Raw genomic sequence first — 40,841 nt, forward strand, 5'->3', positions numbered from 1 at the left:
CGGCGAGCATCATCCTCGCGATGTACTTCGCCGTCGCCGAGCGCCGCGGCATCCCGATGGCGAAGCTCGGCGGCACGATCCAGAACGACATGCTGAAGGAGTTCATCGCGCAGAAGGAGTGGATCTCGCCGCCGGTGTCCTCGGTCCGGGTCATCGTCGACATGATCGAGTTCTGCACGCAGCACGCGCCGCGCTTCCACCCGGTATCGATCAGCGGCTACCACATCCGCGAGGCGGGCTCGACGGCGGTGCAGGAGGTCGCGTTCACGCTCGCCGACGGGCTCGGCTACGTGCAGGCGGCGGTCGCGCGCGGCCTCGACGTCGACGCGTTCGCGCCCCGACTCTCCTTCTTCTTCAACGTCCACAACGATTTCCTGGAAGAGATCGCGAAGCTCCGCGCCGCACGCCGTCTCTGGGCCCGCCTCATGCGCGACCGCTTCGGCGCGCGGAACCCGCGCTCACTGATGCTGCGGACGCACGCGCAGACGGCCGGCTGCTCGCTCACCGCGCAGCAGCCGCTCAACAACGTCGTACGGGTCGCCATCCAGGCGCTCGCCGGCGTGCTTGGCGGCGTGCAGTCGCTGCACACCAACTCCATGGACGAGACGCTCGCGCTCCCGAGCGAGCAGGCCGTCATGGTGGCGCTCCGCACCCAGCAGATCATCGCCGAGGAGAGCGGCGTCACGAACACGGTCGACCCCCTCGGCGGCAGCTGGGCGATCGAGGCTCTCACGAACCGCATCGAGGCCGAGGCGCTCGACTACATCGAGCAGATCGACCGCATGGGCGGCATCGTGCGGGCGATCGAGCTCGGCTTCCCGCAGAAGGAGATCGCCGAGGCGGCGTATCGCTTTCAGCAGCAGCTCGATCGCGGCGAGAAGGTGATGGTCGGCGTGAACCGCTACCACGTCGACGAGAAGCCGGCGATCGACATCCTGCGCATCCATCACGAGGTCGAGGACACGCAGGTGGCGCGCGTGAAGGCCTTCAAGGCGGCGCGCGATCAGCAGCGTGCGACCGCACGGCTCGCCGACGTCCGCGCCGCGTGCCGCGACGGCCGGAACCTCATGCCGCTCCTCGTCGAGGCGGTGAAGGACGGGGTCACGCTCGGCGAGGTCTGCGACGTCTATCGCGACGAGTTCGGCGTCTACCGCGACCCGGCCTGGTTGTAGGTCGATGGCCGACGCTCCCCGTCTCCGCATCCTCGTCGCGAAGCCCGGCCTCGACGGCCACGACCGCGGCGCCAAGATCATCGCGCGCGCGCTCCGCGACGCCGGCATCGAGGTCATCTACACGGGCCTGCACCAGACGCCCGAGATGATCGCCGAGGCCGCAATCCAGGAGGACGTCGACGCGATCGGGCTCTCGATCCTGTCAGGCGCCCACAACACGCTCTTCCCGGCGGTCATCAAGCTCATCCGCGAGAAGGGCGGCGACGACATCGCGATCTTCGGCGGCGGCATCATCCCTGAGGAGGACATCCCGAAGCTCAAGGAAGCCGGGGTGCGCGCGATCTTCACGCCGGGGGCGACGACCGATCAGATCGTCGCCTGGGTCCGCGAGAACGTGCGGCCGCGGGCGTAGCTCGCTCGCCGTCGGCGCGAATCGCGCAGGCGACTGGAATCCTCGCCGGTGTGTGCGTCCGAGCCGGCCTCGTCGACGAAACGCTTGATGAGGGCGCTCGTGTCGAAGTAGTTCATCGACGGTCGGCGACGATCGTCCGCGACAGCGGAACGCCGCCGACGCGGACGCGGGAGACGCGACCAGCGAGCCCGCATTGCGGCGCGGTGACCTCACCCCGAGCCGCCAGCGCCGCGACCCGTGATTCCAAACTCCGCGGCGTTCCGGCCCGAAGGCTCTGCAGGACGGCGACCGGCTTGCCGCGTTCGGTCACGATGACTTCCCGATCGGCTTTGACGAGCTTCAGGTAGGTCGTCAGGCGATTCTTCAGCTCCCGCACACCGACCTCGACGGCGATGCGATCCTTCATGTAGCCACAGTAGCTACATGGAGGATCCTTGGCCAAGGCAAATGCTTCGATCGGCGCGGCGGATAGTGCCCGGTGCGAACGGTCAGGCGGCGCGGCGCGCCAACACCGTCCGCACCGCCTGCACCAGCTGCTGGCGCGTGAACGGCTTGCCGACGGAGTAGTCGGCGTCGAGCGTCGTGCTGAAGTGGGTGCCGTGATATCCGACCCGCGCGCTCACGAGCACGACCGGCAGGTCGCGGCAGATCGGGTCCGAGCGGAGGCCGTGCAGGAACTCGGTGCCGGTCATGCCGGGCATCATGATGTCGAGGACGATGCCGTCCGGGGTCGTGTGGCCGAGGATCTTGCACGCCTCCATGGCGCTCGTCGCGACGATCGTCCTGTAGCCGGCGCTTTCGAGGTAGCGCGCGCTGATGCGGGCGATGTCGGCGCAGTCGTCGATGATCAGGATGGTGGGGGTCATCATCGGGTTCCTCCGTCGGCCCGGCGAGGAGCAAGCCCGGGGCCGCGGGGTGCCGCGACCGCGCGGGCGGCGCGGACGGCGCGCGAAGGGTCCGGGACGGCGACGGTTTCGGCGCTTCGTGCTGAGGCGGTTGGGAAGGCGAGCGGCCGCACGGGCGGCGCGTGCGCGGCTGCGCGATCGTCGTCGCGTCCCGCGCGCCTGCAAGCACGCCACGACAAGTGCCGCGACAAGTGATCACGGCGTGAGGACGATCTTCAGCGCCTCGCGCCGCGCATACGCCGCGTAAGCTCCCGGCGCGTCCGCGAGGGGCGCGTGCCGGCTGACGAGCGGCGTCGGATCGAGCAGCCCGGCCGACATCATGGCGAGCACCGGATCGACGTGGGCGATCACGTTCGCCTGTCCGGTCTTCAGCGTGAGCGCCTTGATCCAGACGATGCCCATGTGGACCTGGCAGCGCTCGGAGTAGACCCCCGTCACCGAGACGGTGCCGCCGCTGCGCGCGAGCCGGCAGGCGAGGTCGAGCGCGTCGGGATGGCCGACGGCGTCGATGCAGGCGTCGGCGCCGCGGCCGCTCGTCGCCTTGCGGACGGCGGCCTTCGGGTCCTGTTCGCCGCGGTGCACGGCCTCGGCGCCGAAGCGCTCGGCCATGGCGAGGCGCTCCGGCACGTCGTCGACGGCGATCACGTGGCCCGCGCCGAGCGCGCGCGCCGCCTGCACCGCGCAGAGCCCGACGGGCCCGAGCCCGAGCACGACCACGACGTCGCCGGGGGCGACCTCGGCGCTCCGGATCGCGTGGAAGCCCGTGCCCATGACGTCACCGGCGAAGAGCGCGGCGTCGGATGAGAGTTCCGGCGGCACGCGGCGGAGCGTCAGGTCGGCGTGCGGCACGAGCACCTGCTCGGCCTGCGCGCCGGGCAGGCCGCCGAGCGTCTTGCCGTGTCCGAACACGCGGCCCTCGACGCACTTGTGGAAGTCGCGGCGCCGGCAGAAGAAGCAGCGGCCGCAGGCGGTGACGAAGCAGCCGAGCACGCGGTCACCGACCGCGACGTCGGTCACGTCGGGTCCCGCGGCCGTGATGGTGCCGACGAACTCGTGCCCGAGGATGAAGCCGGCCTCGAGCGGGATGCGGCCGTGGTAGAGGTGCAGATCGGAGCCGCAGATGCCGCTCGCTTCGACGCGGACGATGGCGTCGTCGGCGGCGCCGAGCGTCGGATCGGGGCATTCCTCGACGCGCACCTGGCCGGGCGCCTGGAACGTGACTGCCTGCACGGGAGCCTCCTCTACGCGGCGCGATCGGACGCCGTCGTGTGGTTCCGTAGCCCGCATTTCTCACCAGGTCCACGTCGCAGCAGGGACCTGGTGAGGAATGCGGGCCAGCGCACGGCGTCCGGGTTTGTCAGGTCGGACGGCGCCGGCTATGCGACCCGCATGTCCGTCCGCTTGTTCGCGCTCACGTGCGGCTGGCTCACCGGGCCGCGCGCGCTCTTCGTCGAGGGGGGGCAGGGCAGCGTGCGCGTGCCGGTGCCCGTCTTCGTGGTCGAGCATCCGCGCGGGCTCGTGCTCTTCGACAGCGGCCTGCACCGCGAGCTCCAGGACGATCCGGTCACGCGGCTCGGCGTGGCGGCGTCGCTGTTCACGCCGCACTTCGGCGCCGGCGACGACGTGGCGGCGCGGCTCGCGGCGGCCGGCCTCGACGTCGGCGCCGTGCGCTGGCTCGTGAACTCGCACCTCCACTTCGACCACGCCGGCGGCAACGTGGCCGTCCCCAACGCGAGCGTCGTCGTGCAGCGCCGCGAATGGCGGGCGGCGCACGACGAGGCGGGGATCGCCGCCAACAACTACACGCCGGGCGACTACGACACCGGGCAGCCGCGTCTCGAGGTCGACGGCGAGCACGACCTCTTCGGCGACGGGCGCGTCGTGTGCCTGCCGACGTACGGCCACACGCCAGGCCATCAGTCGCTGCTCGTGCGGCTCGACGGCGGCGATGTCGTGCTCGCGGCCGACGCCTGCTACTTTCGCGAGACTCTCGAGGAGCTGAAGCTGCCGCTCGTCGTGCACGACCCCGAAGCGATGCTGGCGTCCTTGCAGCGGCTGCGCGCGCTCGCGGCGGTGGGCACGCGGATCGTCTACGGGCACGATCCCGAGACGTGGGCGACGATGCCGCAGGCGCCGCACGCCCTCGACTGAGCGGGGCGCGTCCGATGGCGGCGCCGCTCGTCTCCGTGCTCCTGCCCGCGCGCGACGCGGCGGCGACGCTCGCGGCGAGCCTCGCGAGCGTGCGGCGCCAGCGCTTTGCCGACTGGGAGTGCGTCGTCGTGGACGACGGCTCGCTGGACGAGACCGCCGCGGTCGCGCAGCGGTTCGCGGCCGCCGACCCGCGCTTCGTCGTGGTCCCGGCGGCACGCGCGGGTCTGGTGGCGGCCTTGAACGCCGGCCTGGCGCGTTGTCGCGGGGCGTTCGTTGCCCGCATGGACGCCGACGACCTGATGCACCGCGACCGCCTCGCGGCGCAGGTCGAGGCGCTCGCGTCGTCGCCCGCGCTGGCGGCGGTCGCGGCGCACGTCCGCATCTTTCCGCGTGGCCACCTCGCCGCGGGATGGCGCGCCTACGAGCGCTGGGTGAACGGAATCGCGTCGGCGGCCGACGTGCGCGCCGAAGCGTTCGTCGAGTGTCCGGTCGTCCACCCGACGCTCACCTTCCGCCGCGCGGCGCTCGCGACGCTCGGCTACCGCGATGCCGGCTGGCCCGAGGACTACGACCTCGTTCTGCGCGCGCTGGCGCGAAACCTCGAGATCGGCGTCGTGCCGCGCCGCCTGCACGCGTGGCGCGATCGTCCGGGGCGGCTCTCGCGCACCGGGGAGGCGTACGCGCTGCCGCGCTTCACCGCGCTCAAGGCGGCGTTCCTCGCGGAGCGCTTTCTCGCGGCCTCGGACCGCTACGTGCTGTGGGGCTACGGGGGCACCGGGCGCGCCCTCCACCGGGCGCTCGCCCTCCACGGAAAGCGCGCGACGCACGTCGTCGAGGTGCATCCGGGACGCGTCGGCAACACCATCCACGGCGCGCCGGTGATCGGTCCCGACGCGCTCCGCGCGCTCCCGCCGGCGCCGATCGTGGTGTCGGTCGCGCGCAGCGGCCCGCGGGGTCTGATCCGCGCCGCGCTCGCGGACATGGGATTCCGCGAGCTCCGCGATTTCGTCTGCGCCGCGTGACTACCGGACGACGGGATCCAGCGCGGGCGCGACCTGTGGCTCGGCGTCGCCGAGCTGCTCGAGATAGGCGCGCGCGGTCGCGTTGGTCGGATCCACCGTGAGGGCGCGGCGGAGCCAACGCTGCGCCTCGTCGGGATCGCCGCCGAGCCAGCGCGGCAGCTTCACGAGCAGGGCGCCTTTGGCGGCGAGGGCCTCGGGATCGTCGGGCGCGAGCGCCAGCGTCGCCTCGATCTCGCGCCGCAGGCGGCTCACCATGCGCCAGGTCCCGAGCCCGACGCCGGCGAGGCCGGTCGCCTTGCCGAGGTTGCAGACGATCGCGTAGTGCGCGTGCGCCGAGCGGTCGTCGAGGTCGACGGCGCTTTCCGCGATCGCGAGCCCGCGCGCCAGGACCGGCAGGCGCGCTTCCGGCGGCAGCTCGTCCGCGATCGCGCAGAGCGCGATCGCGTCGTTCGCGTGCCGTTCAGCGGCGGCGCGCTCATCGAGATCCTGCGCGGCGGTGCTCGCTGTTACGACGACGGTGAGCAACGCCGCCACCGTCGTTGCGCGCACACGTCCGACGCCTTCCTCGCGGGTGCGGGGGCACGCTCGAGCTCGCCTCGGTGGCGCTGGATGGCAGCGCGTGTCCATCGTCGTGGCGCTGACTCGACGATACCGTCGTCGACGCGCTCCGACTACGCGAAAAGCGTATCGCATTGCACGGTACACCGCGTCGTCGGGTGTCGGTTTTCTGGCGGATCCGGCGGGCGTGGTCGCCGCCTGGCCGCCTTCGAGACCGGCGGGCCGTGGTTGCACGCCCGCCCGCCTTCTCTTAGCTTCCGCGCCCGTGGAGCGCCGGGACGTTGTCATCGTCGGAGGGGGACCGGCCGGATCCGCGACGGCGCTCTTCCTCCTGCGTCATGATCCCGCCCTCGCCGGACGGATCCTCCTCCTCGAGAAGGCGCGCCACCCGCGTCCGAAGGTCTGCGCCGGCGGCCTCATCCCGCACGCGCTCCAGTGTCTCGACGAGCTCGGCGTCGGCCTCAGCGTTCCGCACGTCATGGTCGACCGCGCCCGCGTGGAGGCGCCGGCCGATCGCGTCGAGGTCGAAGGGGCGCGTTTCTGCGCGGTGGTCCGCCGGGACGAGCTCGACGCCTCGCTGCTCGCCGCCGTGCGCGCGCGCGGGGTCGAGGTGCGCGAGGAGGAGAAGGTCGTGGCGCTCGGGCGCGTCGCGGCCGGCGTCGAGGTGGCGACGACGCGCGCCACGTACGTCGCCCCGATCGTCGTCGGCGCGGACGGCTCCGGAAGCCTGGTGCGGCGCCGCCTCGTCGACGCGTCGGGGCGGCGCGAGGAGGTCGCGCGCGCGGTCATGGCCGACGTGCCGGTTGGCCCGGGCGCGAGCCGGTGGGACGGCCACGCGCGCGCCCGCTACGACTTCGACTTCCGCGCCGTGCCCCGCGGGCTCGCCGGGTACGCGTGGGCGTTCCCCTGCCTCATCGACGGCGCGCCGCACGTGAACGCGGGCGTCTACGCGTGGCGGCGGACGCGGATCGATGTGCGGGCGCTCCTGCGCGAGCTGCAAGCCGAGCTCGGAGGCGCGCCGATCCGGCACCAGGCGGCGCCGATCCGTTGCTACGGCAAGGCGCCGTTCGTGGCGCCGCACGTGCTCCTGGTGGGTGATGCGGCGGGCGTCGAGCCGCTCATGGGGGAGGGCATCTCGTTCGCGCTCGAGTACGGCCGGTGGGCGGCGGCGGAGGTCGCGGCAGCGCTCGGCGCCCGGGACTACGCCTTCGCGGCGTCCGAGGCGCGCTTCCGGCGCGACTGGGTCGGGCGAAAGCTCCACCGGCTCGGGCAGGCGGCGACCATGTTCTACGGACCCGGCGCGCGTCTCTGGCTCGGGATCGCGGCCCGCTGGCGGGGAGCCCAGGAGGTCGGGCTCCGCTGGTACAACGGCGTCGAAGGATGGGATCGCCGCACCGGATGGGACGCCTTCACTACGGCGGTGCGGTGGTCGATCGCGCACGCCCTCCGCGCCTAACCCCGCGGACCGCCGGTTGCCTGCCGTCGGCACGTGGTGCATTAGGGTACGTCGCGATTCGCCAATCCCCACGCTTCGGAGGAGGCCCCTATGCACAAGCCCGTGATCGTCGCCGCCACTCGTACGGCCATCGGAACGTTCGGCGGAACCCTCGCCCAGACCCCCGCGCCCGAGCTCGCCGCGATCGTCATCCGCGAGGCGCTGCGCCGCGCCGGAAACGTCCCGGGCGACCAGGTCGACGAGGTCATCCTCGGGAACGTGCTCGCCGCCGGCCTCGGCTTGAACCCGGCCCGCGTCGCGTACCTGAAGGCGGGCATTCCGAAGGAGGTTCCGGGGTACACCATCAACAAGGCGTGCGGCTCGGGGCTGAAGGCGGTCGCGCTCGCGGCCCAGTCGGTCGCCTCGGGCGACGCCGAGATCGTCGTCGCGGGCGGCATGGAGAACATGAGCGCCGCCCCCTACCTCCTCACCAAGGCGCGCACCGGCTACCGCATGGGCCACGACCAGATCATCGACTCGATGATCAACGACGGCCTCACCTGTCCGATCACCTTCACCCACATGGGCATCACCGCCGAGAACGTCGCGACCAAGTACGAGATCCCGCGCGCCGAGCAGGACGAGTTCGCGATCGAGAGCCAGGCGAAGACCGCGGCGGCGATCAAGGGGGGCAAGTTCAAGGAGGAGATCGTCGCGGTCGAGATCCCGGCGAAGAAGGGCGATCCCATCAAGTTCGAGACCGACGAGCACCCGCGCGAGAGCGCGCCGGACAAGGTCGCGGCGCTGAAGCCCGCGTTCAAGAAGGACGGCTCCGTCACGGCGGCGAGCGCCTCGGGCATCAACGACGGCGCGGCGGCGGTCGTGGTCATGTCGGAGGAGCGCGCGAAGAAGCTCGGCCTTCCCGTCCTCGCGCGCATCCGCGCCGCCGCAGCGGCGGGCGTCGACCCGGCCATCATGGGCATGGGTCCCTGGCCGGCCTCCGAGAAGGCGCTCAAGAAGGCCGGGCTCCGCAAGGAGGAGATCGACCTCTGGGAGCTGAACGAGGCCTTCGCCGCGCAGTCGCTCGGCGTGCTCCGCGAGCTCCGCATTCCGAAGAACCGCGTCAACGTGAACGGCGGCGCGATCGCCCTCGGTCACCCGATCGGCGCGAGCGGCGCCCGCATCCTCGTCACCCTGATCCACGCCATGAAGGACCGCGACGCGAAGCTCGGCCTCGCGTCGCTCTGCATCGGCGGCGGGCAGGGCATCGCGATGATCATCGAGCGCTGAGGCGCTACCGGTCGGTTCGTGGCGGTCGCGGCGTTCTTCGACATCGACGGCACGTTGATCGCGAAGAACACCGGACCGCTGTACATGAAGTTCCTCCGCCAGCGCGGGGAGATACGGCGGCGCGATGCGGCACGGACCGTCTACCTCTTCCTCCGCTACAAGCTCGGGCTCCTCGACATCGAGCGCGCGGCGGCGAGCTCGAGCGGGTGGATCCGCGGACGCAGCGAAGAGGCGGTCGCCCGGCACTGCCGCGTGTGGTACCGCGACATGGTGCGCCAGTACCTGCAGCCGACGCTGGTGCGACGCGTGCGCGAGCATCGCGAGGCGGGACACGTCGTGGCGTTGCTCTCGAGCTCGACGCCGTACCTCGCGACGCCGCTGGCCGAGGATCTCGGCATCGAACACATGCTGGTGTCGCGTCTGGTGATCGAGGACGGCCGCTTCACGGGTGAGGTCCATCGGCCCATCTGCTACGGCGCCGGCAAGATCCACTGGGCGCGGCGGTTCGCCGAGGAGCACGGGATCGATCTCGCCGCGAGCTGGTTCTATACGGATTCGGTGACGGATCTCCCGATGCTCGAGATCGTCGGGCATCCCGAGATCGTGAATCCCGATCCGCGCCTCCGCCGTCAGGCGCGCAGGCGCGGTTGGCCCGTCATGCACGTGAGCGTGCGCGACGCGCCGGAGGAGGCGAGCGCGGGACCATGACGAGGCGGAGACGGAAGCGGGGCGGGGCGACGTGGTGGACGATCGTGCTGGCGATCGCGGCGGCCGGGATGCTTGCGTGGTGGTTCTCCGCGCGCCGCGCCGAGACTCCGGGCCTGCCCGCGAGCCAACCGGGGGCGCGCGCGCTGTCGGAGGCGCCCGGCGGCCCGCGCGCGGGGCAACCCGACGAGCACGGGCACGACGAGATCACGGGCGACGAGAAGGCGGAGCTCGAGCGTCTGATCCGCGAGCGGGGCGCCGCGAGCCCCTGGCACTGACGCGGTCCCGAGCGTGACGGACGATCTCGGTCGCGAGGTGGCGCTGCCGGAAGCGCCACGACGGATCGTGTCGCTCGTCCCGAGCCTCACGGAGACGCTCTTCGCGCTTGGCGCGGGGCCGGCGCTCGTCGGCGTCACGCGCTGGTGCGAGGAGCCGGCGCGCGAGGTCGCGGCGTTGCCGAAGGTCGGGGGGACCAAGAACCCCGACGTCGAGGCGATCGCGGCGCTCGCGCCGGACGTCGTCGTCCTGAACGCCGAGGAGAACCGCCGCGAGGACTTCACCGCCCTCACCGACCTCGGGATCGCGTGCTTCGTCACCGAGCCGAAGACGATCCACGACGGCATCCGTCTGATCGCGCGGTTGGGCGCGCTCGTCGGGCGCATCGACGCCGGCGCGGCGATCGCCGCCGAGCAGGAGCGCCGGGTGCGCGCGCTCGTCGCCGCGGTCGCGGGTCGGCCGCCGGCACGCTACTTCTGCCCGATCTGGCGAAAACCCTGGATGTCGTTCAACGCCGACACCTACGCGCACGACATGCTGCGGGCCGCCGGCGGCGCGAACGTGTGCGCGGCGGCGCGCGAGCGGTACCCGACCGTGACGCTGGCGGAGATCGCCGCGGCGGCGCCCGAGGTCGTGTTGTTGCCCGACGAGCCCTACCGCTTCACCGAGAAGGACCGTCCGGCGCTGGCGCCACTCGCCGGCACGCCGGCGTTCCGGCTCGGCCGCGTACACTTCGTCGACGGGAAGGCGCTCGCGTGGTACGGGCCGCGCATCGCCGACGGTCTCACACGTTTCGCGGCGATCTTTTCCGATGCACGCTGACGTTTCGTGGTGACTTTCGCGCGGACGGGGTCTATACACTCCCTCCCCCGGGGGTGGTGACGATGGCTTCGATCGAGGAGAATCTCCGCAAGATTCCGCCGCAGAACCTCGAAGCCGAGGAATCGGTGCTGGGCGGCATCCTCCTCGACAACCACGCCTGCAATCTCGTCCTGCCGATCCTGCGCTCGGAGCATTTCTACCGGGAAGCGCACCGCAAGATCTTCACCGCGATGGTCGGCCTGAACGAGAACGGCGCGCCGGTCGACATCGTGACGCTCACCGAGGCGCTCCGTCAGCGTGGCCAGCTCCAGGACGTCGGCGGCGCCACCTTCATCGCCGAGCTCGCGAACCGCGTGCCGACGGCGGCCAACGCCGAGCACTACGCCAAGATCGTCCGTGAGAAGGCGATCCTGCGCGGCCTCATCTCCACGGCCACCGAGATCGCGACCGAGGCCTACGGCAACCAGACCGACGTCGAGAAGTTCGTCGACATCGCCGAATCGAAGATCTTCGCGATCGCCGAGCAGAAGGTGACGACGGAGTTCTACCCGATCGGCGACCTCCTGCCGCCCGCCATCAAGGAGATCGAGAAGCTCTTCGACCGCAAGGAGATGGTGACCGGCGTGCCGACCGGCTTCCACGATCTCGACCGGATGAGCTCCGGCATGCACCCCGGCGACCTCATCATCGTCGCCGGGCGTCCCGGCATGGGCAAGACCGCACTGGCCCTCAACATCGGCACCAGCGCCGCGCAGCAGGCCGGCATCGGCGTCGCCATCTTCTCGCTCGAGATGTCGAAGGAGCAGCTCGTGCTCCGCATGCTCTGCTCCGAGGCGCTGGTGAACTACCAGGACGTGCGCTCGGGGCGGCTCCACGAGAAGGATTTCGCGAAGCTCGCGAGTGCCGCCGGCGCGCTCCACCAGTCGGTGATCTACATCGACGACGCGGCGGGCCTGTCGGTGCTGGAGCTCCGCGCCAAGGCCCGGCGCCTGAAGCGCGAGATCCACGCCCGCGGCGGACGCCTCGGGCTCATCGTCATCGACTATATGCAGCTCATGCGCGGGTCCGGCCGCACCGATTCGCGCGAGCAGGAGATCTCGGAGATCTCGCGCTCGCTGAAGGCCCTCGCCAAACAGCTCGAGCTCCCGGTCATCGCGCTCTCGCAGTTGAACCGGCGCGTCGAGGAGAAGGGCGCGGACCGCCGGCCGGTCATGGCCAACCTCCGCGAGTCCGGCGCGATCGAGCAGGACGCCGACATGATCCTCTTCGTCTACCGCGAGGCCGCGTACAACAAGGAGCTCGGGCCCGAGGAGGAGCGCGAGGCCGAGATCATCATCGGCAAACAGCGCAACGGTCCGACCGGCACGGTGAACGTGACCTTTCGCAAGGAGTTCATGCGCTTCGCCGATCGCGCCCTCTCGAGCGACGAGGCCTACGAGCACAGCTCGCCGTTCAGCGAGCGCGACTACGACATGCCGGAGATTTAGCAGGATGCTGCACGGAGATCCGGCGGCGCTCTACCGCTCGAGCAGCGCCAGGAGCTCGGCGGTTGCGCGTTCGACGTCCGGCGCGCGCGCGAGCGCGCCGATCACCGCGACTGCGTCGGCGCCCGCGGCGAGCACGGCGGGCGCGGTCGCGGCGGTGATGCCGCCGATCGCGACCAGGGGGATGGTCGTGAGCGTGCGCGCGTTCTTCAAGCGCTCGCAGCCGAGCACGGGATCCGCGGTGCGCTTGCTGGTCGTCGCGTAGATCGGCCCGAAGGCGAGGTAGTCGGCGGCTGCGCGGCGCGCGTCGGCGAGCTGGGTCTCGCTGTGGGTCGAGAACCCGACCAGGCGACCCGGCTCGAGCACGGCGCGGGCCGCGGCGACCGGGAGGTCTTCCTGACCGAGATGCACTCCATCGGCGCCGCACGCGCGCGCGACGTCGGCGCGGTCGTTCACGATGAAGGTCGCGCCAGCGGCGGCGGTGAGCTCGCGCACTCGCTCCGCGGCCGCCAGGAGATCGCCGGTGGCGGCGGTCTTGAGGCGGAGCTGGAGCAGGCGCGCGCCGCCGGCCACCATGGCGCGCGCGAGCGCGACCGGATCCCGCCCGGTGTCGAGCGGATCGACGATCGCGTAGAGCCTCGAGGGCAGCGTCACGAGCCGCCGCGCGGGACGGGGATGCCGAGCGCGGTCAGCTTCTTCCGGAGCGTGTTCCGGTTGATGCCGAGGAGGTCCGCCGCGCGCAGCTGGTTGCCGCCGGTCTGCTCGAGCACGAGCTCGATGAGGGGTCGTTCGACCGCCGCGACCACGGCGGCGTGCAGGTCCTTGCCGGGACGACTCGGGTCGTTCACCAGGGCGGCGACGGCGCTGCGCAGAGTCTCGGCGAGGGAGCCGGCGAGCGCGGGCGGGGGCGCCGCCTCGGGGAGCTGCAGGTCGGCCTCGGTCAGCGTCTGTCCCGGCGCCAGCACGGCGGCGCGCACGAGCGTGTTCTCGAGCTCCCGGACGTTCCCCTGCCAGGGATGGCGGACGAGCAGCGCCTCGGCCTCCGGCGTGATGCCGCTGATATCGGTGCCCATCTCCGCGTTGGTCTTCGCGAGGAAGTGGCGGATGAGCTGCGGGATGTCGCCGCGGCGCTCGCGGAGCGGCGGCACCGCGATCGGGACGACCTTCAGGCGGAAATAGAGGTCCTCGCGAAAGCGTCCCTCGCGGACGGCGCGCTCGAGCCCTTGGTTGGTCGCGGCGATGATGCGAGCGTCGGCCTTGATGACGGCCGCGCCGCCGACCCGGCTGAACTCCTTCTCCTGGAGCACGCGCAGGAGCTTCACCTGCAGCTCGATCGGCATGTCGCCGATCTCGTCGAGGAAGAGGGTGCCGCCGGCGGCGGTCTCGAAGCGGCCGATCCGGCGCTCGTTGGCCCCCGTGAAGGCGCCGCGCTCGTGGCCGAAGATCTCGCTCTCGAGGAGGTCGCGCGGGATCGCCGAGCAGTTGAGCGCCACGAACGGTCCGCTCCAGCGCGGCGAGTGCGCGTGGATGGCGCGCGCGATCAGCTCCTTGCCGGTGCCGCTCTCGCCTTCGATGAGGACCGTCGCGTCGCTGTTCGCGAGCCGGCCGATCGTCTTGAAGATCTCCTGCATCGCGGGGCTCGTGCCGATCAGGGTGACGCCGGGCTCGTAGCGGCCGGCGACCTCGGTGCGGATGCGGCCGACGGTGTCCTTGAGCTTGTGCATCTCGGAGGCGCGCATGACGAGCGTCCGCGCCTCGTCGAGATCGAAGGGCTTGGTGAGGTAGTTGAAGGCGCCGCGCTTCATCGCCTCGATCGCGTTCGCCATCGTATTCTGCGCGGTGATGACGATCACGATCACGGGTGTCCCGACCTCGCGGACGCGTTGCAGCACGTCGAGCCCGCTCATGTGCGGCATGCGGACGTCGAGGATGGCGACGTCGAACGCGCCGCCGATCAGCCGCGCGAGCGCCTCGTCGCCCGTGCTCGCCACCTCCACCTCGTGGCCCGCCTGCGTGAGCGCGGTCGAGAGGACGAGGCGAATCGACTCTTCGTCGTCCGCGATCAGGACCCGCGCCATCAGCTCGACTCCCCGGGCATCGCGACCGGGAGGCTCACGCGAAAGCGCGTCCAGCGCCCGGGCTCGCTCTCGACGCGCAAGAGGCCGCCGTGCTGCGCCACCAGGCGGTCACTCACGGCGAGTCCGAGGCCGGTGCCTTTGTTCTTGGTGGTGAAGAACGGCGTGAAGATGCGTTCATGGTCTTCGGGCTCGATGCCCGGCCCGCTGTCCTCGACCTCGACCGAGAGGTACTGACGGCTCCGGCCCTGACCAGCGGTGCGGACGTGGAAGTCCGTCTCCATGCGGGTGGTGATCGTGAGCGTCCCCCGGCGTTCCATCGCTTCGAGCGCGTTCTTGACGAGGTTCAGGAACACCTGGCGGATCCGCGCCTCGTCGGCCCAGACGTCCGGCAAGCTCGGGTCGAAGTTCAAGCGGACGGTGAGCTTGTTGGCGGCGGCGGCGCGCTCGAGGGTCAGCACTTCCTGCAACAGGCGGTGGATGTTGACCGCGCCGAGCCGGAGCCGAGGCGGCCGGGTGAGCTCGAGGAGCTGCTCGAGCAGGTTCGAGACCCGATCGACCTCGCGCGTGATGAGCGAGGTGAAGCGCAGTCCCTCGGGATCCGCCTTCAGCGTGTCCGCGAGGAGCTGGGCCGCACCCTTGATGCCGCCGAGCGGGTTCTTGATCTCGTGGGCCAGACCCGCGGCGACCGCCGCGAGCTCGCCGACCCGGCTGCCGCGCTCGCCGGTGTCCGTGAGCGCGCGCGTCGCGACGACGTCGTGGAGGACCAGCATGCTCCCGACGGTCATGCCTTCGCTGTCGATCACCGGAGACGCCGTGAGGCGCACCGTCGCGCGCCGTCCGAACGGCGCGGCGAGCTCGCCGCTGTCGGCGACGCGCCGGCCCTCACCGTGGAGGAACGCCGTGATCCGTTCCGCGAGCCAGTGGTGGCCGGCGAACATCTGGATCGCCGGCTTGCCGCCCGCGTGCTTTGCCGAGACCGCGGTCAGGTCTTCGGCGCCGGGGCTCATGAAGACGACGCGCCCGGCGGTGTCGAGAAGGATCAGGCCGTCGCCGAGACTCGCGAGGACGTCTTCGGCGTACTTGTTCAGGAACTGTTCGGCGGGGGCCGCGGCGGTTTGGGGGTCGAGGTCGACCACGCGGTGGCGCGCTGGATCGCTCATGACTCGAAGGGCGCACGCTATCACGGCCCGTTGCGTCCCGCACCGGGATGGGGGGCGGTTTGACACCCGTTCCGACGGCTCCTAGCTTCGCGCTCCGTGTCGGCGTTTCGGATCGGGCAGGGCTACGACATCCATCCCCTCGCGAGCGGCCGTCGCCTCGTACTCGGCGGGGTCGAGATCCCGCACGATCGCGGCCTTGCGGGGCATTCGGACGCGGATGCGGTCCTCCATGCGGTGACGGACGCGCTGCTCGGCGCGCTCGGCGCGGGGGACATCGGGCGGCACTTCTCCGATCGCGATCCGCGCCACCGGGATCGGCCGAGCCGCGAGTTCGTCGCCGAGACGATGGCGATGGTGCGCGCCCGGGGGTGGCGCGTCGCGAACGTCGACGTGACGGTGCACGCGGAGGCGCCGAAGCTCGCGCCATACCTCGACGCCATGCGGACGATCCTCGCCGAGCTTCTCGGCGTCGCGTCCGACGCCGCCAACGTGAAGGCGACGCGCGGCGAGGGGCTCGGCGCGATCGGCCGCGCCGAGGGGATCGCGGCGCAGGCGGCGGTCCTGCTCGAGAGAGCGTGACGCCGGGCATAGAGCCAATCCCACACGGTGCCGCGGCCGGCGGCACCGTGTGGGACAGGCTCTCAGTCGTCGCCCGAGTCGCCGCCGCCGGCGTCGTCGTCGAAGGATCCCGACGCCATCTCCTCCGCCATCTCGTCGACGTCGCCGCCACCGCCGACCTCGTCGCCCATCTCGCGGTTCATCTTCTTCATCCAGCGCGCGACGCTCGCGGGGTCGTTCTCGTCGAGTCCGCTCAGGCTCGACGGGTCGGTGAGCGACTCGAGCCGTGACTCCTCCGAGCGACCCATCGCGAAGCGCGACATCACGCGCTCGAGCGTGCGGGCGCCGCAGCGGTCGCACACCTCGTCGACGGTCTCGCTGGCGCGCAACGTGAGGATCGTGACGCGCTTCTTGCAGCTCGTGCAGCGGTACTCGTAGAGCGGCATCGGGCCGCACCTTGCGACGATCGACGCCGACGCGCAAGCGCGACGCATTGCGGCCGCGACCCCTCTACGACGGCGACGCAGGCGGGCCGCTGCCGGGGGAATACGAATCCGCGGCGCGCCGGCGTCGCATGCATCGCACGCCGAGCCGGCAGAGGTGCCTCATTGTGGAGCGGAGCTTCGCGACCCAGGGCATGTTTTCTCTTGGAGGGCGAGTGTCCGTACGCTAAGGAACACCTGCCGCCAGTCGGTCGAGATCCGTCGTGACGCAAGTTCGGAGTCGTTCCTGGTGGGACGTCTTGTAGTCACATTCGCAGTCGGAGCTGCCCTCGCGTTCCTCACGGGCACGAACGTGGCCGGAGAGGCGCGGCCGAGCTTCGAGTTTCGGCCCGGCGTCATCGTGGATCCGAACCGGCGCCTCGTGTATGCGATGCGCCCCGAGAAGGGCGTCCAAGCAATCGACGTGGTCACGGGCAAGGTCGTCTGGACGTCCGAGGCGGGAGACAAGCCGCTCGGCGTCCTGCGCGGCCGCCTGGTCGTGCAAGCGGACACGCCCGATCGATCCGCCGCGCTGCGGATCGTGATCCTCGAGGCGGGCGACGGCACGATGCGTTCGCAGGCGGAGGCCATGCTGCCGGCCGAGGTCCGTCCCGCCATCGACGAGACGCCGACGTCCAGTTTCGCGACGAGAGGGTGGCAGCGCGCCGGAAAGGTATTTGTGTCGTGGGCGTTCTCGCGCCGGGTGCCGAGCGGCGTGGACACGGGCATGAGCGCGACCCAGCTTCACGGCGTCGTGGCGGTCGACGTGGCGACCGGCCGGGTCGAAACGCGCGAGCGCGAAGCTCACGACGAGACGGTGCCGTTCTCGGCCCCCGTCCGCCACGCGATGGCGGCCGGGAAGATCCCCCGAGCGCCATGGCGGACGGGAACGCTCCTCACGGCCACTGTCCGCGCGCACGACGGCGGCAACCGCACCGTGCTCGAGCGATGGCGCGCCGATACCGGCGAGGTGCTGCCGGACGTGGTGTTGTTTCGCGACGAGGACCGCTGGTCCGTTCGCTACCCTTCGGCGGACGGCGTGCACCTGCTGGTCAGCCGCCCGACCGGCAACGCCGACGGCTCGTACACGTGGCGATTTTTTTCCCTGGAAACCGGAAGTCACATCGCCGACGTGACGGGCAGCGGACCCGGAGCACGGTTCTTCATTGCCGACGCGACTCTCGTTCATGACGTGCGGCGGTCGGGTCGACTGGTCGGCGCTCGCTTCATCGGCGAGCAGCCGCTCAGCCTGCGGGGCGTCCGACTCGCTGACGGCTCCGAGGTCTGGTCCCAACGCCTCCGGGACACGACGCTCCCCACTGATCAACAGTACCCACCCACGACCGGGCAACCGACCGGCGTGGATTCACCGCGGTGACGCATTGGACAGCCACCGGGCCACGCCGCTGGCGCGGCCGGCATGGCTCCAGCACTGGAGGATCATTCGATGAGCGAGAAGCGATCCTGGAAGCCGGACCATACGTCCTTCGGCCGGGCTCTGGTCGTCATGGTCGTTCCGTTGATGCTGGCGCTGGCACCGTCAGGCGCCGCAGCGGACGTTCCAGCACCCCCGGACGACGATCGAGTCGAACGCATCGACGCTGGCCCTCCCCGACCGCGCGCTGCTTTACCGGCGCCGCCGCTCGCGGCGCTTCCCGTGACCGGCGCCGGCTGGACGGCGCAAGGTCCGGGACCGACGACGGGCGGCCAGGTGGAGGGCAGCACGATCCAGAACGGTGAGGTCGTGGGCGCCGTCCACGCGGTCGTGACCCATCCGACCGACGCCGACACGATCTGGATCGGCGCGGTAAACGGCGGCTTGTGGCGAACGACCAACGCGACCGCGGCGAGCCCGGCGTGGACTCCGCTCATCGACGATTTCCCGTCGCTTTCGATCGGTGCCTTGGAGCTCGACCCGACCGACGCGGCCAATCGGACGCTGGTCGCCGGGATCGGTCGCTACAGCTCGTTCGGTAGTACGGGCGGCGCGCTGAGAGGCATCCTGCGAACGACGGATGGCGGCGCCACGTGGACGGAGCTCGGGGCCGTCGATCTCGCGGGGCGCAACGTGAGCGGCGTCGGTCCGCGCGGTGCCACGATCCTCGTCGCGGCGAGCAGTCGCGGATCCATCGGTGCCGGCATGTACCGCAGCACCGACACCGGCGCGTCCTTCCAAAACATCTCGGGGCTGAACGGCCTCGATTTCGGTGAGGTCTTCGATCTCGTCGGCGACCCGTCCGATCCCAACCGCTTCTACGCGGGGCTTCCCACCGGCGTGTTCCGCACCGACGACGCCGGGGTGAACTGGATCGACGTGACCGACGCCGCGATCGGGGCGCTGGTGAGTGCCGCGACCAACAACATCGAGTTCGCCGTGAGCCCGGTCGCGCCAAATCCAGTCTACGCCGGCATCGTGAACAACGGACAGCTCCGCGGATTCTTCCGATCCGGGGACCAAGGTGCCACCTGGACGGCCATGGACCTGCCGCAGGTCGTGGCGGGCGCGTTCGCGATCACGAACGCGACCAACGCGACGCCGATCGTCATCACCTCGAACAACCACGGGCTCACCAACAACGAGCAGCCGCAGGTCCGTATCAGCGGAGTCACCGGCAACACGGCGGCGAACGGCGACTTCTTCGTGACCGTCATCGACAACAACAACTTCTCGCTGAACGGCAGCGCCAGCAACGGGGCTTACGGGGGCGGCGGCACGTGGGGGAAGATCACCGGTCTCGAGCCGCGCTTCGAGCCAGGCTCGCAAGGTGCGACGCACTTCTCGATCGTCGCCGACCCCGGCGCCGTGAATCTCGTCTACGTGGGCGGCGATCGGCAAGACTTTCCGAACCCGCTCGGGGCAGCGACCTTCAGCGGGCGCCTGTTCCGCGGGGATTTCGCGATCGCACCCGGGGGGCCGGGCACCATTCCGTCGCCGCAGTGGACGTCGCTGACCCACGTCGGTACGGGCGCGAACTCGGCGCCGCACGCCGATTCCCGTGAGATGCGCTTCGATGCGAACGGGGACATCATCGAAGGTGACGATGGCGGCATCTATCGCCGGACCGATCCGGGACTCACCACCGGTGATTGGGCGTCGGTGATCGGCGACCTGCAAGTCACCGAGTTCCACGACATCGCCTACGACACCAACTCGAACATCATCATCGGCGGCGCTCAGGATACCGGCACGCCCGAGCAGACCGCGACGGGGAGCACCACCTGGCGCAGCGTCTCGACCGCAGACGGCGGCGACGTCGCCGTCGACGACACGAGCGTCGCCGGTCAGTCGATGCGCTATTCGAGCACGCAGAATCTCGGCGGTTTCCGGCGGCGCACCTGCGACAACGCCAACAACTGCGGCGGCGCCACGGCCGTCGGCCTCAACGTGACGAGCGGATCGGCGCTGCAGCGCCAGTTCGTGACGCCGATCGAGCTGAACGTCGCCGATCAGACCCGTCTCGTCATCGGCGGCGCCAACGGCGTGTACGAATCCGCCGACCAGGGCGACAACATCGCCCAGGTCGGCACCACGGGCCCGACGGTGTGCATCGGCGGTGGCAGCGCCGGCAACGCGTGCGGCGTGGACGCCAACTGTCCCAATGGCGTGTGCGGCTATCTCGTGAACCGCAACGCGATGGCCTACGGACATCAGAGCAACGCCGACCTGATCTACGTCGGCTCCAATGCGCGCGTCCTCGTCCGGACGACCGCCGCCGGCACCATGGATCCGACGCCGACCGCGTTTCCCGGCGGCACGGTGCTCGACCTCGTCGTCGCGCCCTCGGATGCCGATCGCCTCTACGCGATCGACGTCGCTGGCGTCTACGAGACCACCGACGGCGGGACGACCTGGACGGACGTCACGGGCAATCTCAGCGACGACGGGGCGACGAACTTCCGGAGTCTCGTGTACATCGAGGGCGCCGGCAACGATCTTCTCGTAGTCGGTACCAGCCAGGGGGTCTTCGTCTCGATCGAGTCGGATTTCGATTCCTGGCTCGAGCTCGGCGGCATCCCGAATGCGCTGGTATGGGATCTCGACTACGACGCCACCGACCGGCTCCTCGTGGCCGGTACGCTCGGCCGGGGCGCCTGGACGCAGCTGATCACGATCGCCGATCTCGCGATCGAGAAGGCCGCCTCGCCCGACCCCGTATCGCCGGGACAGACGCTCACCTACGAGATCACGGTGACGAACAACGGCCCGGAGGCCGCGGCCGGCGTCATCGTCACCGACCTCCTGCCGCCCGAGGTGAGCTACGTCAGCGACACCGACGCCTGCGTGGAGGGACCTCCCGGCACGCTGACGTGCAGCGTCGGCAACATCGCGAGCACGCAGAGCGTCACGTTCGAGATCGAGGTGGAGGTCGATCCGGATCTCGTCCAGCCCGCCTGCGAGCCGTTCTCGATCAGCAACACGGCGTCGGTCGTCGCACCGGTCCTGGATCCCGATCCCGACAACAACGCCGTCACGATCGAGACGGCAGTCGCGTTCCCGCTCGATCACTTCCTCTGTTACGAGGTCGAGCTCCAACCGTTCGGAAGCTGGACGGGGGTCACCCTCGACGACGCGTTCGGTCAGGGGATCGTCGACGTGAGCAATCTGAAGCGGCTCTGTACCCCCACCGACAAGAACGGTGAAGACCCGACGGCACCCCTCCAACCCTGCCACCTCACTGCGTACGAGATCGATCAGAGTCCGCCTCCGCCGATCCGGAGCGGCGTGCAGGTCGACAATCAATTCGGCGTGGTGACGGTGGACGTCGGCCGTCCCGAGCGCCTGCTGGTGCCGACCGCGAAGGAACCGAACGCGGCGCCGCCGCCGCTCGTCGCCCCGACCATCGATCACTTCAAGTGCCATCGCGTGCGCGGCGCCCGCACGCGCGTCAAGGGGCTGACCCTGACCGACCAGATCGACGAGCGCGGCGGCAGCGTCATCCGGCCGCTCCGCCTCTGCAGCCCGGCCGACAAGAACGGCGGGGGGATCATCGATCCGAGCGTCCATCTGATGTGCTACCAGGTGCGCACGCGACCGCGGCGCCCGACGTTCAGTGGCCCGTTCGGGATCGACAATCAGTTCGACGGCTTCGCCATCAACCTCACCGGCGTTCGCGAGCTTTGTGTGCCCTCGACGGTGACGATTCCGTAGCGTCGGCGCTTCGTCCGACGCGCGGGAGAATCGCTGACGAACGACAGTCGCGGGCCACCGCCTTGACGTCCGCGTCGGGCGACGCATAGCATGCGCGCCGCTGATGCGAGGCGTCGATTGATGGATGACCGCGCGACGCTCGAGGAATTGCGCGTCGACCTGACGCGCCGGCGCCTCCTGCAGACGGGCTTCGGCGGCGCCCTGCTCCTGGCCTTCGGCTCCGTGCTCCCCTCGGGGTGCACGCGCTATTCTCCGGTCGAGAGCGCGCTGCGCTTCCTGACGCGCAAGGAGTACGCGGTCGTGACGCAGGCGGCGGTCCGCATTCTCGGGCTCCCGGACGAGGAGCGCGAGCGCCTCGGCGGCTTCATCGACGGTCTGCTCGCCGATCTCCCGCCGACCTCGCAGGGCCAGGCCCGGCTCATGCTGCGCGTGGTCGAGCACGGGACGCACCTCTTCGACCTGAAGCCGCGGCGCTTCACGCGGCTGTCGCCCGCCGACCAGGACGCCTACCTGCGCGGGTGGATGGAGAGCACGCTCGGGGCGCGGCGTGTGATCTTCCGCGCCCTCAAGACACTCGCCGCGCTCGGGTACTATGCGCAGACGCAGTCGTTCGCCGAAATCGGTTATGACGGCCCGTGGCTCGGGCGCATCGAGGCGCCGTCGCGTGTGACGCACGAGGCGCCCGTCGATCTCGCGACCGTGCTCGCCGCGCGGCGAGCGTCATGATCCTCGACACCGCGACCGTCGACGCCGACGTGCAGCTCCGCGCCGACGTGTGCGTCGTCGGCTCGGGCGCGGGAGGCGCGGCCGTCGCCGCGGAGCTCGCCGAGGCCGGCCATTCCGTCGTCCTGGTCGAGGACGGTCCGTATCTGCGCGGCGAAGACTTCGTCCAGCGCGAGGACGTGATGTACCCGCGGCTCTACCGCGAGGGCGGCACGAAGGCGACGGCGGATTACACCGTGCTCGTCTCGCAGGGCCGGGCGGTCGGCGGTTCGACGGTCGCGAGCTTCTGTCTCTGCGTGCGCCCCCCGCGTCCGCTGCTCGGCTACTGGGCGCGGCAGCTCGGTCTCGCGGGCCTCGAGCACGAGGCGATGCACCCGTTCTTCCGGACGGTCGAGAAGCGCATCGGAGCGCAGCCCATCCGGCCCGAGCAGGTGAACGGCAACAGCGCCAAGCTCCAGCACGGGAGCGAGAAGCTCGGCTACCGCGGGTATCGGCCGTTCCACAATCGCGTCGAGTGTCTGGGCGCGGGCTACTGCGCCCTCGGCTGCACCTACGACCGCAAGGGCGATGCGCTGACGACCTACGTTCCGGCCGCCTCGCGCGCGGGGGCGGTGATCGTCCCGGACTGCCAGGTGACGCAGGTTCGCATCGGCAAGGGGAGGGCCGCGGGCGTCGCGGGCGTGTTCCGCCGCTCGCGGACCGGTGCGGCCCACACGCTCGACGTCGCCGCGAAGGTCGTCGTGCTCGCGGCGGGCGCCGTCAACTCGCCGCGGATCTGGCGGCAGAGTCGGTTGCCCGATCCCTCGGACACCGTCGGGCGCAACCTGCGCTTGCAGCCGCAGGTCGTCGTGACCGCGCTCTATCCCGAGCCGATCGAGTCGTGGAAGGGCATCCCGCAGGGCTACGTCGTCGACGAGTTCCTGACGATCGGCGGGCGCTCCGCCGGCTCCGGCTATCTCCTCGTGCCGGCGTTCGCGCACCCCGTCGCCGCGGCGAGCATGCTGCCCGGCTACGGCGCCGAGCACCGCGAGCTCATGGGGCTCTATCCGCGGCTCGGCGCCATCGCGGTGCTGCTGCACGATCACACGCGCGGCCGCCTCGAGCTCGAGGAAACGGGGCCGCCGGCCGTGAGCTATCGCCTCGGCGGCAGCGACGAGGACCAGCTGATGGACGCGCTCGAGAAGGCCTGCGACATCAGTTTCGCGGCCGGCGCGGAGAAGGTGTTCCTGCCCTACAACGAGGTCGTCACGATCGCGAAGCGCGGGGCGTACCAGCCGATCCGCGACCGCGGCGTGCGGATGAACGATCCGCTGTTCCTGTCGTACCAGCCCCAGGGCACGCTTCGCATGGGCGGCGACCGTCGGAAGTCGGTCGTCGACCCGCAGGGCGAGGCGCACGCCGTGCGCGGGCTCTTCGTCGCCGACGCGAGCGTGTTCCCGACGAGCGTCGCCGTGCCGGCGCAGGTGACGGTGATGGCGCTGGCCACGCGCACCGCACAGCACATCGTCGATCACGCCGACCGCTACTTCTGAATCGGGAGGCGGGGCTATTTCAGCGTCTTCGCCGAGAAGCCGCGGTCGTTGAAGGTGAGGAGCGTACGCTTGCCCGCGAGCACGGTCTCGAGCACGACCTCGCGGCCCCAGAGCCGGTAGACGTAGCCGAGGGTCTTCTCGCCGTTCTCGAGCTGTAGGTCGCGGCCGTCGTGGTCGTGCATGAGGTAGAGCGTGCGCTTGTGGCCGAAATCGGCGTCCTCGATGCGGATCACCGGAATGCCTCCCATGCCGACGCTGCGGATCAGCTGCTCCTTCACGGCCCGCCAGCCCTGCTCGTCGGCGACCTTGCTGATGACGAGGTCGTCGCCTTTGGGCTCGTACTCGAAGAGGTCCATCTCCCGCATGAGCTCCTCGGTGAGGAAGCGGCGGAGGAAGGACTGGTCGCGGTCGGTCTCGCGCACCTCGAGGAGCTTCTGCATCCCGGTCTTGGCGGGCGTTCCGTGCTCGCGGATCTCTTCCGGCGTCGGCTCGTCGAAGCGGCGCTTCAGGTCGGTCCAGATCTTGAGGCCAAGGTGGTACGGGTTGATGCCGCCCGGCGTCGGCCGCACGACCTGGTTGTGGCGTACCAGGAACTCGAGGTGCAGATCCTGGGGCAGCTCGATCGCGTTCAGGATCTCGCGATGGACCCAGGAGGCCCAGCCCTCGTTCATGATCTTGGTTTCGATCTGCGGGATGAAGTAGCGCGCCTCCTCGTCGACGACGGTGAGCAGGTCGCGCTCCCAGTTCGCGAGGTAAGGGTTGTGGTCACGGATGAAGAGCAGGATGTCGGGCTCGGGCGAGAGCGGCGCTTTTTGCAGATCGGGCTCGACGTAGTCGGGCCGGCGGTGGATGCTCTTGAACGGATCGTGAGCGGCCTGGGCGTTTCGCAGCATCTCCTGCCGCTCTTCCTCGGGTGACAGCTTCTTCACGGCGAGGTTCCGGCGGCGCTGCAGCGACAGCGCGTGCGCGGCGTCGAGGATGTTCTCGACCTTGTCGGCGCCGATCGACGGATCCTCCGTGTAGGCGCGGACGCGCTCCGCGTGGGCTTTGAAGGTGCCGATCGTGAACTCGGCGCGCGTCGACTTGAACGTGAAGTTGTTCTTGAAGAAGTCGTTGTGGCCGTAGACGTGCGCGATCGTCAGCACCTGGAGGCAGAGGGAGTTGTCGCGCATCAGGTAGGCGAGCGCCGGGTTCGAGTTGATGACCATCTCGTACGGCAGGCCGGAGAGGCCGTACTCGTAGAGGGTCTTCAGCTTCTCGAAGGCCTTGCCGTAGGACCAGTGCGGGTAGTGCGACGGGATGCCGGAATACGCCATGTACGCCAGCATGTCGCTGTGGTTGCAGAGCTCGAACTCCTGCGGGTAGCAGTCGAGTCCGAGGGCGTCGACCTGCGCGCGAATCTTGGCGTCCCAGTAGGCGAGATCGTCGAGGCTCCAACCCGGCATCGCGTCAGTCCTGCTGCTTGTCCTTGGCGAGGAAGGCCTTGAAGCTCGGCCAGATGTCCTCCTTGCGCTCGATCAACACCGTCTGGAAGTTGTCGGCGTCGAGGCGGCGGAAGATGTTCAGCATCGAGCTCTCGTAGTACCGCGAGCCGAGCGGCTTGATCTCGCCGTAGCCGAAGAGGTTGCAGATGTCGGCGAGCTCGTGTGCGGCTCTCAGCGCGGCGGTGTTGTCGGAGTCGAAGTTGTCGCCGTCGGAGCAGTGGAAGGCGTACACGTTCCAGAGCGACGGGTGGTAGCGCTCGGCGACGATGTCGAGCGCCTTCTGGTACCCCGACGAGATGAACGTCCCGCCCGACTCTCCCTTGTGGAAGAACTCGTCCTCGCTGACCTCGTTGGCTTCCGTGTGGTGGCTGATGAAGACGATCTCGACGCTCCGGTACTTGGTGCAGATGAACTGGTAGAGCAGGAAGAAGAAGCTCCGGGCGAGGTACTTCTTCATCGTGTCCATCGAGCCCGACGTGTCCATGATGCAGATGACCACCGCGTTCGACTCGCGGCGCATCTGCGTCGTGACGTGGCGGTAGACCAGGTCGTCGACGTGAAAGGGGAAGCGCCGCGCCGGCTGTGCCGGAGTGGCGTGGATGCCGTCCTCGTCCGCGGCTTCGGCGTCGCCCGGGGCCGCGAGCGCCGCCGCTCCCGTGGCGGCCTCGAGGGCCGCGTCGCGCGCGGCGTCGATCGGGTTCGCCTCGTCGGCCGCGCGCCGGCGCCGCTCGGCGGCGAACCGCCGCTTGATGCGGGACTTCACGGTCCGATGCTTGTCGAGGCGGATGCGGATGCCGACCTGGCGGTAGCCGCGCCGCTTCGACGAGCGCGGCGCCTCCAGCTGGCGGAGCGCTTTCCGCTCGAGATCCGGAAGGTCGAGGTCCTCGAACATGATGTCGATGAGCTCTTCGAGGGTGACGTCGGTCTCGTAGTAGTCGACGCCGGGGCGATCGCCCGCTTTGTCTTCGCCCTGACCTTCGCCTTCCTGGCCGTTCTTGCCGACGACCTGGCCGGGTTGCGAGTCGCCGTCGCCCTGGCCGACGCCCGGCGTGTTGTCGCCGTAGACGAAGCGGTACTCGCGGATGCCGCGGATCGGGACCTTGATCACCCGATCGCGGCTTTTCCCGATGATCGACTCTTCCGCGATGATGTCGGCGATATTCTCGCGGATCGACTCGCGGATCTTCTGCCGGTGCCGAAGCCGGTCGCCGGCACTGCGGTCGCTGCGCTCGGCTTCCGAGCTTCGGAACGGGCGGAAGATCGTGTCGACCATGTGACGGATGCCGCGTCAGTCCTTCCAGAGGTTGTTGGCGGCGTACTTGAGGACGACGTCGACGCAGCTCTCGCAGTACCCGTTGTCGAGGAGGTTGCGGACCATGGCGTTGTACTTGGTGGTCTGCTCCTCGTCGCGGGTGCGCGCCGTGGTGATGATGCGGGAGAGCTCGCGCACCGACTCGGTGAGCTTCTTTTCGATCGCCTCCTTGAGCGGCTCGTAGCTCTTGTAGGTGATGCGCTCGCCGCGTCGCGAGAGCGCCCAGAGGTACGCGATGACTTCCTGTCGGAATCCTTCGGCCGCCGAGCCGATGATCGCGATCTGCTCCTCGATCGACTTGAGGAACGCCTCGTCGGGCTGCAGCTCCTCGCGGGTGTTGCGGTCCTTCACGCGCGTCTTGTTCACGAACGCCTCGGCATGGTCGAGGTAGTTCTGGAAGAGCGCCTCGGCCTGCTCCGAGTAGGCGTAGACGAAGCCCTTCGTGATCTCCTTCCGGAGCACGTCGAGGTACTCCTTGTGGAGGGTGTCCTGCAGGAACTCGAGGTGCTGCTTCCGCATGTCGTCGGCGATGTCCGCTTCCTTCACCATCGCGATCAGGGACTCACGGACGTTGATGGGGTTGATGCAGTTGCCGTCGATGTTGTCGGAGAGCGCGTTGTCGAGCGCCTTCATGATGAAGCGCGTCGAGATGCCGCTCATGCCTTCGCGCTTGGTGTCCTCGCGCAGCTCCTGCACGTCGATCTTCTTGGTCTTGCCCTTCTCGACGACTTCCTCGCCGTTGTAGAGCTTGAGCTTCGTCATGAGGTCGCACTTGTTGTTGGGCTCGAGGCGCGAGAGGATCGCGAACATCGACGCCACTTCCAGCGTGTGCGGCGCGACGTGGGCGCGGAAGTCCGAGTTGCGGATGATCTTCTGGTAGATCTTCACTTCCTCGGAGAGGCGGAGGTTGTAGGGCACCTTCACGACCACGATGCGGTCGAGGATGGCTTCGTTGGTGTGGTCGGCGCGGAACTTCTGCCACTCCGCCTCGTTCGAGTGGGCGGCGATGACGGCGTCGACGTAGACGAGGCCGTGGCGTCCCGGAGCCGGGATCACCTTCTCCTGGGTCGCCGTGATCATGGCGTGCAGGTACTCGGTTTCGTTCTTGAAGACCTCGATGAACTCGGCGATGCCGCGGTTGCCGACGTTGAGGGCGCCGTTCAAGTCCAGCACGCGCGGATCGCCTTCGGAGTAGACGTCGAGCTTCGAGATGTCCTCGCTGCCGATCAGGACCGACGTGTCCTGGTTGTTCGGGTCGACCGGCGGCACGACGCCGATGCCGACGCGATTGCGCTTCGAGAAGTTCTTCGTGACGATCGGCACCTCCTCGTAACGGCCGCCGAACTCGTCCTTCAGGCGGAACCGGCACACCGGGCAGAGGTCGCCCTCGATGTGGGTGCCGAGCATCTTCTCGAACTCCTTCCGCAGATGCCGGGGGAGGAGGTGCAACGGCTCCTCGAACATCGGGCAGCCGTCGATCGCGTAGAACGGATCGCTCGACTCGAGGCCGCGCTGGAGCTTTTCGACGAGCGAGCTCTTGCCGGAGCCGACCGGCCCCATCAAGTAGAGCACCTGGCGGCTCTCCTCGCCCTTCAGCGAGGCCGCGTGGAAGTAGCGGACGATCTGCGAGATCGTCTTCTCGATCCCGAAGAACTCGTCACGGAAGAAGCCGTAGGACTTGATGGACTCGTCCTTGTAGAGCCGCTTCACGCGGGGGTCGTCGGTGTCGTGGAGATCCGTCGTCCCCATCCGCAGGATGATGTCGTAGACGCGGGAGTGCGCGAGCTTCGGGAGCGTGGGATCCTCGCGCACGCGTTCGAGGTACTCGAGAAAGGTTCCGCGCCAGTTCTTCTGCTCGTGGACGGCGCGGTCGTCTTTGATCAGCTTCTCGAAGACGCTCTTCCCGTTTTCCATAAACGCTCCTTCCTGGCTGGGCCAGGAGCTCGGGTGGCCCGCATGGCGCGCAGCGCGTACGCGCCATGTGAACGATCAGAGCTTCGCGGAAAGTATAGTGGCCGGTCTGTGCAGTGGAAAGCCCGATGCCGCGCGGCGACGATCGCGACATGCGACGCACCGCAATGCCGACGCGCGTCGTGCGACGCGGTGGGGGAGGCGGACTCAGCTCCACCGGATGCCGCCACGGCAAGCCGATGGTTCCCGTCGTCATCCGCCGGCCAACGCATGGCCATGCTCACCCCGCCCCCGAAGACACGTAGCACCGGCCTTCTCGAAGTGTCAACGCGAAACCCGCGCACGATGCCGTGCGCGTCGCCAGCTTGACCGCGCTGGAGTTTCGGAACACACACTCCGCGATGGATGCGACCGAGGCGCTGCGTCGCGCCGCGCGCCGGTGGCCCGAGCGCGAGGCGCTGCGCGACGGCGATCGGAGCGTCGCCTTCGCCGAGCTCGATGCGCGCGCGAATCGCCTCGCGCACGAGCTCGTGCGCGCCGGGGTCGGTCCCGGCGACCGGGTCGCCACGTTCCTCCCGAACTCGATCGCGCACGTCGCCGCTCAACAAGCGATCCTGCGCGCGGGGGCGGTCTGGGTCGGCATCAACCGCCGCCTCGCCCCGCCGGAGGTGGCGTTCATGCTGGAGCACGCGGCCGTGCGCGTCGTCCTCGCCGGCGCCGACGGGCTCGGCGCCGCGCGCCAGGCCGAGGGAGCGGCCGTCTGGGACGTGAGCGGCGCCGACGCCGCTCGCGAGCGCCGGCTCGCGGGGGCGCCCGCCACACCGCCGCGGCCGCCCGCCGCCGAGCACGACGTCGCCCGTCTCCGCTACACCTCGGGAACGACCGGGCGTCCGAAGGCGGCCGTCCTCACCCACGGGTGCGCCCTCGCGTCGCTGCGGAACCTGCTCGCCGAGCTCCACGAGCTGTCCCCGAGCGATACCGTCGCGCACGTGGCCCCGCTCACCCACGCGAGCGAGGCGCTCCTCGCCCCGGCGTTCTGGCGGGGCGCGCGCAGCATCCTCTGCCACGATTTCCATCCCGCGGCGTTCCGCGAGCTCGTCGCGCGCGAGCGAGTGACCTTGATCTTCCTGGTGCCGACGATGATCGCCGCGCTCGTCGCGGACCCGGCGCGGAAGGAGATGCTGGCGAGCCTCCGCACGGTCGTGTACGGCGCCGCCCCGATGCCGGAGGACCTCATGGTCCGGGCCCTCGACGTGCTCGGGCCCGTGCTCCTGCAGATCTACGGGCTCAGCGAGTGCCCGTTTCCCATCACGACCCTGCGGAAGGATGACCACCTCGATCCGCGCCGCCGGGGAAGCTGCGGGCTGCCGACCGCTTCGAACGAGCTCCGGGTCCTCGACGCCACCGGCGTGCCGCAGCCGCCCGGCGAGGTCGGCACGATCGCCGTCCGCGGCCCGCAGTTGATGCGCGAGTACTGGTGCGATCCCGAGGCGACCGCCGCCGCGCTCGTCGACGGCTGGCTCCGGACCGGCGACCTCGGCCGCCTCGACGACGCCGGCTTCCTCACGCTCGTCGACCGCAGCGACGACGTCATCATCAGCGGCGGCTTCAACGTCTACCCGCGCGAGGTCGAGGTCGTTCTCGAGGCGCACCCGGCCGTCGCGGAGGCGGCCGTCGTCGGCATCCCGCACGAGCGCTGGGGCCGCGGTGTGGCCGCGTGGGTGGTCCGACGGCCGCGTGCCGAGGTCGGTGAGCACGAGTTGATCGACTTCTGCCGCGCCCGGCTTGCCGGCTACAAGAAGCCGCTGCAGGTGACGTTCGTCGAGACGCTCCCGAAGAGCTCGACCGGGAAGCTCCTGCGTCGGGCGTTGCGCACGGATGCGGCCACCTCCCGATCCGCACGATGACGCCCGGGCATCCTCGGATGAGAGGCGATGAGAGCGACGTCATCATCGCGAATGTCGGGCCGGCGGCGCCGCGGCGGCATCGCTCGTGCCGCTCGGTCGGCAGAGGCGCTCGCCGACGTAGGTGAGGAAGGGGGGCGCGCCCGGCCGGACGCCGAGCTGCCGATCGGGGGAACGGCGTCGGGGCGGCGGGTGCGTGCGACGAGGGGTTCCAGCGTCTCGACCGTCGATCGCCGGGCCACTTCGAGCCACTCCGCTTCGTTGGCGCGGGCGCGCATCACCGGGCGTGCCGCCGCCGAAGCCGAAGACCTGCCGGATGAGCGGCAAGGGCCGGAAAGAACGCGTGATGTCGCTGTGGGCACGAACCCCACGCGGCTCTTGATGTATCCTGGGTCGAAAGCTTCTCTTCCCGCTGGAGCTATGAACGGAGAACCCGATGTTCATCCGCGTCATGGTGTTGCTCTGTGGTCTCTCCATCGCCGCATGTGGCGGCGGGGGAGGCGGGGGAGACGATGGAGATCAACCGAGGTTGACCGCGACGCCGATCCTCACTGCGACACTGCTCCGACTGAGCGGCCTTCCCGGTGTCGACCACCAGCGGTCCGAGCGCGCTCGTGAACGCGAGCCCGGCCGGCGGCGTGGCCTTCGGCTGCCCCTTCTGCGGTTTGATCGCGTACGCCTCGAGGTGGGTGACGTCGCCGAGCAGCTCGCCGGCCCCGGGTGAGATTGGGCGCGCACTCCTGGATCGGATCTTTGAAGTTCCACCCGAAACAGATCAGCGAGCTGCCGTAGTGATTGCTGGTGAGCGCGCTCGTGACGGCGTAGTTCTGGTCGAAGACGGTGACACTTCCGAACGTGACGTCGACCTCGAGCCGGTAGAAGCCGTCCGCGTCCGGCGTGACACGCACCGCGTCGCTGACGCGTAGATCAGGGGGTCTTCTTCGTCGGGGGAGCGTTAGCACTGGAACCGGAAGCCTTCGGCGCGGCGGTGCCGAGGCCGATCGCGACGACCGAGCAAGCGGACGCATCGACGGCGGGCTCATCGAGCACGACGCGGGAAGCATCGACCCCCTGCCCGCTCGCGAGCTTCGTACGGACCTCGGTTGCGCGGGCGGACGCCAGCTGTCTGAGCGCGTCGTCGTCGACGCTCTGCTCGGCGACGGCGGCGTCGAACCACGGCTGATGCTCGGCGGGAATGTCGCCGGGTGTGCCCTCCGCACGCGCGGTGAGCGCGGCGAGCACCGCCTTTCGCGCACCGCGCTCGCCGACGTAACGGAGAGCGCCGAGACCGCTACTCTCCTTCTCGAGCTTGGCCCGGAGCGCGTCCTCCTGAATCCAGCGCCGATCCGCGTTGCCTGCTTCGCCACGGAGATGCAACGTGAGGCCGGGGGCTTCGGCGAGCAGGCTCGCGACCGGCGCGAGCTTCGGCACCTCGCCGTCGACAAGCGTCGCGCGGCCCGGCGCGAACGCGAGCGGCGGGGGCGCGAGCGAGGCCGGCTTGTCGCCGATACGCGCGACCGCGCCGATCAGCTTGAGCGGCGACGTCACCGCGTTCAGTATCGCGCGCGTGAGGGCGTTCGCGATCAACGTGCCGACGTCGGTGCGCATCCCCTTCGCGTCGCCTTTGATCGGGAGATCGAGGACGATGTTGCCCCGCAGGTCGGTCAGTAACGAGAGCGCGACGTCGAGCGGCATGCCGAAACGGTCGAGAAAGAGCGTGTTGCCCTCCCCGCTGCGGACGTCGAGCTCGTTGAGTGTGATACGGCTCTTGGTGTCGTACGCGCTCTTGTCGATCGCAATCGCCGATTCGAGCCCGGCCGTGCCACCGCCGATGCCGTAGCCGGTGCTGGTCGCGTACGGATTGAATGGCTCGAGCAGCAAGCTCGCGAGCTTGGCGACGAGCCGGGTTCGCTCGGGGGCGACGTTGCCCGTGATGGTGAGGATGGCGCCGTCCGCGCTCTTGGCGACGAGCTTGACGTCTTTGGCCGAGGGCCCCGGCCAGCCGACCTCGGTCGCGTGCAGATCGATGGGATCGAGGGTCGAGTGGAAGAACGGCTGCACGGTCGTGTCGGTCGTCGCGACGCGCATCGCTTCGATTGCGACGCGATTGGTGCGAATGCGGATGTCGTGCGCGGGCGGCGACGCGGCGGCGGGTGCGGCCGCCGGCGGGAGCGGGGCCGCCGACGGGCTTGCCCCACCGACTGCCGCGGGGAGCGCGATGCCGGTCGCGGTTCGCACCAAGGTGAAGTCGGGACGCGTGAGGGTGATGGCGCGGACCGCGGCGTCGATGACATTCGGCGCCGCCGTGCCTCCAGGCGCGAGCACACCCGGCGCGGTGAGCGCGCCGAGATCGACCGTGAGCTGCTTCCAGCGCACCGCGAAGGTGGAAGGATCTTCGCCCGCGACGTCGACGTCGGCAAGGCCGATCGTGCCAGAGATGCGGACGCCGTCGGGTGGGGCGTTCGCGGCGACGCCGGCGACGATCGCGAGGTCGAGATTCGCGCGGCCGTCCTTCAAGAGACGCGTCGGTGCCGTCGCGACCGGTCGCGTGAGCGGCGGGAGCTTCAGGTCCGTGGTCTCGAGCGTCCCGTCGAATCCGAGCGGCGCCTGCGTGAGCGCGCCGGCGACGTCGAGCGTGCCACCCGACGACGGCACGAGCTTCAGCTGAATGGTCATCGGCTCCTCCGGGACGCTCGTGACAGGCGCGGCCTCGGCGGTGACGTCGATCCCGAGTGGACCGTCACCGCCGATCGCCTGCACATGACCGTCGGTCAGGGACACTTTGCCGATCGCCCACGTCCACGGCTTCGCGCTCTCGGTCGAAACGGTCGGAGCAGTGACCGCCGCGGGCGGCGGTGAGGTCGCGTCCGTGGATGCGGCAGTCACTACGCCTTCAGGTGAGGCCTTGGACGGCGCGGGCGATGCGACCGTCGTTGGCAAGACGACGGGTGTCGCCGACGCGACCGCGGTTGGCACGATCGTCGCCGTCGCCGCCGGATGCGGCGTTGGCATTGCCGCTGCGACCTTCTCCGCCGCCGCCGCGAGTAACCCACGCAGCACGGGCAACGGCTCAGAGCCCGAGGGTCGCGTCATGAGGCGGGGGCCGTCGAGCGTCACCGTTTTTATCTCCGCGTGTTGGGCGACGAAGTCGATGCCGGCAAGGTCGACGCGGAGGCTCTTCCAGGAGAGGGCGGGATCGTCGAGCTCGGCGACCCGTACGTCGAGGTCACGGAGGCCGGCCGTCCCGTGTGCCGTGTGAGCACCCTGCGACTCGAAGCGGTGTATCAGATCCGCGTCGAGGTAGCCGGTCAGCCCGCTCCATCCCATCTTTGGAAGGTAGAGCCGCGAGTCGGCGATCGGGACGTTCGCGAGCACGACGTGCGATTCATACGCCGGCCCGGCCGGCAGGCTCTCGATCGAAGCCTCGAGGTGGAGCGTGCCGTCCCGGATTCCGACGTCGAGCGTGACCTTGCCGGGCTGGAGGCCGCTCTTCGTGATCCGCAACGCGAGCTGCCGCGCATCGAGCGTCGACAACGCCACCTCCACGCGCTGCGGCGGATCGCTGACCGCGAAATCGCGGAAGCCGATGCGCCCGTCGTGCAGCGCGACACTCTGGATGAGCACGCCCCATCCGGGAGCTTCGCTCGGTGGCTGCGGCGGTTCGTTCGACGGTACGGCGGTCGGCAAGAGCACCGTTCCATCTTTCGCGCGATCGAGGCTGACCGCGACGCCGTCGAGCGTGATCCGCTGCACCTCGACGGTTCGGTGCAGCAACGGAAGGAGAGTGATGTCCACGGCGAGAGTCTTGGCGGAGAAGACGGGGGCCGATCCAGGTGGACCCTGCCTCGCTTCGGGCGGCGCCCCGGTGCGCGCCGCCACTGGCTCAACGGGGGCATCCAGCGCTGCGGATGCCTCGGCGCCAGCCGTCGAGGCCGGTGCTGTCGACTCGACCGGCGTTGCCTCGGTGCTGAAGACCCGAAGGCCGTGCAACGTGAGTCCTCCCGTCAGGGGCGCGAGATCGATGTCGTCGATCTCGACGCGACCCACCAGCGCCTCGTCGGCCTGTGCGACGACGACGCGGCGGAGCACGGCCGGCAACGCGATCCGTACGATGACGGCCAGCAGCACCAACCCGAGCACGACGCGATACCGCCGGCGCGCGAGCAGCCGACGCCAGAACCGCGGTGCCATGGGAGGAACGGTCTCGGTCATGATGCGTAGACCTTTACACGCAACGCGGAACGCGTGCCCGAGGATTGTAGTCGCGCCGCGCCGCGCATGAACGACGACGGCGGCGAGGCTTCGACGTCAATCTGGTCGTCGCCTCCACGTCCGATCGACACTGAACGCGAGCGGGCCCGAACAATACGCTGCGAAGCACTCTTGACGAGGTTGAGGACTCGAAGCCGGATTCCGGTTTCCCGCCCGCTCCAACGTCAGGATCTTCACCACCGGATTGCTCGGACGTGTCGCGGCCAGAATGGTGTTCAGCCGCGCGGCGACGGCCCGGCTTTCCAGGATCGAAGTGTGCGTCTCCTTGAAGCCGCGGATCGAACGCGCCTCTTCTTGCACCTCGTCGCGGAGCTGACGTTTCGACGCGCGCAGCCGCTTGGCTGTTTCCGACGACTGCTCTCTGCGCGGCCTGAAGCCGTCCCAACCCGCGCGGGCACCGCTACTGCGGCGGCGCGGGCGTTGCGACCGCCGCTCGCGCCGCCGCCTTTACCGCCTCCACGGCGTTTCCGGCCGCCGCCTTCGCGTCGGCAGCTGCGTCGGCGACCTTGTCGGCTGCGGCCGCACTCGCCTCTCGTGCCGCTTCGGTGCCTTGGCGTGCGGTGTCCGCCGCTTTGTCCGCAGCCTTCTTCGAGAGATCCGCGGCGTCTTTGGCGGCGCCGCGCATTGCCTGTCCTGCCGCCGCCGCGCCGTCGGCGGCCTTCTTCGCCGCCTCGTCGGTCGCGACCTTGGCGCGATCGACGGCTTCGTCGATCTTCTGGCCGGCCTGTTGCGCCGTGTGATCGTCAGGGCTGCAGCCAGCCAGTACCAGTGCCGAGAGCGCCGCCAGGGCTAGCATTGCTCGACGTGCGTCTTTCATCGTGTCCCTCCTTCGTCGCCGCAGCGACGGTGCCGAGATCTCGGTAGGCTTTGGCGACGACCCTCAGCCTTCCAGCGGCGGAATGCGGAGCATCTGTCCCGGATAGATCTTGTCGGGGTGCTTCAGCATCGGCGTATTGGCCTCGAAGATCTTCTGGTACTTGTTCGGATCGCCGTAGAACTGCTTCGAGATCTTCGAGAGGTTGTCACCCTTCGCGACGGTGTAGAACTGCGCCTCGGGCTCGGTACGGTGCACCTCGATGCGTTCGTCGACGTGCTCGACTCCCTCGACGTTCCCGCAGCACAGCACGATCTTCTCCTTGGTGGCCTGATCGGAAACACTGCCGGCGACGACGACCGTGCCTTCGCCGCACTCTGGCTGATGCCCAGGAGCCACGACTTCACGGCCGCGGCGTCCTGCGGCGCCTTGGTCTCGAGCAGGCCCGCCAGCTGACGAAGCGCATCGACCGACTTGGTCCGGATCTCCGGCGGTTTGCTGCCCTTCAACTGCGCCGTCAGACCCTCGCGCGCGATGCCGCGTCCGTCCGAGGTCTCGAGCTCCGCCACCAGCGCCTTGACGAGCTCGCTCGCACCGCTCTTGCCGGACGTCATGGCCTGTGCGGACGAGAAACTCTCCTTGAGCATCCCCCATAGGCCGCTCGGCTCCGCGACGCTCACCGCAATGCCCGCCATCATCACCCCCTCCAGCATCCGCTTCCATTCATCGGGCGTGAAGCTCGCTTTGTTGGCCATTGCTTCCTTTCACGAGACATCGGGGGAGCCTCGGGCTCTGCACCCATCGAAACATGCGTGCACCAGGACGTCTGAGCGACATCCCGAGAGCGCAGCACGACCGTGGAGACGGATGGACTGCGGCGACGGTTACGCGAAGACGCCGGCCGTCTTGAGCAGGAAGATCAGTACGGCCGCCCCAGCGACCGCGACCAGCCAACCCATGATCGGGCCCGCGGCAACCAATCCCAACGCCCCGGCCAACCAGAAGCCGAGGGCCGAGCCGACGATGCCGACGAGAATGTTGGCAACGGCTCCCATCTGCGCATTGGTATTCATGGCCATACTGGCGAGCCATCCAACGATGGCTCCGACGATGATCGTCACGATCCAGTTCATTGGGCCCTCCGAACGGCTACGCGCGTTTTCGGGATCTGCGAAGTCGACGGTCCCTCAACTAGCTGGTCGCCGCTGCGAGCGCAATGAAATCGGGGTTCTGCAGATAGGGGACGGGTCATACGTCCTCGATCACGTTGCTGACGTCGTTCGGCACCACCTTCGGCGCTCGATGCCATGGGGTGTCGCGTGCCCGTCCACGCGGGACGAACCTCATGGGCGCGGCGAGGACGCCGCGCCTTCGGGGTTGGTTCAGAACGCCGTCGAGAACCCGCCGTCGGGCATGTCGAGTGCGCTCCGGTCGCCGCTCACGATCGCGCCGACCTTCGCGTGCACGCCGGGCAGGACGAAGTTCACGAAGTGCTTCGCCGCCATTACCTTGCCGCTGTAGAAGTCGACCTCGTGCCGGTTCGGCTCGTCGTCGTCCTCGTCCTTGGTGCGCTTCGCGTCGGCGACCACGGCCGCGCCGAGCAGGAGATGCGCGATGGTGACGTCCGCCATCACCTCGAGGAACGGGTTCGCGACGAGGGTCACCTGGTCGATCTTGCCGCTCATGAAGTACTCCATGAGCGCGCCGGCGGCGCGCTGCAGCGCCGTCGAAGCCTCGCCGAGCGCGCGGACCTCGGCCCCGAGGCCGGGCTTGTCGGAGTGCGCGGCGACGAACTCCGAGATCTCGGTCAGGAACGCGGTGAAGTTCTCGCCGCCGTGCTGCTGGAGCTTCCGCGCGACGAGGTCGAGCGCCTGGATGTGGTTCGTGCCCTCGTAGATCGAGAAGATCTTGGCGTCGCGGCAGTACTGCTCGACGGGATTGTCCTGGACGTAGCCTGCGCCGCCGTAGGTCTGGATGGCGAGCTCGGCGACCCGGAACGCCTGATCCGCGCAATAGGCCTTCACGATCGGGGTGAGGAGATCGACCTGGCCCTGGTGGTAGATCGCCTTCGCTTCGTCGACCTCGTGGAGCGCGTGGGCGAGGTCGTGGTGGAGCGCCAGCTTGATGCAGAGCGTCCGCATGCCTTCGACCTTGGCTTTCATCTCGACCAGCATGCGGCGCACGTCCGAGTGCTCGATGATCGGCACCCGCGGGGCGTTCGGATCCTTGAATTGGCGCACCGAGGAGCCCTGGAGACGCTCGCGGGCGTAGCGGAGCGCATTCAAATATGCCGCCGACGCCACCGACAGGCCCTGCACGCCGACGGCGATGCGGGCACCGTTCATCATGCGGAACATCTGCTTCATGCCCATGTGCGGCGTGCCGCCGACGAGGAGGCCCCGGCAGCCGTCGTTGTCGCCGAAGTTCAGCACGGCGGTCGCGGAGGCGCGGATGCCGAGCTTGTGCTCGATCGAAGCGGTGGCGACGTCGTTCGGCTCGCCGAGCGAGCCGTCCTCGTTCACCCAGATCTTCGGCACGATGAAGAGCGAGATTCCCTGCGTGCCGGCGGGCGCGCCCTCGATGCGCGCGAGCACGAGGTGGACGATGTTCTCGGCGAGGTCGTGGTCGCCGGCCGAGATCCAGCACTTCGTTCCGGTGATCTTGTAGATGTTGCCTTCGAGGTGCCTGGCGCGCGTCCTGGCGGCGCCCACGTCCGAGCCGGCGTGCGGCTCGGAGAGGCACATGGTGCCGGCGAAGCGACCCTCGACCATGGGGGGGAGGAAGCGCTCCCGGTCTTCCGGGAGGGCGAAGCTCGAGATCACGTCGGCGGCGCCGTGCGTGAGGCCGGAGTACATGTTGAAGGCGCAGTTGGCGCCGCTCTGCAGCTCCTCGAGCACGACCGCGATCGCGTGCGGGCCGCCGAGCCCGCCGTCGGCAACCGGCATCGGGAATCCCATGAGGCCGAGCTCGAAGAGCTTCTTCCAGGCGTCCTTGAAGCCCGCCGGCGTCTTGCAGACGCCGTGCTCGAGCTTGCACCCCGCGCGGTCGGCCGTGCCGTTGATCGGACCCGTGACCTCGTTCACGAAGCGGTGGCACTGCTCGATGATCGCGTCGCATTCCTCCCGGGAGATGTGGGAAAATGCCGCGAGATCGAACAGCTGCTGGACGTTCAGGTGCTCGTAGAGCGTGAACCGGATCGCGCGCAGATCCGCCTTGAAGTGATTGACCGCAGCTTCGGACATACGAGGGATTCCTTTCTCGTGGAAGGTACGGGCCAGGTCCCGACGGGGCGGGTCGCGAGAAGCTGCCCTAAAATCCGCGGAAGTCAAGTTTTCCGATCCGCGACGTCGTGACGGCCCGTCGGTGGCCAAGCGCGGGAATCCCCGCCCGCGGATCGCGGCCGGGATCGGCGCCGAGCGGTGCGGATCGCGGCCGATCCGCCGTGTCGTCGTGCGGATTTGCGGCGGACCGCGGGCTTGCGGCCGTCACACACGTGAGGCATCCCTATTGGCGGCCGCATGGCGGCACGCGGGTTGCTTGAGGGAGGGGTGTATGGATGATCGAACGCATCGACGTGCGCGTTTGGCGGTGCGTGCGGCGCTCTTCGCGATCGCGGCCACGGCGCTCTCGCCCGTACCGGCGCGCGCCGACTTCTGGTGCTGGCTGCTCGGCGATTGCGGCAACGGCGGTCGGGACGCCACCTCCGCCCGCGAGGCCGCGCCGGAGCAGGGCGCGCCCGAGATCGATCCGGGGACGCTTGCCGGCGCCCTCGCGGTCGCGACCGGCGGCGCCGCGATGCTCGGCGATCGCGTCCGGCGTCGCCGTCACTAGAGCCCGCTCTTCGGCGCGGCGCTTCGTCGACGACGTGCCCCGCGCTCCGGCTTCGACGTCCGCCACGCGGCGCGCTAGGATCCCGCGCCCATGCCAGAGCGCGTCTCCGAGTCCCCGTCGCACTTCATCCGTGAGATCATCGAAGACGATCTCCGCACCGGGAAGCACGCGCGCGTCGTCACGCGTTTTCCCCCCGAGCCGAACGGCTACCTGCACATCGGGCACGCCAAGAGCATCTGCCTGAACTTCGGTCTGGCGCGGCAGTACGGGGGTGTCTGTCATCTGCGCTTCGATGACACCAACCCCGCCAAGGAGGACGTCGAGTACGTCGACTCCATCATGGAGGACGTGCGCTGGCTCGGCTTCGACTGGGGCGACAAGCTCTTCTACGCCTCCGACTATTTCGACGCGCTCTACGATTTCGCGATGCGGCTCGTGGACGAGGGGAAGGCGTACGTCGACAGCCTCTCGGCCGACGAAATCCGCGCCCACCGCGGCACCTTCACGGAGCCCGGCCGCAACAGCCCCTACCGCGATCGCAGCGTCGCCGAGAACCGCGACCTCTTCGCGCGCATGCGGGCGGGCGAGTTTCCCGACGGGGCGCACGTGCTGCGGGCGAAGATCGACATGGCGTCGTCGAACCTCAACCTGCGCGACCCGACGCTCTACCGGATCCGCCGGATCGCGCATCACCGCACCGGCGACCGTTGGTGCATCTATCCGCTCTACGACTTCACGCACTGCCTCTCCGACATGCTGGAGCGGATCACGCACTCGATCTGCACGCTTGAGTTCGAGAACCACCGTCCGCTCTACGACTGGGTGCTCGACGAGCTCGCGACGCCGTGCCACCCGCAGCAGATCGAGTTCGCGCGCTTGAACCTGAGCTACACGGTGATGAGCAAGCGGAAGCTGCTCGCGCTCGTGCAGGGGGGCCACGTGCGCGGCTGGGACGACCCCCGCATGCCGACCATCGCGGGCTTCCGGCGCCGCGGCTACACGCCGGAGGCCGTCCGTGACTTCTGCGAGAGCGTCGGCGTCGCCAAGCGCGACGGTACGGTCGACGTCGCGCAGCTCGAGCACGCCATCCGCGAGGATCTGAACAAGCGGGCAGCGCGGGTCATGGCGGTGCTGCGGCCGCTGAAGGTCGTGATCGAGAACTATCCGGAGGATCGGGTCGAGGAGATGGAGGCGGTGAACAACCCGGAGGATTTCGCCGCCGGGACGCGCCCGCTGCCGTTCGGCCGCGAGCTCTTCATCGAGCGGGACGACTTCATGGAGGAGCCGCCGAGCAAGTTCTTCCGGCTGGCGCCCGGGCGCGAGGTGCGCCTGCGCTACGCCTACATCATCAAGTGCGAGCGCGTGGTGAAGGACGCGAGCGGCGCCGTCGTCGAGCTGC

Annotated in this window: 34 protein-coding genes; 18 read left to right on the forward strand and 16 right to left on the reverse strand. The window is 69.6% G+C overall.

From position 1 onward, the window contains the following. Both IT293_15175 and IT293_15180 read left to right on the forward strand, forming a co-directional pair. On the forward strand, nt 1-1,172 hold a 1,172-nt coding region (locus tag IT293_15175; protein ID MCC6765997.1), incomplete at its 5' end, for a methylmalonyl-CoA mutase. 4 nt (nt 1,173-1,176) lie between these two features. Then, nucleotides 1,177-1,584 (forward strand): cobalamin B12-binding domain-containing protein, encoded by a 408-nt coding sequence (locus IT293_15180; protein ID MCC6765998.1) that lies wholly within the window; start codon nt 1,177-1,179, stop codon nt 1,582-1,584. Between the two features lie 112 nt (nt 1,585-1,696). On the opposite strand, the gene IT293_15185 is transcribed toward IT293_15180, so the two are convergent. The 3 genes from IT293_15185 to IT293_15195 all read right to left on the reverse strand — a co-directional run bounded on the left by IT293_15185 (nt 1,697) and on the right by IT293_15195 (nt 3,719). Further along, nucleotides 1,697-1,990, reverse strand: a complete 294-nt coding sequence (locus IT293_15185; protein MCC6765999.1) for a type II toxin-antitoxin system Phd/YefM family antitoxin — start codon at nt 1,988-1,990, stop codon at nt 1,697-1,699. Nucleotides 1,991-2,072: 82 nt separating this feature from the next. After that, nucleotides 2,073-2,453, reverse strand: a complete 381-nt coding sequence (locus tag IT293_15190) for a response regulator (protein MCC6766000.1) — start codon at nt 2,451-2,453, stop codon at nt 2,073-2,075. Between the two features lie 231 nt (nt 2,454-2,684). Continuing rightward, nucleotides 2,685-3,719 carry an alcohol dehydrogenase catalytic domain-containing protein gene (locus IT293_15195; GenBank protein MCC6766001.1) on the reverse strand — a complete coding sequence of 345 codons (1,035 nt, stop codon included), beginning with the start codon at nt 3,717-3,719 and terminating at the stop codon, nt 2,685-2,687. 159 nt (nt 3,720-3,878) lie between these two features. Here IT293_15195 and IT293_15200 point away from each other — a divergent pair, with 159 nt between their 5' ends. Both IT293_15200 and IT293_15205 read left to right on the forward strand, forming a co-directional pair. Then, complete coding sequence (locus IT293_15200; GenBank protein ID MCC6766002.1) at nt 3,879-4,640, forward strand: N-acyl homoserine lactonase family protein; 762 nt, start codon at nt 3,879-3,881, stop codon at nt 4,638-4,640. Between the two features lie 14 nt (nt 4,641-4,654). Continuing rightward, the gene (locus tag IT293_15205; GenBank protein MCC6766003.1) at nt 4,655-5,662 is read left to right on the forward strand and encodes a glycosyltransferase family 2 protein; all 1,008 of its coding nucleotides are present in this window, start codon (nt 4,655-4,657) and stop codon (nt 5,660-5,662) included. Here IT293_15205 and IT293_15210 read toward each other — a convergent pair whose 3' ends face one another. Then, on the reverse strand, nt 5,663-6,211 hold the full coding sequence (locus IT293_15210) for a hypothetical protein (protein ID MCC6766004.1): 549 nt from the start codon (nt 6,209-6,211) through the stop codon (nt 5,663-5,665). 274 nt (nt 6,212-6,485) lie between these two features. On the opposite strand from IT293_15210, the gene IT293_15215 reads away from it, so the two are divergent. The 6 genes from IT293_15215 (at nt 6,486) to dnaB (ending at nt 12,235) form a co-directional block, all read left to right on the forward strand. Beyond that, complete coding sequence (locus IT293_15215) at nt 6,486-7,676, forward strand: FAD-dependent monooxygenase (protein ID MCC6766005.1); 1,191 nt, start codon at nt 6,486-6,488, stop codon at nt 7,674-7,676. Nucleotides 7,677-7,766: 90 nt separating this feature from the next. Beyond that, complete coding sequence (locus IT293_15220) at nt 7,767-8,945, forward strand: acetyl-CoA C-acetyltransferase (GenBank protein ID MCC6766006.1); 1,179 nt, start codon at nt 7,767-7,769, stop codon at nt 8,943-8,945. 18 nt (nt 8,946-8,963) lie between these two features. Further along, complete coding sequence (locus IT293_15225) at nt 8,964-9,653, forward strand: HAD family hydrolase (protein ID MCC6766007.1); 690 nt, start codon at nt 8,964-8,966, stop codon at nt 9,651-9,653. Further along, nucleotides 9,650-9,928 (forward strand): hypothetical protein, encoded by a 279-nt coding sequence (locus tag IT293_15230; protein ID MCC6766008.1) that lies wholly within the window; start codon nt 9,650-9,652, stop codon nt 9,926-9,928. Before IT293_15225 ends, IT293_15230 begins: the two co-directional genes overlap by 4 nt. A gap of 13 nt (nt 9,929-9,941) precedes the next feature. After that, nucleotides 9,942-10,748 (forward strand): cobalamin-binding protein, encoded by an 807-nt coding sequence (locus IT293_15235; protein MCC6766009.1) that lies wholly within the window; start codon nt 9,942-9,944, stop codon nt 10,746-10,748. A gap of 62 nt (nt 10,749-10,810) precedes the next feature. Continuing rightward, on the forward strand, nt 10,811-12,235 hold the full coding sequence (gene dnaB, locus IT293_15240; GenBank protein MCC6766010.1) for a replicative DNA helicase: 1,425 nt from the start codon (nt 10,811-10,813) through the stop codon (nt 12,233-12,235). Nucleotides 12,236-12,265: 30 nt separating this feature from the next. Here the strand turns inward: dnaB and thiE are convergent, their stop codons facing one another. Genes thiE through IT293_15255 form a run of 3 tightly spaced genes read right to left on the reverse strand, consistent with a single transcriptional unit; the run spans nt 12,266 to nt 15,470 of the window. Next, complete coding sequence (gene thiE, locus IT293_15245; GenBank protein MCC6766011.1) at nt 12,266-12,859, reverse strand: thiamine phosphate synthase; 594 nt, start codon at nt 12,857-12,859, stop codon at nt 12,266-12,268. A 23-nt stretch (nt 12,860-12,882) separates the two neighbouring features. Continuing rightward, complete coding sequence (ntrC, locus tag IT293_15250; GenBank protein ID MCC6766012.1) at nt 12,883-14,310, reverse strand: nitrogen regulation protein NR(I); 1,428 nt, start codon at nt 14,308-14,310, stop codon at nt 12,883-12,885. Next, nucleotides 14,310-15,470: a PAS domain-containing protein gene (locus IT293_15255; GenBank protein MCC6766013.1), complete on the reverse strand. Its 1,161-nt coding sequence runs from the start codon at nt 15,468-15,470 to the stop codon at nt 14,310-14,312. Before IT293_15255 ends, ntrC begins: the two co-directional genes overlap by 1 nt. A 96-nt stretch (nt 15,471-15,566) precedes the next feature. Here IT293_15255 and IT293_15260 point away from each other — a divergent pair, with 96 nt between their 5' ends. After that, complete coding sequence (locus IT293_15260; GenBank protein MCC6766014.1) at nt 15,567-16,049, forward strand: 2-C-methyl-D-erythritol 2,4-cyclodiphosphate synthase; 483 nt, start codon at nt 15,567-15,569, stop codon at nt 16,047-16,049. Nucleotides 16,050-16,111: 62 nt separating this feature from the next. On the opposite strand, the gene IT293_15265 is transcribed toward IT293_15260, so the two are convergent. Continuing rightward, complete coding sequence (locus IT293_15265) at nt 16,112-16,474, reverse strand: zinc ribbon domain-containing protein (protein ID MCC6766015.1); 363 nt, start codon at nt 16,472-16,474, stop codon at nt 16,112-16,114. Nucleotides 16,475-16,823: 349 nt separating this feature from the next. On the opposite strand from IT293_15265, the gene IT293_15270 reads away from it, so the two are divergent. From IT293_15270 to IT293_15285, 4 genes are all read left to right on the forward strand, one after another. Continuing rightward, nucleotides 16,824-17,888 carry a hypothetical protein gene (locus IT293_15270; GenBank protein ID MCC6766016.1) on the forward strand — a complete coding sequence of 355 codons (1,065 nt, stop codon included), beginning with the start codon at nt 16,824-16,826 and terminating at the stop codon, nt 17,886-17,888. Nucleotides 17,889-17,957: 69 nt separating this feature from the next. Beyond that, nucleotides 17,958-21,659: a DUF11 domain-containing protein gene (locus IT293_15275; protein MCC6766017.1), complete on the forward strand. Its 3,702-nt coding sequence runs from the start codon at nt 17,958-17,960 to the stop codon at nt 21,657-21,659. A gap of 120 nt (nt 21,660-21,779) precedes the next feature. Further along, nucleotides 21,780-22,385, forward strand: a complete 606-nt coding sequence (locus IT293_15280; GenBank protein ID MCC6766018.1) for a hypothetical protein — start codon at nt 21,780-21,782, stop codon at nt 22,383-22,385. Continuing rightward, the gene (locus IT293_15285) at nt 22,382-23,914 is read left to right on the forward strand and encodes a GMC family oxidoreductase (GenBank protein MCC6766019.1); all 1,533 of its coding nucleotides are present in this window, start codon (nt 22,382-22,384) and stop codon (nt 23,912-23,914) included. Before IT293_15280 ends, IT293_15285 begins: the two co-directional genes overlap by 4 nt. A 14-nt stretch (nt 23,915-23,928) precedes the next feature. Here the strand turns inward: IT293_15285 and IT293_15290 are convergent, their stop codons facing one another. The 3 genes from IT293_15290 to IT293_15300 are packed head-to-tail and all read right to left on the reverse strand — an operon-like array spanning nt 23,929 to nt 28,624. Further along, nucleotides 23,929-25,359 (reverse strand): SpoVR family protein, encoded by a 1,431-nt coding sequence (locus IT293_15290; protein MCC6766020.1) that lies wholly within the window; start codon nt 25,357-25,359, stop codon nt 23,929-23,931. A 4-nt stretch (nt 25,360-25,363) separates the two neighbouring features. Then, nucleotides 25,364-26,671 carry a DUF444 family protein gene (locus tag IT293_15295; protein ID MCC6766021.1) on the reverse strand — a complete coding sequence of 436 codons (1,308 nt, stop codon included), beginning with the start codon at nt 26,669-26,671 and terminating at the stop codon, nt 25,364-25,366. A 15-nt stretch (nt 26,672-26,686) separates the two neighbouring features. Continuing rightward, the gene (locus IT293_15300; protein MCC6766022.1) at nt 26,687-28,624 is read right to left on the reverse strand and encodes a serine protein kinase; all 1,938 of its coding nucleotides are present in this window, start codon (nt 28,622-28,624) and stop codon (nt 26,687-26,689) included. A 398-nt stretch (nt 28,625-29,022) separates the two neighbouring features. Here IT293_15300 and IT293_15305 point away from each other — a divergent pair, with 398 nt between their 5' ends. Continuing rightward, nucleotides 29,023-30,528, forward strand: coding sequence for an AMP-binding protein (locus IT293_15305; GenBank protein ID MCC6766023.1), 1,506 nt, complete (start codon nt 29,023-29,025; stop codon nt 30,526-30,528). A 924-nt stretch (nt 30,529-31,452) separates the two neighbouring features. Here the strand turns inward: IT293_15305 and IT293_15310 are convergent. From IT293_15310 to IT293_15330, 5 genes are all read right to left on the reverse strand, one after another. Continuing rightward, nucleotides 31,453-34,737: a DUF748 domain-containing protein gene (locus tag IT293_15310; protein ID MCC6766024.1), complete on the reverse strand. Its 3,285-nt coding sequence runs from the start codon at nt 34,735-34,737 to the stop codon at nt 31,453-31,455. Between the two features lie 460 nt (nt 34,738-35,197). Then, nucleotides 35,198-35,614, reverse strand: a complete 417-nt coding sequence (locus IT293_15315) for a hypothetical protein (protein MCC6766025.1) — start codon at nt 35,612-35,614, stop codon at nt 35,198-35,200. Between the two features lie 63 nt (nt 35,615-35,677). Continuing rightward, nucleotides 35,678-36,265 (reverse strand): peptidoglycan-binding protein LysM, encoded by a 588-nt coding sequence (gene lysM, locus IT293_15320; GenBank protein ID MCC6766026.1) that lies wholly within the window; start codon nt 36,263-36,265, stop codon nt 35,678-35,680. 230 nt (nt 36,266-36,495) lie between these two features. Continuing rightward, entirely contained in the window at nt 36,496-36,744 is a 249-nt protein-coding gene (locus tag IT293_15325) for a GlsB/YeaQ/YmgE family stress response membrane protein (GenBank protein MCC6766027.1), read from the reverse strand. A 249-nt stretch (nt 36,745-36,993) separates the two neighbouring features. Continuing rightward, nucleotides 36,994-38,853: an acyl-CoA dehydrogenase gene (locus IT293_15330; protein ID MCC6766028.1), complete on the reverse strand. Its 1,860-nt coding sequence runs from the start codon at nt 38,851-38,853 to the stop codon at nt 36,994-36,996. A gap of 310 nt (nt 38,854-39,163) precedes the next feature. Between IT293_15330 and IT293_15335 the strand changes: the two genes are divergently transcribed. Both IT293_15335 and IT293_15340 read left to right on the forward strand, forming a co-directional pair. Beyond that, nucleotides 39,164-39,442 carry a hypothetical protein gene (locus IT293_15335; protein ID MCC6766029.1) on the forward strand — a complete coding sequence of 93 codons (279 nt, stop codon included), beginning with the start codon at nt 39,164-39,166 and terminating at the stop codon, nt 39,440-39,442. Between the two features lie 90 nt (nt 39,443-39,532). Then, a partial coding sequence (locus IT293_15340; GenBank protein MCC6766030.1) for a glutamine--tRNA ligase/YqeY domain fusion protein occupies nt 39,533-40,841 on the forward strand: 1,309 nt, incomplete at its 3' end.

The sequence above is a fragment of the Deltaproteobacteria bacterium genome (genome assembly GCA_020848745.1).
Classification (GTDB): Bacteria; Desulfobacterota; Binatia; order UTPRO1; family UTPRO1; genus UTPRO1.

Excerpts from the sequence above, each read along its gene's own strand:
- IT293_15265 (MCC6766015.1), bottom strand. The coding sequence starts at position 16,474 with ATGCCGCTCTACGAGTACCGCTGCACGAGCTGCAAGAAGCGCGTCACG.
- IT293_15200 (MCC6766002.1), top strand. The coding sequence starts at position 3,879 with ATGTCCGTCCGCTTGTTCGCGCTCACGTGCGGCTGGCTCACCGGGCCG.
- IT293_15330 (MCC6766028.1), bottom strand. The coding sequence starts at position 38,853 with ATGTCCGAAGCTGCGGTCAATCACTTCAAGGCGGATCTGCGCGCGATC.
- IT293_15190 (MCC6766000.1), bottom strand. The coding sequence starts at position 2,453 with ATGATGACCCCCACCATCCTGATCATCGACGACTGCGCCGACATCGCC.
- IT293_15220 (MCC6766006.1), top strand. The coding sequence starts at position 7,767 with ATGCACAAGCCCGTGATCGTCGCCGCCACTCGTACGGCCATCGGAACG.
- IT293_15310 (MCC6766024.1), bottom strand. The coding sequence starts at position 34,737 with ATGACCGAGACCGTTCCTCCCATGGCACCGCGGTTCTGGCGTCGGCTG.
- lysM (MCC6766026.1), bottom strand. The coding sequence starts at position 36,265 with ATGGGGGATGCTCAAGGAGAGTTTCTCGTCCGCACAGGCCATGACGTC.
- IT293_15335 (MCC6766029.1), top strand. The coding sequence starts at position 39,164 with ATGGATGATCGAACGCATCGACGTGCGCGTTTGGCGGTGCGTGCGGCG.
- IT293_15255 (MCC6766013.1), bottom strand. The coding sequence starts at position 15,470 with ATGAGCGATCCAGCGCGCCACCGCGTGGTCGACCTCGACCCCCAAACC.
- IT293_15325 (MCC6766027.1), bottom strand. The coding sequence starts at position 36,744 with ATGAACTGGATCGTGACGATCATCGTCGGAGCCATCGTTGGATGGCTC.
- IT293_15315 (MCC6766025.1), bottom strand. The coding sequence starts at position 35,614 with ATGAAAGACGCACGTCGAGCAATGCTAGCCCTGGCGGCGCTCTCGGCA.
- dnaB (MCC6766010.1), top strand. The coding sequence starts at position 10,811 with ATGGCTTCGATCGAGGAGAATCTCCGCAAGATTCCGCCGCAGAACCTC.
- IT293_15295 (MCC6766021.1), bottom strand. The coding sequence starts at position 26,671 with ATGGTCGACACGATCTTCCGCCCGTTCCGAAGCTCGGAAGCCGAGCGC.
- IT293_15275 (MCC6766017.1), top strand. The coding sequence starts at position 17,958 with ATGAGCGAGAAGCGATCCTGGAAGCCGGACCATACGTCCTTCGGCCGG.
- IT293_15230 (MCC6766008.1), top strand. The coding sequence starts at position 9,650 with ATGACGAGGCGGAGACGGAAGCGGGGCGGGGCGACGTGGTGGACGATC.
- IT293_15205 (MCC6766003.1), top strand. The coding sequence starts at position 4,655 with ATGGCGGCGCCGCTCGTCTCCGTGCTCCTGCCCGCGCGCGACGCGGCG.
- IT293_15300 (MCC6766022.1), bottom strand. The coding sequence starts at position 28,624 with ATGGAAAACGGGAAGAGCGTCTTCGAGAAGCTGATCAAAGACGACCGC.
- ntrC (MCC6766012.1), bottom strand. The coding sequence starts at position 14,310 with ATGGCGCGGGTCCTGATCGCGGACGACGAAGAGTCGATTCGCCTCGTC.
- IT293_15180 (MCC6765998.1), top strand. The coding sequence starts at position 1,177 with ATGGCCGACGCTCCCCGTCTCCGCATCCTCGTCGCGAAGCCCGGCCTC.
- IT293_15305 (MCC6766023.1), top strand. The coding sequence starts at position 29,023 with ATGGATGCGACCGAGGCGCTGCGTCGCGCCGCGCGCCGGTGGCCCGAG.
- IT293_15290 (MCC6766020.1), bottom strand. The coding sequence starts at position 25,359 with ATGCCGGGTTGGAGCCTCGACGATCTCGCCTACTGGGACGCCAAGATT.
- IT293_15285 (MCC6766019.1), top strand. The coding sequence starts at position 22,382 with ATGATCCTCGACACCGCGACCGTCGACGCCGACGTGCAGCTCCGCGCC.
- IT293_15185 (MCC6765999.1), bottom strand. The coding sequence starts at position 1,990 with ATGAAGGATCGCATCGCCGTCGAGGTCGGTGTGCGGGAGCTGAAGAAT.
- IT293_15280 (MCC6766018.1), top strand. The coding sequence starts at position 21,780 with ATGGATGACCGCGCGACGCTCGAGGAATTGCGCGTCGACCTGACGCGC.